At 41.3% G+C, this 57,671-nt stretch carries 47 protein-coding genes and 2 pseudogenes (1 of these 49 running past the window's edge); 25 read left to right on the top strand and 24 right to left on the bottom strand.

Going from position 1 to position 57,671, the window contains the following annotated elements; translation table 11 throughout:
- Positions 1 to 393: the 3' end of an acetyl-CoA C-acyltransferase FadA gene (fadA, locus tag AACX38_RS05785; RefSeq protein WP_228863727.1), read on the top strand. 771 nt of this gene lie to the left of the window's left edge; only the last 393 of its 1,164 coding nucleotides appear in the window; the start codon falls outside the window, past its left edge; it ends in the stop codon at positions 391 to 393.
- A 129-nt stretch (positions 394 to 522) separates the two neighbouring features.
- Here fadA and fre read toward each other — a convergent pair whose 3' ends face one another.
- Positions 523 to 1,224, bottom strand: a complete 702-nt coding sequence (fre, locus tag AACX38_RS05780) for an NAD(P)H-flavin reductase (protein ID WP_228863720.1) — start codon at positions 1,222 to 1,224, stop codon at positions 523 to 525.
- A gap of 10 nt (positions 1,225 to 1,234) precedes the next feature.
- The gene (ubiD, locus tag AACX38_RS05775) at positions 1,235 to 2,707 is read right to left on the bottom strand and encodes a 4-hydroxy-3-polyprenylbenzoate decarboxylase (RefSeq protein ID WP_228863719.1); all 1,473 of its coding nucleotides are present in this window, start codon (positions 2,705 to 2,707) and stop codon (positions 1,235 to 1,237) included.
- A gap of 638 nt (positions 2,708 to 3,345) precedes the next feature.
- On the opposite strand from ubiD, the gene rfaH reads away from it, so the two are divergent.
- Positions 3,346 to 3,834 (top strand): transcription/translation regulatory transformer protein RfaH, encoded by a 489-nt coding sequence (gene rfaH / locus AACX38_RS05770; protein WP_099120801.1) that lies wholly within the window; start codon positions 3,346 to 3,348, stop codon positions 3,832 to 3,834.
- A 97-nt stretch (positions 3,835 to 3,931) separates the two neighbouring features.
- On the opposite strand, the gene AACX38_RS05765 is transcribed toward rfaH, so the two are convergent.
- The 5 genes from AACX38_RS05765 to AACX38_RS05745 are packed head-to-tail and all read right to left on the bottom strand — an operon-like array spanning position 3,932 to position 13,037.
- Complete coding sequence (locus tag AACX38_RS05765; RefSeq protein WP_099120799.1) at positions 3,932 to 4,900, bottom strand: hypothetical protein; 969 nt, start codon at positions 4,898 to 4,900, stop codon at positions 3,932 to 3,934.
- On the bottom strand, positions 4,901 to 8,032 hold the full coding sequence (locus AACX38_RS05760; RefSeq protein ID WP_099120798.1) for a toxin VasX: 3,132 nt from the start codon (positions 8,030 to 8,032) through the stop codon (positions 4,901 to 4,903).
- A gap of 17 nt (positions 8,033 to 8,049) precedes the next feature.
- Entirely contained in the window at positions 8,050 to 9,273 is a 1,224-nt protein-coding gene (locus AACX38_RS05755; protein ID WP_228863718.1) for a DUF4123 domain-containing protein, read from the bottom strand.
- Entirely contained in the window at positions 9,273 to 11,282 is a 2,010-nt protein-coding gene (gene tssI, locus AACX38_RS05750; RefSeq protein ID WP_228863717.1) for a type VI secretion system tip protein TssI/VgrG, read from the bottom strand. The genes AACX38_RS05755 and tssI overlap by 1 nt, the downstream gene beginning before the upstream one ends.
- Before the next feature lie 12 nt (positions 11,283 to 11,294).
- Entirely contained in the window at positions 11,295 to 13,037 is a 1,743-nt protein-coding gene (locus AACX38_RS05745; protein ID WP_228863716.1) for a type VI secretion system baseplate subunit TssF, read from the bottom strand.
- Between the two features lie 765 nt (positions 13,038 to 13,802).
- On the opposite strand from AACX38_RS05745, the gene AACX38_RS05740 reads away from it, so the two are divergent.
- From AACX38_RS05740 to pcp, 19 genes and pseudogenes are all read left to right on the top strand, one after another.
- Positions 13,803 to 14,477 (top strand): PAS domain-containing protein, encoded by a 675-nt coding sequence (locus tag AACX38_RS05740; protein WP_228863715.1) that lies wholly within the window; start codon positions 13,803 to 13,805, stop codon positions 14,475 to 14,477.
- A 110-nt stretch (positions 14,478 to 14,587) separates the two neighbouring features.
- Positions 14,588 to 15,589: a LacI family DNA-binding transcriptional regulator gene (locus tag AACX38_RS05735; RefSeq protein WP_228863714.1), complete on the top strand. Its 1,002-nt coding sequence runs from the start codon at positions 14,588 to 14,590 to the stop codon at positions 15,587 to 15,589.
- A 40-nt stretch (positions 15,590 to 15,629) separates the two neighbouring features.
- Entirely contained in the window at positions 15,630 to 17,084 is a 1,455-nt protein-coding gene (gene nhaC, locus AACX38_RS05730; protein ID WP_228863713.1) for a Na+/H+ antiporter NhaC, read from the top strand.
- Between the two features lie 339 nt (positions 17,085 to 17,423).
- On the top strand, positions 17,424 to 18,104 hold the full coding sequence (locus AACX38_RS05725; RefSeq protein WP_099120786.1) for a helix-turn-helix transcriptional regulator: 681 nt from the start codon (positions 17,424 to 17,426) through the stop codon (positions 18,102 to 18,104).
- A gap of 629 nt (positions 18,105 to 18,733) precedes the next feature.
- Positions 18,734 to 19,034: pseudogene (locus tag AACX38_RS20730) on the top strand (IS630 family transposase); the annotation flags it as partial.
- Positions 19,026 to 19,220 (top strand): annotated as a pseudogene (locus tag AACX38_RS05720) (IS1 family transposase); the annotation flags it as partial. The pseudogenes AACX38_RS20730 and AACX38_RS05720, both read left to right, overlap by 9 nt.
- 669 nt (positions 19,221 to 19,889) lie before the next feature.
- Positions 19,890 to 20,906 carry a deoxyhypusine synthase family protein gene (locus AACX38_RS05715; RefSeq protein ID WP_228863712.1) on the top strand — a complete coding sequence of 339 codons (1,017 nt, stop codon included), beginning with the start codon at positions 19,890 to 19,892 and terminating at the stop codon, positions 20,904 to 20,906.
- Positions 20,907 to 20,927: 21 nt separating this feature from the next.
- Complete coding sequence (locus tag AACX38_RS05710) at positions 20,928 to 22,346, top strand: phenylacetate--CoA ligase family protein (protein WP_228863711.1); 1,419 nt, start codon at positions 20,928 to 20,930, stop codon at positions 22,344 to 22,346.
- Positions 22,343 to 23,305 carry an NAD(P)-dependent oxidoreductase gene (locus AACX38_RS05705; protein ID WP_228863710.1) on the top strand — a complete coding sequence of 321 codons (963 nt, stop codon included), beginning with the start codon at positions 22,343 to 22,345 and terminating at the stop codon, positions 23,303 to 23,305. Before AACX38_RS05710 ends, AACX38_RS05705 begins: the two co-directional genes overlap by 4 nt.
- Positions 23,306 to 23,372: 67 nt before the next feature.
- A complete protein-coding gene (speD, locus tag AACX38_RS05700) occupies positions 23,373 to 24,671 on the top strand; it encodes an adenosylmethionine decarboxylase (protein WP_228863709.1) in 1,299 nt (432 codons plus the stop codon).
- Positions 24,672 to 24,681: 10 nt separating this feature from the next.
- Positions 24,682 to 25,791 carry an amidinotransferase gene (locus tag AACX38_RS05695; RefSeq protein WP_228863708.1) on the top strand — a complete coding sequence of 370 codons (1,110 nt, stop codon included), beginning with the start codon at positions 24,682 to 24,684 and terminating at the stop codon, positions 25,789 to 25,791.
- A 13-nt stretch (positions 25,792 to 25,804) separates the two neighbouring features.
- Complete coding sequence (locus AACX38_RS05690; protein ID WP_228863707.1) at positions 25,805 to 26,707, top strand: ATP-binding cassette domain-containing protein; 903 nt, start codon at positions 25,805 to 25,807, stop codon at positions 26,705 to 26,707.
- Positions 26,694 to 27,506, top strand: coding sequence for an ABC-2 family transporter protein (locus AACX38_RS05685; RefSeq protein ID WP_339385662.1), 813 nt, complete (start codon positions 26,694 to 26,696; stop codon positions 27,504 to 27,506). The genes AACX38_RS05690 and AACX38_RS05685 overlap by 14 nt, the downstream gene beginning before the upstream one ends.
- Position 27,507: 1 nt before the next feature.
- Positions 27,508 to 28,266: an ABC-2 family transporter protein gene (locus AACX38_RS05680; RefSeq protein ID WP_228863705.1), complete on the top strand. Its 759-nt coding sequence runs from the start codon at positions 27,508 to 27,510 to the stop codon at positions 28,264 to 28,266.
- 9 nt (positions 28,267 to 28,275) lie between these two features.
- Positions 28,276 to 29,589, top strand: coding sequence for a diaminopimelate decarboxylase family protein (locus AACX38_RS05675; RefSeq protein ID WP_228863704.1), 1,314 nt, complete (start codon positions 28,276 to 28,278; stop codon positions 29,587 to 29,589).
- Positions 29,590 to 29,636: 47 nt separating this feature from the next.
- Positions 29,637 to 30,872 (top strand): aminotransferase class I/II-fold pyridoxal phosphate-dependent enzyme, encoded by a 1,236-nt coding sequence (locus tag AACX38_RS05670; protein WP_228863703.1) that lies wholly within the window; start codon positions 29,637 to 29,639, stop codon positions 30,870 to 30,872.
- A 517-nt stretch (positions 30,873 to 31,389) separates the two neighbouring features.
- Entirely contained in the window at positions 31,390 to 32,118 is a 729-nt protein-coding gene (locus tag AACX38_RS05665; RefSeq protein WP_228863702.1) for a DUF969 domain-containing protein, read from the top strand.
- Positions 32,115 to 33,131 carry a DUF979 domain-containing protein gene (locus AACX38_RS05660; protein WP_228863725.1) on the top strand — a complete coding sequence of 339 codons (1,017 nt, stop codon included), beginning with the start codon at positions 32,115 to 32,117 and terminating at the stop codon, positions 33,129 to 33,131. The genes AACX38_RS05665 and AACX38_RS05660 overlap by 4 nt, the downstream gene beginning before the upstream one ends.
- Before the next feature lie 22 nt (positions 33,132 to 33,153).
- Positions 33,154 to 33,801 (top strand): pyroglutamyl-peptidase I, encoded by a 648-nt coding sequence (gene pcp / locus AACX38_RS05655; protein WP_228863701.1) that lies wholly within the window; start codon positions 33,154 to 33,156, stop codon positions 33,799 to 33,801.
- Between the two features lie 94 nt (positions 33,802 to 33,895).
- On the opposite strand, the gene AACX38_RS05650 is transcribed toward pcp, so the two are convergent.
- The 13 genes from AACX38_RS05650 to AACX38_RS05590 form a co-directional block, all read right to left on the bottom strand.
- Complete coding sequence (locus AACX38_RS05650) at positions 33,896 to 35,056, bottom strand: MFS transporter (RefSeq protein ID WP_228863700.1); 1,161 nt, start codon at positions 35,054 to 35,056, stop codon at positions 33,896 to 33,898.
- A gap of 10 nt (positions 35,057 to 35,066) precedes the next feature.
- Positions 35,067 to 37,898 (bottom strand): aldehyde dehydrogenase family protein, encoded by a 2,832-nt coding sequence (locus AACX38_RS05645; protein ID WP_228863699.1) that lies wholly within the window; start codon positions 37,896 to 37,898, stop codon positions 35,067 to 35,069.
- A 482-nt stretch (positions 37,899 to 38,380) separates the two neighbouring features.
- Positions 38,381 to 38,872, bottom strand: coding sequence for a phosphatidylglycerophosphatase A (gene pgpA / locus AACX38_RS05640; protein ID WP_228863698.1), 492 nt, complete (start codon positions 38,870 to 38,872; stop codon positions 38,381 to 38,383).
- A complete protein-coding gene (gene thiL, locus AACX38_RS05635) occupies positions 38,865 to 39,911 on the bottom strand; it encodes a thiamine-phosphate kinase (RefSeq protein WP_228863697.1) in 1,047 nt (348 codons plus the stop codon). Before thiL ends, pgpA begins: the two co-directional genes overlap by 8 nt.
- A 100-nt stretch (positions 39,912 to 40,011) precedes the next feature.
- Positions 40,012 to 40,428, bottom strand: a complete 417-nt coding sequence (gene nusB, locus AACX38_RS05630; protein WP_086954179.1) for a transcription antitermination factor NusB — start codon at positions 40,426 to 40,428, stop codon at positions 40,012 to 40,014.
- A 27-nt stretch (positions 40,429 to 40,455) separates the two neighbouring features.
- The gene (gene ribH, locus AACX38_RS05625) at positions 40,456 to 40,926 is read right to left on the bottom strand and encodes a 6,7-dimethyl-8-ribityllumazine synthase (protein ID WP_228863696.1); all 471 of its coding nucleotides are present in this window, start codon (positions 40,924 to 40,926) and stop codon (positions 40,456 to 40,458) included.
- A gap of 89 nt (positions 40,927 to 41,015) precedes the next feature.
- Positions 41,016 to 42,155 carry a bifunctional diaminohydroxyphosphoribosylaminopyrimidine deaminase/5-amino-6-(5-phosphoribosylamino)uracil reductase RibD gene (gene ribD / locus AACX38_RS05620; RefSeq protein WP_228863695.1) on the bottom strand — a complete coding sequence of 380 codons (1,140 nt, stop codon included), beginning with the start codon at positions 42,153 to 42,155 and terminating at the stop codon, positions 41,016 to 41,018.
- 10 nt (positions 42,156 to 42,165) lie between these two features.
- Positions 42,166 to 42,615 (bottom strand): transcriptional regulator NrdR, encoded by a 450-nt coding sequence (gene nrdR, locus AACX38_RS05615; RefSeq protein WP_099108728.1) that lies wholly within the window; start codon positions 42,613 to 42,615, stop codon positions 42,166 to 42,168.
- A gap of 144 nt (positions 42,616 to 42,759) precedes the next feature.
- Positions 42,760 to 43,728, bottom strand: coding sequence for a protein translocase subunit SecF (secF, locus tag AACX38_RS05610; protein ID WP_099108729.1), 969 nt, complete (start codon positions 43,726 to 43,728; stop codon positions 42,760 to 42,762).
- A gap of 10 nt (positions 43,729 to 43,738) precedes the next feature.
- A complete protein-coding gene (gene secD / locus AACX38_RS05605; RefSeq protein ID WP_228863694.1) occupies positions 43,739 to 45,586 on the bottom strand; it encodes a protein translocase subunit SecD in 1,848 nt (615 codons plus the stop codon).
- A gap of 28 nt (positions 45,587 to 45,614) precedes the next feature.
- Positions 45,615 to 45,953 carry a preprotein translocase subunit YajC gene (yajC, locus tag AACX38_RS05600; RefSeq protein ID WP_099120767.1) on the bottom strand — a complete coding sequence of 113 codons (339 nt, stop codon included), beginning with the start codon at positions 45,951 to 45,953 and terminating at the stop codon, positions 45,615 to 45,617.
- A gap of 170 nt (positions 45,954 to 46,123) precedes the next feature.
- Positions 46,124 to 47,248 carry a tRNA guanosine(34) transglycosylase Tgt gene (gene tgt, locus AACX38_RS05595; protein WP_099108731.1) on the bottom strand — a complete coding sequence of 375 codons (1,125 nt, stop codon included), beginning with the start codon at positions 47,246 to 47,248 and terminating at the stop codon, positions 46,124 to 46,126.
- A 194-nt stretch (positions 47,249 to 47,442) separates the two neighbouring features.
- Complete coding sequence (locus tag AACX38_RS05590) at positions 47,443 to 47,715, bottom strand: hypothetical protein (RefSeq protein ID WP_228863693.1); 273 nt, start codon at positions 47,713 to 47,715, stop codon at positions 47,443 to 47,445.
- Between the two features lie 152 nt (positions 47,716 to 47,867).
- Between AACX38_RS05590 and AACX38_RS05585 the strand changes: the two genes are divergently transcribed.
- Positions 47,868 to 48,734: a phage tail protein gene (locus AACX38_RS05585; protein WP_228863692.1), complete on the top strand. Its 867-nt coding sequence runs from the start codon at positions 47,868 to 47,870 to the stop codon at positions 48,732 to 48,734.
- 57 nt (positions 48,735 to 48,791) lie between these two features.
- On the opposite strand, the gene queA is transcribed toward AACX38_RS05585, so the two are convergent.
- Positions 48,792 to 49,904: a tRNA preQ1(34) S-adenosylmethionine ribosyltransferase-isomerase QueA gene (gene queA / locus AACX38_RS05580; protein ID WP_228863691.1), complete on the bottom strand. Its 1,113-nt coding sequence runs from the start codon at positions 49,902 to 49,904 to the stop codon at positions 48,792 to 48,794.
- 105 nt (positions 49,905 to 50,009) lie between these two features.
- Between queA and AACX38_RS05575 the strand changes: the two genes are divergently transcribed.
- From AACX38_RS05575 to ggt, 3 genes are all read left to right on the top strand, one after another.
- Positions 50,010 to 50,633 (top strand): acyl carrier protein phosphodiesterase, encoded by a 624-nt coding sequence (locus tag AACX38_RS05575; RefSeq protein ID WP_228863690.1) that lies wholly within the window; start codon positions 50,010 to 50,012, stop codon positions 50,631 to 50,633.
- A gap of 155 nt (positions 50,634 to 50,788) precedes the next feature.
- On the top strand, positions 50,789 to 51,391 hold the full coding sequence (locus tag AACX38_RS05570; protein ID WP_099108735.1) for a peroxiredoxin C: 603 nt from the start codon (positions 50,789 to 50,791) through the stop codon (positions 51,389 to 51,391).
- A gap of 348 nt (positions 51,392 to 51,739) precedes the next feature.
- A complete protein-coding gene (ggt, locus tag AACX38_RS05565; protein ID WP_099120759.1) occupies positions 51,740 to 53,503 on the top strand; it encodes a gamma-glutamyltransferase in 1,764 nt (587 codons plus the stop codon).
- Between the two features lie 104 nt (positions 53,504 to 53,607).
- Here ggt and AACX38_RS05560 read toward each other — a convergent pair whose 3' ends face one another.
- The 3 genes from AACX38_RS05560 to brnQ form a co-directional block, all read right to left on the bottom strand.
- The gene (locus tag AACX38_RS05560) at positions 53,608 to 54,927 is read right to left on the bottom strand and encodes a sodium-dependent transporter (protein ID WP_099120757.1); all 1,320 of its coding nucleotides are present in this window, start codon (positions 54,925 to 54,927) and stop codon (positions 53,608 to 53,610) included.
- Positions 54,924 to 55,130 carry a branched-chain amino acid transport system II carrier protein gene (locus AACX38_RS05555; RefSeq protein WP_099120755.1) on the bottom strand — a complete coding sequence of 69 codons (207 nt, stop codon included), beginning with the start codon at positions 55,128 to 55,130 and terminating at the stop codon, positions 54,924 to 54,926. The genes AACX38_RS05560 and AACX38_RS05555 overlap by 4 nt, the downstream gene beginning before the upstream one ends.
- An 885-nt stretch (positions 55,131 to 56,015) precedes the next feature.
- On the bottom strand, positions 56,016 to 57,341 hold the full coding sequence (brnQ, locus tag AACX38_RS05550) for a branched-chain amino acid transport system II carrier protein (protein ID WP_228863689.1): 1,326 nt from the start codon (positions 57,339 to 57,341) through the stop codon (positions 56,016 to 56,018).
- Positions 57,342 to 57,671: the final 330 nt, after the last annotated feature.

The raw sequence follows: 57,671 nt of genomic DNA, 5'->3' as shown, positions 1-57,671 counted from the left end.
GAACTGGGATTGAAGCCTCGTGCCCGTATCCGCTCAATGGCGGTTGTTGGCTGCGATCCTTCTATCATGGGTTATGGCCCTGTTCCAGCAACACAAATGGCATTGAAAAAAGCCGGTCTGACTCTTTCGGATATTGACCTGTTTGAATTAAACGAAGCATTTGCTGCCCAGTCTCTGGCATGTATGAAGGGGCTGAATCTGCTGGATAGTATGGATGACAAAATTAACCTGAATGGTGGTGCTATTGCACTTGGTCATCCATTGGGCTGTTCTGGTACCAGGATCACAACAACCTTGCTGAATCTGATGGAGCGTAAAGATGTCCAGTTCGGATTAGCAACCATGTGTATCGGGCTGGGTCAGGGTATTGCCACGATTATTGAAAGAGTTTAGCTATCGGAGTAGCTGACGATTATTTGTGAGTATTTTCCCCTTGTCTGTCTTATCTATTGCATCACTCGAATAAGTTGTTGCCGTAGTTTCCCGCCTGTCAGGGGCGGGTTTTTTTATTATTGCTATAAATCAGATAAACTCGAACGCATCACCATACATACGCTCAAGAGAAGCATCACGCTCACTGCAAAACCGTTCACGGGCAATTTTAGCCATTTCAAAACGGCCGGCGATATAAATGTCATACGGAGCTAAATTGCTAAAATCCTCCAGAACAGCACTTAATACAGTTCCGGTCCTTCCCCGCCAATTACCATCAGCCTGCTCAACCACAGGAACGACGGTTAAATTAGAGTAATGTTCACTTAAAGACTGTAACTCACCCAAATCATAGAGGTGTTGCAGCTCACGCCCACCCCAATAAATTGCAATTTCGCGCTCAGGATCGTTCTCTAAGGCAGCCAGTAAAATAGAACGGGTATATGAAAATCCGGTTCCTCCTGCAATTAATAGCATCGGGTTTTTACTGTCTTCACGAAACCACGCTTGCCCGTGTGGAATATCAATATCAATAACTTTCTGATCCAGGATCCTATCCATCACCGCCATTGCATACAGGTTCAATTCAGAAGCCCCTATGTGCAATTCAATCGTCTGTTTTTCTGATGGCGATGATGCCATAGAGAAGGGGCGTTTATCCCTCTCATCCATCACGACCATAAGGTATTGCCCTGCACGAAAAGAAAAAGGCGAATCAGGTAATAAACGAACCCGATAAACTGTATCTGTAATGGAGTCAACCGATGTTACTTTACAGCTTAGTGTTGTCATGCGTTCCCTCTTATCGCTTCAAAATATCTAATTGATCCCAAATTTCATCGACACGGGCCCGGATCTCATCACTCATGACAATCGGACGCCCCCATTCCCTTTGTGTCTCTCCCGGCCATTTATTGGTTGCATCTAATCCCATTTTTGAGCCAAGCCCGGAAACAGGTGATGCAAAATCGAGATAGTCAATTGGTGTATTTTCCATTAAGACAGTATCCCGTTGCGGATCCATCCGCGTTGTTATTGCCCAGATAACATCATTCCAGTCTCGGGCATTAATGTCATCATCACAGACAATCACAAATTTTGTGTACATAAATTGCCGCAGATATGACCAAACACCCATCATGACCCGTTTGGCATGCCCTGCATATTGTTTTTTCATCGTAACGACGGCAAGCCGATAAGAACAACCCTCAGGAGGTAGATAAAAATCGACAATTTCAGGAAATTGTTTTTGCAGGATAGGTACCAGTACTTCATTCAATGCAACGCCCAATACAGCCGGTTCATCCGGTGGGCGCCCTGTATAGGTAGAGTGGTAGATAGCATCACGACGCTGGGTAATGTGAGTAATGGTAAATACAGGAAACATATCTATTTCATTATAATAACCAGTATGGTCACCATATGGCCCTTCCGGTGCCATTTCACCCGGCTCAATATACCCTTCGAGGATAATCTCAGCGCTGGCAGGCACTTCCAATTCATTGGATAAACATTTCACAACTTCCGTTTTATGCCCACGCAACAATCCGGCAAAAGCATATTCAGACAGGGTATCAGGCACAGGCGTAACAGCGCCTAAAATTGTGGCAGGATCCGCACCCAGAGCAACAGAAACAGGAAAACGCTCCCCCGGATGAGACTGACACCATTCCTGAAAATCGAGTGCCCCACCGCGATGTGATAGCCAGCGCATGATAAGCTTATTTTTACCTAAAACTTGCTGACGATAGATACCCAGATTCTGGCGTTCTTTATTTGGCCCTCTGGTTACGGTCAGGCCCCATGTAATCAAAGGAGCAGCATCTTCTGGCCAACAGTGCATCACCGGAATTCGGGTCAAATCAACGTCATCTCCTTCCCAGACCAGCTCCTGACAAGGCGCAGAACTAAGACGCTTAGTTGGCATATTTAAAACTTGTTTGAATTTAGGCAAATTACCAACCAAATCACGAAAACCTTTTGGTGGCTCCGGCTCTTTGAGAAAGGCCAGCAACTTGCCAACATCGTGCAGAGCTTTAACATCATCCTGCCCCATCCCCATCGCAACCCGTTTAGGTGTCCCAAACAGATTACATAAAACAGGCATCGAGTATCCTTTTGGGTTTTCAAACAACAAGGCAGGCCCACCGGCACGAAGAGTACGATCCGCGATTTCGGTCATTTCCAGATAGGGATCAACTTCCATACTAATTCGTTTTAATTCACCAGATTGTTCCAGCAAGGAAAGAAAGTCTCTTAGATCGCGGTATTTCATATTATTCAATTATGCCGATTTTTAAGGGGGAAGGACATTATAAGCTCTCGAATGCAGGTTACAAGGTAAACTCATAACTTACTAAAAATCAATGAATTTATTGTATTCTTGTGGGTCAAATTGCTAAGACACAGAGAAACGTTGTTCAGCCTCCATGCCTGCTTATCAAATTGCACGAAAAACGTCTGATTACGTAGATAAATTTTAAGCTATTCATTTACACCAATAAAATAGTGCTATCCTCTTAATATGCGTTTTTCAAAAAATAAACTATTCTGCAATTTTATCTATAAAAATCATTTTAATTCATAATGATAAGTAAAATGAAACGATTATCTGTTTAATAATGATACACAATGGATTTCAAGACGCACCGTGGCGGCAGGAGAGCGTCAAATTCGTCGGAAACGAGTTTGTTCAGCCAACAAAGAAGCAACTTGAAAGACAAAGTGTATAAGATATGGGTTTTGGCCTGTAAAACACGTTACTGCCTGTAAAAACATGTCATTTTCTTTAAACACATTTTTCACTTTATATATGATTTGCTTATATTGGTTTTGTTATGCCTCATTTTATAGGTGATTCTGGTATATCGGTTTTGTTATGCTTAGTACATTGTGTAATGGAGTCGGAATATTATGGGAAATTGGTATCTTCTTTATTGTAAACGCGGGCAAATCTCTCGGGCGGTAGAAAACCTGGAGAGACAGGATGTCATTTGCCTGACACCCACAGCCAAAATTGAAAAAATTATACGGGGTAGAAGAACGACCGTAACCGAACCTCTTTTTCCGAACTACCTTTTTGTGAACTTTGATCCAGAAGTTATTCATACCACCACGGTTAATTCAACGCGGGGGGTTAATCACTTTATCCGTTTCAGTACATACCCAGCGGTTGTCCCACAACAATTAATCGATGAATTAATGAATGCGACTGAACAGGAATTCACTGCACCAGAAACCCCTGTTTCCGGTGATACTGTTCTGATAACTGAAGGGATTTTTGAAGGGATTCAGGCCATTTATAATGAACCAGATGGAGAAACTCGTTCAATTCTTCTGCTGAATATTTTGAATAAAGAAGTTTCCAAGGTATTAGATAATAAACAATTTACAAAACTCTAATTCAACCTAATTATACTTAAACCGTCATTAATATCTTTTTTTTATAACAAAAGATACTCAATGACGGTTTTTTGCTGTTTAACTGTTTTTCCAACTGCTATTTGGGGTCAGTAGCCTTTCTCGACGGCCCAAGCCTGTCTAGTTCCGCTAAGATTGCCGAAATCTGTTGTTCCCAATCGGTTGGTTTTATTTGTTTACGAAACCACGGCAATCTCTCTTGGCGTTTAAAATCAACTGAACTGACTGCTTCTTTCCCCTGTAACAAATATTTTGACATAAATGCCAAGATATAAATCTTATCCTCATCCGAGTTGAAAAGACTGAGATAAGGAATGAAAAATTGGTATGTCAATTCATTTTTTTCGTTTAGTCCATAACATTTGAAATGCAAAATATTATTAGTAAACGCCACTTCTAATTCTTTATAACGCGATACATACACTTTCCCTTTTTTCCAGGTATAAAAAAGTTTCCTTTCATGATCAATAATGAAATTTGCAGGCTTACGTAGTCGTAATAATATGCTAATCAAAAGAATATTGGCGATAAGAAAAAACAACCCAAAGCTTGCATCTATAATCAGGTATCGTCTAGCCCTTTCTTCACCATAATAACTACCCTTAGAATATTTTATATGGAAATAATCCAATAATGATACTTTTTCATCATCTGATATTATCTGTAATGATTTAACATATTCAGGTGCATTGGGATTTAAATAAAATTTCTCTCCATAACGTTTTTTGGCATTCTGTACAGACCAAAGATAACCTTCCTCATTAGCTTTCCATACTGTAACAAAATTATTAATAAAAAAACCAAGACATAACATAAATCCAATCATCAAAGGTATTATAACTTCTTTTCTGGCTCTTATGATATTATGACGAAATTGACATTCCTTGTCATTTATTACGTCCAAAAAACCTGCACGTTTTACAGTTTTATCATTCAACAAAATTATTTTTCCCTCTAGAACAGGATCACCAAATGTAGACAATGGTTCTGTTGGAGATGTTTTCACTTTAAAAATTTTTTTAAGTGTTTTTTTTATTAACTCACTCATTTAACATAATACCTCATCTTCATATCCATAAATTGCATTTTCTAACGTTGGTTCTTTTCCCCACTTATAGTGAAGAGGAGAAACATTATCTTTTGTTGGCTTATAATACCAAAAAACCTTCATATATTCAGAGTACTTTTCTTCTACTTCAACTGTTAACGTAGTTAAACCACTCCTCTCATCATAAATTAAATTTTCACGATTTTTACTAGCAATATTAATTGCTTTATTGAATTTATCTTTTGCTACAGAATAACAGTATCTACTATAACTACGTTCAACTATTGATGCATCCGGATCACTATAGCCATCAGACAAAGTTGATGGTATAACTTCATGATATATATTTGACTCTCCCCATTTAAAGTTAGGCAGTATAAATTTATAAATTATCTTTCCTTGTTTATTATTTTCAATTTTTAAAATTGGTTTCGTAAAGAAATTCAAAAACTCCTGCATCTCAACAACATATGAATCATTTACTCCTTTTTCTACTTTTTTTATTTTCTCAAATTGTTCCTCTAAAGGTTTTCGATCTTCATCTGTACTCCAAAAAGCATACTTCTCTCCATTACCCCAAAAGCAATTCTTTAATAAAGTTTTAAAATCGACCCAATTGAAGTATATAGCTGCAAATGTTCCACCAAGCATTAGTGAAGCTCCTAGTGCAATAACAAGACTAATTCCAAAGGTCACTTCAGATGTTGCTAGCGCTATAGACCACCCAACAGCCATCATTATTGAGCCTGTGCCTATTGCAACATGGGAATAAGCTTCCTTATTATTACCAAAGCCAAAAGAATTATAAGCATCATAATAAGAAAGTACACCGCTCACGAACCCTGTCGCAATTAATCCACCATTTACTGCCCTTGTCATTACAGCGCTTTCTAACATAAGTTTACGTGAAATAGAATTTAATAATGCTCTTGCGGCAGGTCTATTCAATTTATCTGCTAATTTAGCTGTAACTTTAAGAAAATCTCCACCAATAGCAGAGGAACCTTTTGCTGCAATTAATCCTCCTAGGATAGTATTCGCATAGCTTGAAACATAATAATATGGAAGTCTATTTGCATTAAATGGTGCATTCTTATCGAAACGCGACATTGATGTCATTTGATATAACACATAACTTTTCATGAATAAATCCAATCCGGTTAAGCTAGACTTTAACACATATCCAGTAGGTTTATTTAAATAATAAAATAACTTAAAATTAAGATTTAATTCTGGCCTTTTAAGTTTAATTAACGGTATTTTTATTTTTAAATTGTTATTATAACCATCCAATATGTTAGACCAGTCAAACACTTTTTTACCAAAAAATTTTTTCGAGCCAGATTTAACATGGGCCACACCTTTCTTAAATAGCCCTGATAAACCTTGGTTTTCATAATCTTCAACTTTTTTTAGAAATTTATAATACTCTTTTTCAGTTAACTCAGCATATTGACCTTGCTTTATTTCAAGACCAAAATATTCTAAAACATTAGGAACCAATTTATGTGTTATCTGTTTAACACTCAATACATGCAAATGTAATATTCCTTTATACGATATTTCTGTTGTAAATACAAAAAGTCTAGCAAGCAAATTACCAACGGCACTGAATATTATATCCACTCCTCGATTAAGAAACTTTGCAATGGAACCCTTATTAACTCCATCATGTCCCAATGAATTCACTATTCCATTAAGAGCAACATTCCACGCACTATTTTCTTCTATGGCCAATGGACCAGCAATAATACTTTCCATCGCCAAAAACCCCTCTTCTGAATGCTTCAGTGGTTCCATTAATTCATTGTATAAAATGCAGAACTCCGCAAACTCTCTTGCATCATCTTCAGTAAAAATATCTTTCTTATCAGATACAGAAAAAAAATTTTTAAAATAATGTGTCAGCCCACCTAACTTACCGGCAATCATTCCACCTTCAAAGAAATGATTATATAAATCAAGAATATCCTTCTTTTTATTCTTTATATCATTAATTGGAATAGTTAATTTAGGCCACCAAGTTTTCCAATTTTCTTGGTGAATACATTCCTCTACATATTTCTTTATTTCCTCATTTTTTGAGGAAGATAATATTTCAATAAAATTCCCTATTGTAAGAGGATAAATATTAGTTACACCATAATTCAGCTCCCAAAGATTAAGTAACATATATGCCATCAAAATATCACGTTGATACCCCACAGGATCATTCAATACCACAATCTTCGCTTTGTCCTTATAATGAGGGCAGATAAGGCTGTCTATATAACGCATTTCCATATCTGAATTCATGAAAAAACTGCCATCAATCGAGATATCCCCTAAATCAGCAGATTGCAAAGCTGGATCAGATAATTGTTTTTTGTATGTCTGAAATTGTCTTTCTGGATCTTTAAAATCTTCTACTAATCCGTCAAAATGCTCTTGTTTGGCATCAATGGCATAGTCTGATTGTTCACTATCTAAATCTACAAATTGCATCGCATTCCTTCGAAACTCTTTGTCATTATCCATCTTCTTCAGGATAGATTTAGAAAGCTTTACTTCACTGTAAACGATACTGATTTTGGTCACATCTTTATCCATTGCCAGAAAAGGATAGCCTAAACCTGCTGTACCACTAGCTGGATGAATTTCTTCCCACGCAGAACTCCCAGCTTTTTGCTCATACTTGGTATATTTGGTGACCATCCCTCTTTTGCCTTCTAGGGTGACAATTTCAGGGCTGAATTTGAAAATTAATAATTTTCCATCCCGTTGAGATCCTCTGGTTTTAATCGGCCCTTCTTCTTTGACATAAATCCAGCCAGCTCTTGGCATTCGGATGCTATATCCCCTCAAAACGCTTGCACTTAATGAATCATCATAAGGATCAATAAAAGCACTTATTGGCGGCGGTAATTGAGCACTTAACAATTCGTCACCAAAAAAATTCATATAAGCATATCTGACAGGATAAATCGGCCTGATATTGGCATCACACGGTCTGACAACAGTATCCATGTCCAGCTGATGTGGCATACGCGCCTGCGCCTCATCAACTATTTTTTCAAAGACCTGTTTTGCTTTTTCAGAAGCTGTCTCAACAGCTTCGCCAGTTTTCGTAAAGATAGAATCAACACTGTCCATTTCTCTTTTTTCCTATGTTATTTTGCAATCCGATTCTTAAAACTATTGTTAAAACAATACTCATAACAACTCAGCGCCCTTACTTCTTGCGCCTGAGATTCTGCACACGCATACTCCCATGCCCGTAACCACAGTTCTTCATCATCACGAGCCAAACTTCTGGCTGCCACCAAGTAAAGCACTGAGCGTTGATGAGCAAATCCAGCCAGACAAACCAGATTGCTTTGTTGCAGTACAAACGTGGGAAGTTGTGCTTTTTGCTGTGATGTAAGTTCGGGTTGTGTCTCTTCGATGAATTTGACAATTTGTGCGAGCGCACGTTGTTGTGTTTGTTCCGCAAGGCTACTGATTAAAACAGCGTTGATGGTGACGGGCGCAGTTTTATCCTTACCCAGTGCATTTTCAGCCAGAGACAAGGAGTAATATTGCTTAGTCTGAGAATCGAAATACCCGACTTGCTGAATCGGATGCATAAAATGCATCAACTGCTCATCCGGTAAGCTTTTCAGCAGTGGAATCAATCCCAAAGGAACATAAAAGCGATAGAACATCCATGTTTGTTGTTGTTCGTTTTTCAGATAGGTGAATTTACGCAAGTGATTACGTAACGCCCTAAAAGGCTGGTCACTTTCGATAAAAATACCCAACGCTGATGCCATTGGTTGAGTAATTATTTGCCGGAAGCGGGAATACGCATCGCCACTCTCGGTTAATTCCACCAAATAAGGGGCGCTATCTTCCAAAGTGACCTGGGTTTCCCCCTGAAACAGGCTTTCCCAGCACAGGTTAGAAACCATCAGGTCAGCGCTTAAAAAACTGCCCATGACCTGACGATAAACAGCAGCATCCAACACAGCATAACGATATTTCGTCTCAGGTTTTTCCGGCATGCTGTCTGTAACAACAAATTGCAATACACCACGCTCAGCAGGCAGAGGTAAGCTATTATTACGTTCATTCAACGATATCACACGCTCGCCCTGTTCCTGCCCTTGCCGGAAACGTCGCAACAATGGCAGCTCCTGTCGAGAACTGGTGGTGAGATAATCCAATAATGGCTGAATGGTTTGATATTGGCCGGGGGAATGCCCTGCATTCAGCAAATACTCCACCAGCTCAGAAAGCGCCTGACGTTCACTTTTAGCATGAATAATCGCCTGTGCAGAGAACAAATCCCCCTCTTTGTTGGTGAATGAGTAATCCACTATCCAGTGCTCAGAACAATCGGGTAACCAAAACATTATTCAGATGACTCCTTGAGCTTTTTGGCTTTTTCCCTGCAATCCTCCGCCATTGCCAAACCTTCATTGGCTGAGCCATCTAAAGATGGAACCGACCCCGGGCTACCTCCCATTACGGAAACATTCCCCTGTAAGGTGATTTTTCCGGTAATTGTGACACCCTGCCCATCCAGCAGAATCGAACCCGCTTTACCCTTAATTAGTACGGATTCACTGGCCTGTAACGAGTGCATCTTGGTCAGAGTCTGAATGTTATTAACCACATTCAGCGTATAATTGTTATTGACCTTAGCGGTCTTGTCCCTACCGATTTCTTGCAGGTGATCTGCGAATATCTTCTCTTCCCAGCTATTATTAATGCGGGTTTTGCGATCCTTAGTGATAGTTTCAAACTGATTCAGATCAATCTGAACATGCTGTTCATGCATGATCCGGATGAATTCATCGTTGCCGACTTCATGTTTACGGTTATTCAGTACATTGTGACTTTCATCGTGACCCACACGCTGGGTTTTATCGTGGTTTATCTGGATAAGCTGATCTTTCTGGGCGTGAATATAGATCTCTTCACTGCCTTTGGCATCTTCAAAGCGCAGTTCATTAAACCCTTCCCCTTTGTGAGTACGCGTTTTAAATGTCGTACGTGTCTTTTCTGCCGGCAAATCCAGTGGCGGTCGATTACGTCCGTTGTAGGTACATCCAGTGACTATCGGACGATCAATATCACCATTAAGGTAGGAAATAATCACTTCCTGACCGATGCGCGGAATTGCCATAAAACCGTAGCCATCACCGTTCCAGCCCTGTGCTACCCGCACCCAGCAGGAAGCTCGGTCATCTGCTTCATCATAACGGTTCCAATGGAAATGGACTTTAATCGCACCATGTTTATCAACATAGATTTCTTCACCTTCCGGCCCCACGACTGTTGCCACTTCATCCCCGTCTGCCAGCGGCTTATGGCGGAATGGTGGGCGCCAGTCCTGTCTTCCGGGAATAAACGTAACATTATTGGTTAAGGTTGTTCCTTCCCCCACATCCCCGGAGGCCTGTGGTTGATGACCATGATGTGTGACAGTAATAACCTGCCAGCGATCATTCATCGCCATAATCGGATGGGATTGCAAAACAAAGATCCGACCGGGCCTTAGTTTGATACAGTTAGTACTCGCTTTACCGACTTTGCTCTGGTTTTGTAACTGCTCCAAACGCAATTGAGTAAAAGGGCGACCTTCTGCATCCACTTGAAAACGACCATAACTTTCAAAGACAGAGTGGTTGCCGCCATCGTCCAACGCCGCCGCATGTTGTAGCGGATAAGAAGGCCGGAGGAAGTTATTATCTTTATGGATCGTTTCATCCGGGCACAGATATTCGCCATAATTCCACTGCCATGCAGTCGAATCACTGTTATCCGTGTTTGCCTGCACGTTGTAGGTCAGAGTCAGCGCTGCCAGCATGCCAAGGTGGGAGTTACTGTAAAATAGTTTGTCTTCCTCAAACCAAAACATGATGCCTTCTTCCGCCGCCAGCCGGCACCAGAATTCATAGGCAGACTCTCGTTTCTGGGTGGTATATTCACGTATCGAATGCTGTTGGTGATCTTTGTAGAATTTGCTGTCTGCTTTAATGCGGTGCTCTTTCAGCAACTGGCTGAGAATATCCGGCACGGATTGATGATGGAAAATCCGGCTATCCTGATTGAGGGTCATTAGCCACATTTCCGGTCGGATAATAAAAGTATAATAGGTACGCCGTCCGTCGGTATTTCCCTGTTCTGCTCCTGCCACAACACCATTGATCGTTCGCTCAATCGCACCATCCCGAATAACTGTCAAAGCGGCGCTGGCACCTAATTGTTCACTGAGTCCAACATTGTCAAAAGAACTGACTACTGTCATCGATAAGTGAAAGAGTTGTGACAACCCTTCTTGTAAGCTGAAATCTACGACCTGAAATGTAGTGAGTGGCAGTGAACCTATCTGACATGTAAAAACTAATCCATCCATTGTGAAAACTCCTTACATAATTGAGCGATAACCCTGAATCATTGAAGGTGACAGATACCATTCTGTCCCTGAAGGCTGGCTGAGCACTCGCATCCGCAGCCATGTGCCCTGAGCCAGACAGAATGGGAAAAATTGGTAGAGTGAATTGGCAAATCGATACATTTCACCGATATCAATATAAGCAGTTTCATCCAGCACCAGAGTGAGCAGCAGACAACGAACGGGCCTGTCCCGGATTATTCTATCTCCCCATTTTGCTTCTATATTGGCAACCCCTCCGATCATGCGCTGGATATTTCGGCTGGATGAGCGATTAGCATCTGCGTATAAATCAAAATCCAGTAATAACTGTTTGACGGATACAACTGTCTCCAATAAATGACTGCCGACTGAATAATGTGACAACAAATCCCAGTGACGATGGCTATCAACAACAGGAGGATAAGTTTGTGAAGTTGATGTGATATTTTTTAATTGAAAAACTTCGGGAATATTTTCACCAGACTGACAGATTTCACCTATCGCAAGAGGTTCCTGATATTGTTCAATACCATAAAAATGGCAGATAAATTCTCGCTCAGGAGGTCTATGCATCAGCTCTGCTTTGCTGTCATAAAAAATCAGTTCGTACTGTATTCTGCCTAATGCATCTTTAATGACTTCAAGCGAATAGAACCAGGCCCTATCATATTCTGGATGATAACGCTCCATGCCAGTAAGCAGGCTGACCGGATAAAACAGATATTCATCACCGCGCTTTTCTTCTTCTGTATTCGGCTCGTTTTTCAGTTCAATACCTGTAATATGCAGAACTCCCTGATTCGATATTAGAGGTAAACGATAACGAGCTGTTTCAGGTGTAAAAGGGAGAGTTACCTGACTGTTACGTGCCATATTAACGACAGGAACGCAATTCAGTAAAAATGCAGATTCAACCTGAGCGGCTGATAATGGCAGTATTGTGTTCAACGATAAAACAACACTGAATTCACGCTGTTCTGCCAGTTCCAATCTTTTTACCATTGTCGGCAGAGGCAAATTCAGGAATTGATTAATATGTGGCAGATAAAATGATTCAACCAGTAACTGTGGTGCCCAGTTATCCCCTACCGCAGATGACAAAGCCAATCGAGAAGCTCCTGAGCGTGGTTCAAACCGATCGCCACGGGCTTGATAAACCTGCCCATTGTGATGTAATTCAGCTCCATCATAATATTGTGTCAGCCCCAGCATCAAAGCATCAGCCACCCGTACGTCACTACTCAGGAACAAATTAATCGGTTGGGTCAACCACTCTTCTTCCCGACCGTTATAACGAAATTTTAAATTGATTTTAGTTGACTGTACCTGATGAGTAATTTCACGTGACACTAATACCAAAGGCTCAATAGAGCATTCACGGCACATTACAAATGGTTGTTGATGATGAGTATAAACTTCAGTTCCTGCTGGTATAGAAAAAGCAAAATCACCCTGTGTTCCACTATCAAATTGCACAATACTGGTTGCAGGAATACCTTTTATCGGCTGTGCCTGTAGTTTTTGTAGTAACGGCTGCGTCAGTTCAGGAAAAGCATCATTGATTTTCTGACTCAAACGAGCCATTAAAGCAGCAAAACCTTCATTAACTCTTTCTGCATCAGGGTCTCTACCACTGAGTACATCACCAAGATGCGATTTTTCTTCACGTGCAGTTTTTGCAAGTTGCCTTAGGTAATCAAGTTCCCACTGATAATAATATTCAAACGGATTCACCACTAACTCCTTTTGCCTTAAAGCTGCACATTATGAGCATTACCATTTTTGGCTTAGGTAAAATAAAAAGTGCAATAAAAAACATAGCCATTCACCTTACAAGATGATTAGCTTGTTAATTTTAGATAAGGCCAATTTAATGTTTCAGTTTATTGAAATAATATTTTCAAGATAAAATAAAGCGCCCTATCATGATTTATTAAAAGAGAAACACGCCTCGAATAATAAACTGTAGTAGGAATATATCAAAAGAAAAAATAGCCTGTTTTTTATTGATGATTAAAGGCACTTTAAAAATGAGATATAAGTCACATAAAATTATTTTTTATCTTATTACTAACTCAAAGAACATTACCTATTTCCTCCTTGTATTCCTTCAATAAACTAATTCAATAAAATTAATCACCCATGTAAAGTTAAATTATGGAGAATAACCTCATCTCAACAAGTAAGTTATTTATAAAAAATGGCTTATTCAATAAAAAACATATTTAATCTTAAAAAGAAAATTAGATTGAAAGCAATTAGTTGATTTTTCCAAAAAATAATCATATGACACTCTGAATTCATTTAGCTGACAAACGCCAAGAAAAAACGTTACACAGATCACATTTTAGCACTCCATGAAACCAATTACATGAACAGCCATCCGCCCTCACATTCTCTATAAAAGAAATTGGTTACTCTCCTATAACCATAAACTCTGACTTACTGATTACTAATATATTTTAGTATATTCCCCCCAACTATTATTGAAGGTTATATATGAGTAAAATCACCCCTCAGTTAACAAATATGTGGGATAAAAGTCATGAGCCATGGTTCGTAAAAGATAAGGAGCTCCGTTTTATATATGCAAACAAAGCATTTTTTAAACTAAACAGACTATCTGAAAATTTTGACATTATAGGTTATACAGAGAAAGAGTTAATTACTCCCTTTAGTGGACTTGCTCAATTATTTGAAGATCATGACAAGAAGGTTTTGCAATCTATGCAAAGGATATCATCCGTCGGATCTTATTTTCAGAATAATACAAAAAAATTAATACCATATTTTTGTGAAAAATACCCATTAATGAGCGAAAACAATACATGTATGGGGATCATTTGCCATATTAAAGAAACAACCCATTTCTCAGTACATAATTATATTAAAAATGATATTTCTGTATCCATCAACCTAACTCCTTCTAGTGATATCCTGACAGAAAAAGAGTGGTTAATAATTTTTTTATTCTGCCGAGGAGTCAATAATAAAAATATGGCTAACGAACTAAAAATATCAGGAAGAACATTAGAGCGATATTTTAAAATTATCTATGAAAAACTATCGATTAACTCAATGATGGAGTTGAAAACACTTTGTGAAAGAGATCACTATGATTTATATATTCCTCCCCAATATATCAAATCAATAGGTCATACTCTTCTATATTAAATCCTGTTATTCATTTGGATATGAATTCCACAAAGGCATTCATGATCATATGAATAAATTGGTATATGATTCGGCTCCATATTTACATTACAGAACTACTGGGGAAAAACATGGCAACTATGAAAGACGTAGCACATCAGGCAGGAGTATCTGTAGCAACTGTCAGCCGGGTTATTAACAATACAACTTATGTTGAGCCGGGTACTCGTGAACGTGTAGAAAAAGCTATGCGTGCATTGAATTATCGTCGAAATTTAGCTGCTCTGGCGTTAACAAAAAGGTGTGGAAATATGTTGGGCTTACTAACTGGCAATTGGGCTGACCCATTTTTTTCCCTTTTAGCTCGTGGTGTCGAAAAGGTTGCCCGCCAAAATGAAACTAAGCTGATGGTATGTAATGGTAGACATCAAGCGGAACTCGAAAAAGCAGCCCTAGATTTTTTAATTAATCAAGGATGTGAAGCCATAGTCGCGTATGTTAGCAGAATGAGTGAGGCAGATATATTACGCTATGCCGCCCATACTCCAGGATTAGTCATTATAAATCGCTATGTTCCGGCTATCGCTAACCGCTGTGTTTGGTTAGATAATATAAGTGCTTCTCAGATTGCCACCAATTACCTGATTCAAAATGGCCATCGGAAAATTGCTTATATAACAGCTGATCTACCTATTGATGATCGAAAACTCCGACTGGAAGGATATTATAACGCAATGGCTCAAGCTGGCATTACAATAGATAATGATTGGATTATTAGTGCTCCATTTAACGAAAAAGGAGGAGAACAAGCAGCGGAAAAGCTTTTAAATCGCCGTACCAATTTTACTGCCGCTCTAACATTTAATGACGTAATGGCAGCAGGAATGATGAGATTTTTACATCGGAGAAAAATTAATTTACCTGAACAGCTATCAATTGTTGGATTTGATAATATTGTCACAGCCCAATATCTCTATCCTCCTTTAACTACTATACATAACCCAATTGAAAAAATGGCTCAACGGGCCGCCAACATGGCATTACATCTCAGTGCTAAAAAAGAATTACCACCACAAATGAATATGTTCTCAGGAGAACTGATCATCAGAGAATCAGTCTCTTTGATAGAGTAATTTTTGTTGTAATACCCAGCCGAAAATTGGGATATTTATAATGGATAACAAGAAAAAACTGAGTTTGGGACTGGCTATATTGCCCATTGTAACCATGCTCCTGCTGCTAATTATTGGTTATGGTCAATTAAGCCTCCGAATAGAGTCTTTATTACTAATATCAGCAGTCATTGCTGCATTACTGGCTTATTGGCAAGGCTATCGTTGGGATGACATTATTAATGCCATCGTAGCAAAATTAGTCAAAGCAATGCCGGTAATCATGATACTGATTTGCGTTGGTGGATTAATTGGTACCTGGATGCTGAGCGGAACAATCCCTTATATGGTTTATTGGGGATTAAAGCTAATCAGCCCTCAATATATCCTTATCGCTACATTCTTTATTACAAGTGTTATTTCTGTTTGTACCGGAACATCATGGGGCTCCGCCGGAACAGTAGGCGTTGCTTTAATGGGAATAGCAGCCAGTCTCGATGTTTCATTAGCGGCTACAGCAGGCGCAGTGGTTTCAGGAGCATATTTCGGTGATAAAATTTCACCGCTATCTGATTCAACAAATTTTGCAGCCATTGTTGCCGATACTGATCTTTACAGCCATATTCAACATTTACTGTACACCACTATTCCAGGCTTCCTTTTAGCTGCCATCGTTTACTTTATCGCTGGTCATACAAGCTTGACAGACAACTCAGCAACCTCTGAAAAAATAACAGCAATTACTCAAGTTCTTGAAAGTCTCTATCACTTCAACGTATTGCTAATTTTGCCCCCAGCACTAGTTGCATGGGGAGCCATAACAAAGCGTCCGGTGATACCAATCATGCTTGCTGCTTCTGTTCTAGCTATCGTACTCGGTGTAGGGCTTCAGGGATTTACAATCAAGCAAGGCCTCAATTCATTAATTGATGGTTTCAATCTCTCCATGTTCTCTGAACAAGAAAGTCATCTTATCGGGAACGTGAATGATATCCCTCTCCTGCTTAATCGCGGCGGCATGTCTTCCATGATGGGAACTATATTACTTATTTTTTGTGCATTCGCATTTGCCGGTTCACTAACACTTACTGGTGCTCTGACCATCATCATTAATTGGCTTCTACGAGCTGTTCACACTACAGGGCAGCTCATCGCTGCAACCTTAGCTACGACTATTCTGGTAACAGCTACAACTTGTGACGGCAAACTGGCACTGCTTATTCCAGCAGAGCTGTTCAAAGGGGCTTATCAACAGATGGGGCTGGATAATAAAAATCTGTCCCGAACAATAGAAGATGGCTGTACTGTCATCGAACCACTGTTTCCCTGGACTTCTGCCGGTATTTATATGGCGACAACATTAGGCGTCAGTACTCTTGATTTACTACCGTGGGCAATTCAGTGCTATACCGCTGTATTTTTAGTACTCATCTATGGTTTTACTGGTTTCAGTATTGCAAAAGTAGCACCGAAAAATTCATTGAAGAATAATGAAGCCCAACGTGACACCATCTGACACTACAAACATACCTGAAACTTTCCGTGAAAAGTTTCAGGTAATAGATTCACCTTAATTACTTTTATATTATTAATAAATTCCCTGGAGCTGGCGACGAAACAAGATAATTAATGATTTTATTCATTTTTGGAAACGTTGAAAGCGTATAAAATACTTTGACAAACATAATTTACGTGGTTCAAATTAAAGTCAGCCATAATTTAATAACAAGTAGTTAATATTTCAAAAGATGTAAATATAAAAACCTTGATCTTTATATCCCTGAAAGATTTATCACCGTTAGTAGCAAAAAATTTAACTGATTATATTAATCAGACATAAAAAAGGAATATTGATATGAGTAAGAAGTCGATCATTTCACCTCAGATAATTAATACGCTGGCAATAAGTAACGAGCCTTGGGGGATCAAGGATAAAAATTCATGCTTTATCTATGGTAACAACGCGTTGAATAAGATTAAGGGATTTTCAGATTCATTTGATTTTGAGGGGCTCTACGATCACGAACTTCCCTGGGATGGTGCAGAGTTTGCTGAGGCGTATATTCATCATGACCAAAAGGTAATGAAAGAAGAAAAATCATACGTTTCACTAGAAACCCATGTCTGGGGAGAAACTCAAACTTTATCATCTTACTTTTGTGAAAAGTCACCTATTTATCATGATAATGGTGACTGTATAGGAATCATCTATCATTTATGGAAAGCTCAGGATTTTTCACTGACCCGCTTATATCATGGGAAACTGCCTGCTTCTATTATGTTCCAGCCCCCAACTAATTTGTTTACTCAACGAGAATGGGATGTGATTTTCCTCTCTTTACATAAATACACTAGCAAACAGATCGGAAAGATACTAAATATCTCCTACCGCACCGTTGAAAACTACACCGCCCAAATATATAAAAAAGTTGGTGTCAGCTCTGCTCAACAACTGGAAGAATACTGCCGATTGAATAATTTCGATCTTTACGTACCAGAAAAATTCTTACAGCCCGGAAGTCGTATCTTAATTTGATTATCAATAAATAATAATATTCATAAATAGAATTATTAAATTTAATTATAATTTCAAATCATAGTAAAAATATCTTAAGTCAATACCGATAATTAAATGGCTTTTCAAAATGGTAGGAGTATAAAAAAACTCAGTCCCATTCTTGCGAATTTGGATTTTCCAGAAACAAAAAAGCAAAAAGAAGGACTGAGTTATGGTTATCCTACCATCCATTCCCCGTAATGAACGACGTTTGATGAAAAAATGGCGCAAAAAACGCACAATAAAAAGTATGTCATTCGTATTCTCGCCATTCTCATGATTCATCGTAGTCAGCCAGTTTTCCATATAGCTGAAACACTCTGTATCGCTCAGTCTTCTGTATGGCGTTGGATAAAGTATTTTAGAACCTATAGTTGGTTAGGATTGCAAAGTAAGCCCTCAGGCCGTCATCAACGATGGGATTTAACCTGCTTTTTACCTTTTCTCTTTTATTTTTCCATATGACAGGTTAAAACCACCGTCTTTAGACGGTGACTTTGACTTTAATGTTTTGACCTATGCGCGTTTACGAGGTGCGTGGTTCGACGACTTTCAGTCGTCGGCACCGAAGTGCGCTAACCCACCTACTTCAGTAGGTGGTAGTTAAGTTACTGCAACTTTCTCCTCAGCAGTTTGGTTATACGCGCTCTCGCTGGAGTCTTGAATTTTTTATTCTAAAATTCAACGAGTTAATTCTGATAAAATTTTCAATCAGCACACTTTATCGATTTTTCTGCAAAAATCAGATCGTTTGGCTGCGAGCCGAGCCAACATTACATGAGAAAAATCCTGAGTATGAAGAGAAGATGAAGCAAATTAACCAAGTATTACTTGGCGTATCAAAAGAACATCTCGTGTTTTATGAAGACGAAAGTGGATACTCATTTCAACCCTAAAATATGTACCGATAATCTCAAGGCTTACCACGTACTGCCCACAGATAAATACCTCATCGGAAAAAGTTTCACACAGCGTATTGACCGTGAAAACTGCACTCTCCGAAACCGAATTAAATGACTGAATCGTAAAACATTGGGTTATTCAAAATCATCGGAAATGCATAACAAAGTTTTCGAGATTTTTATCGAAAGATAATATTATATTTAAGGTAAATAAACAAATTGAATACGCAACATTTTTATATAGTTAAATCCATCATTGAAATAAATAACAAATACTGGTGATTTTATGATTTTATGATTTTATGATTTTATGATTTTATGATTTTATGATTTTATGATTTTATGATTTTTAATAAAAAACCTTATTAAGCTATACGCACAAAAATAATCTCTCGTCGATTTATTTTTTTAGTGTTTTATAAATAAAAAATGTTTCAATGTAATTTGAGACAAGTAATAACACACTCCATTACCATGAATTTATTAATGATTAATTTCAAACAGCCATTAATGAAACACTCAGCTCCTTTTAAAAATGGCAAGCATAAAAACAAAATAAATTTCTTATTTATCATATTATTACCATTAGTTTTCAACCTACTGATTTTTTAAATACCTATTTGAAAATGGTTAAATAAATTCTTGCATTTAGTGCTTCGTTATTATTTTATACACAGCGATTGGTGAGGTTTAAACATTATCCATTTCTGTTTTTTTATAAAAACCCTGAAACCATTTATCATAGAGATAATTTTTAGCTACCTTTTATATAGATTCATTACTCTTTTAAATAATTAAAAATCCCTATACCATCCCTCCTCATTGTTAATGGGGAGTAGTATAAAAAAGGAAATTGCTAATTATGAACGAAATGCCTGTCTTTGATTTTATTTGTAATGACTACCATCATTTCAATGCTGGAGCTTTAAAACGAGCATTGTTTGATTATCATCAGCATATTAGTGCGGGTGGAAAAATGTTTTGGTCACTGGCCGGTGCTTTATCCACCGCACGTATTGGTATTGTATTGGCCCCAGCCATCCGTGCTGGTTTAATTCATGGTCTTTCTGTTACGGGTGCGAACCTCGAAGAATCCCTCTTGCATATGCTATACGGAGATAGCTATCAATATGACTGGAATTATCGCTACTTGAGCTTACAGGACGACGCGGCTTACCTGAAAAAGGATTTTTCTAGAGTGACAGATACATTAGTACCAGCACAAGCATTTGATAAATTGGGTGCTTTGCTAAAAGAAAGTTGGCTTAATGCGCAACAGCAGGGTGAGCGCCATTTTTGGCATGAGTATTTTTATGAACTGGCTTTACAAATGGCACAAAAGCCGAATTATGCTACGCGTGCTAAAGAGTGCTGGTTACTTGCAGCAGCACAGCAACAATTGCCCATATTAGTTGGGGGGCATGCAGACTCATCCCTAGGTAATTTTTTTACATCGGAATGTTATCTGAAAAATCTAACACCAGGCATCATTAAATCCGATATTGAATATATGATGGAATTCTATGATACCTATCAACATCAACTTGCAGTGGGTTCTGGCTGTGGTTATATGCAAATCGGTGGCGGTATAGCGGGTGATTTTGCCATGTGTGTAGTGCCCGCCCTTCGACATGATTTGAACCTACCGGTTCCGCACTGGGCATATTACTGCCAGGTTAGTGACTGTACTACTTCTTTTGGCTCGTACTCAGGAGCTGGAGCCAACGAAAAAATCACCTGGGACAAAACTAATGCAGATACACCAGCCCATTTGATAGAAAGCGACGCCAGCTTGGTAGTACCGCTTTTACTGGAGGCTCTGCTGGAAGCGAAACAAAACCCCCACGCGGCAGAACAACGTATCGCACAATTTATCTGATTCTCCGGTGAGGATAGCGCAATGCATTCCGGTCTAATACAGGGAAAAATGGGGACTGTCTATGACACTCAGTCTCAAGATGGTGGTTTTGCAGCAATCAGTCGCTTGGCCAAATTGAACGAACCATCGCAAGCAGACACACCTCTCTTGCAAATAGCTGCGCTCAATTACTGGAGACAACAAAGAAGTTCGTTGCTGGCAGCACCATTCGAGGATGCACAATTAGTACGAGAGAAGCAGTTCGCTCAATTGCGATTGTTAGTGGATTACGCATTTCAGTACATTCCCTTTTATCGTTCTCTATATGGCAATGTCGGCTACGAGCTTGGCGATCTGCAAACTTGGCGAGATTTCGAATTTCTACCGATTATCAATAAAAGTATGCTAACAGCGCAACCGGAAGTCATGCGACTAGCTCCAGGCATGTTGAGAGAAAGTAGCTTTTGTAGTCGCAGCTCTGGTTCCAGTGGTATCCCATTCACCACATGGCTTGATCAACAAGATGTAATCCGAGATTTTGCCGAGCAAATTCGCTTTTTGCACTTCGCTAGTGATGGTCGCCTGCTTCCACAAGATTGGATTTATACCTTACATCACGGAGGTTTTTGGTATTCCTCTGTTCTCAGCCAATACCGTGTGTTCCGTTTGATGGATATAAAGGCAACTGATGTTCCAGATCTAGCGCGCCATTTGCAATGGATGCGACCCGCCTTATTGACTACGTTGCCCTCATATCTGACATATTTAACGGAGCTTGGTTCTCTAGAGAAATATGGAATCCGCGCCCTTACTACAAATTCCGAAATGAGCAGTCCATCCGAGCGTCATCGCTTCAGTCGCATATTTGGAGTGCCAGTATTGGATGAATACAGCTCAGAAGAAATTGGTTTAATGGCAACTGAATGTCTGCATGGCAGTTATCACGTTGTAGAAGATGGGGTTTATCTAGAGATTGTAGACACTGATAGCCAAGGATTAGGGCGTGTTGTGGTGAGTGATTTAGGTAATTATCTGATGCCCTTAATCCGCTATGACCATGGGGATTTAGCGAGTTTTGATAGCACACCTTGTTCTTGCGGACAACGTTTTCGCCGCTTGTCAACGTTGCACGGACGAAGCGATGACGCTTTTCAAACCTCTAACGGTCAATACATACCCAGCGCATCGCTGCTAGCAATTTGTGACGATGTGCTGACTGATGAGTCATCTGGTATACACGAATATAGACTGATTCAACAAGGTCCAGCACATGTGGAACTTCAATATACTGGCTCCATCAATAATGCCAACCATACAAAATTGATATCCGATTTCAAACAGCGTTTAGAGGCACTCTTTGGCTACAAAATTGAATTACGCACAAAGTATCAGGAAAGATTGCCAACAAACGCAAGTTTTAAACGACGCAGCCTGTTGCGCATTTGGAATCCAATTTTATGAAAAAGAAACATAACTCCACCTTATTGCTGACAGGTTGCAGTTTAAGTAAAGAACAATATTATCGATATGAAAAACATTATCAGAGCATTATTGAGTTACCTCAACCGCTCAGCAAGTCGGCTATTTTAGCTCAAGGGGCTTGTATTACCGACTATATCTTGGGCGGGCCAGAATATATCGATGATATCGCTTTAAAGAATTTCCCCAAATTGCAACGTTTGGTTTTGCTTGGCACAGGAATACCATCATTTGTTGATCAGAAAGCAGCAGAAGAACACGGTGTTCTTGTCATGAATACTCCCCATATGAATGTGCAGAGTGTCGCTGAATTTGCTTTGTCAATGATAATCACATGTGCGTCCGGAGCCCCGGCGGCGGCTGAACACGTGCGAGAAGGCAGCAGCTGGCCTCAGAAAGCGTGGAAAACCTTAAACGAGCAACATATTGGTATATTTGGTATGGGGCATATCGGTCAAGCCCTAGTGGAAAAGTTGTACGCATTAGGAGCCCGCCAGCTAACATACACGAGCCGAAGTAGAAAACCGCAATTAGAAGAACGGTATGCTTTACGCTTTGTGACACAAAAGGAATTGCTTAATGAGTGTGACAGTGTCTCCATGCATTTAAGCTATAACGAGCAAACTCATCATTTAATTAACCAGTCAGCCCTTCAAAAGTGTAACCCCAGCTTACATTTGCTGTGTTTTTCCAATCCACATGTTATTGACCCAAAAGCGGCTCGTGATGCGCTGTTAAAGGGTAACTTAAAGCAACTGTATATAGATGGTTATTATCGAGAATGGCAGGAAAATCTTGGCCAAAATCACGATCCCGAAGGTTTGCTAAATCTACCAAGGGAGCGCTTTTGGGCTACTTCACATTTAGCTGCGCAAACTCACCGCGCTATCGAGTGCCAATTGGCGGCAGCACTTTACTTATTACATCCTGACACTGATTAAACGGTGTATCTGCGTCACCTTTCCCGACCGTCGCTACGTTACTAACGCAAATAATAAGGTATAAATAATGATGCATGATTTACATGGAAAACAGCTACAACAGGGTTCAACCGATCCGAACAAATTAACTTCAAATGAAAAACTCCCCAAAAATTATCCAGCTAGCGGCTTTCATATGATGGCTGATGTCTGGGGAGCTTCCAAAACACAGCTTAATGATATTTCTTCCTTGCAAGAACGCATGAAAAATGCCATCGCTAAAGTTGGTGCTACTTTACTAAAATTGGAGGCTGTACAATTTGAACCAAACGGCGTGACCATAGTAGCTGTATTAGCAGAGTCTCACGCTTCTATTCACACTTACCCTGAAAAAGGCGTTTTGATGGCTGATGCCTTCACATGCGGCTGCCTTGACCCAGAACCACTTCTGCTTGAACTTATAGAAGGTTTGGGAGAAAAACATGTAATCCGACGCACTGCACGTGGAGATAGTTTGCCCAGCCATCTAGAAGAAGAGTTGAGCCCGGGTTTATCACGCATCTGGGAATTACAAAGTGTCATAGCTCAGAAAAAAACGGATTATCAGAATGTACTTATAGCTCGTACCCACCAAGGCGTAACCTTGTTTTGTAACCAAGAACGCCAGAGTTCTGAATTAACACAACTAATTTATCACGAGGGGCAATTTATTCCTGCTGCACTATTGGCTAATGAGTGCCAAAACGTCTTGATCATTGGCTCAAGTGAAGGTGTGATAACACAATTAGCACAGTGGTGTGGAGCCAAACGAGTAGTCCACGTAGATATTGACCGCGAATGCGTCGAGTTGTGTGCTGAACATTTACCTTATGGATATAAACCGTTTGATGTTAAACGTTACGCTGAAGGTACCCCAGAAGTACAATTGATTTTTGCTGATGGTTTTGAAACCGTTCGTAAAATGCAAACCGAAGGTACAACATTTGATATCATAGTAATGGATTTACCTGATGAGGAGTATTCCCCTAGTTCACAGCATAATCGGCTTTATGAACCCGAATTTTTGCGTGACTTACAAACTTTACTCACCCCACAGGGGGTTCTGATCACTCAGGCTGGTTGCGCCAGTTATTGGCGAAATCAAACGTTGCTTCGAACCTATCAAAGATTCTCCAACCTATTCCCAACGACAGTATATTTTGAAATGACAGAACAAGACTGGGTTTGGGTTATCGGCTGTCGTTCCAAACTGGAAGATCCATTAGCCAAAATGCAAGCTCGGCTGAAAAATCTAGACTACACACCTGAATATATTGATAGCGAGTTGCTAGGAGCCGCTATTGTGCCCCCCACTGGTTTACGTCGCCTGTTAAATCATACTGTATGAGGAAGTCAAGATGAATTCTATGGTTATCCAAAATGCCGATCTATTACAAGCAATAGAGACAAATTCCGACTGCCCGGTGTATGTAGACAATGAATGGGACAGTCTGCAGGAAGTTATTGTGGGCACGATTGAAACCGCGCGCTACCCAACCTGGCACGTAGGTGTGGAAGCACCGCTACCTCGAAAATCGCACTCAGAGTTTATCCGCAAACAGGGGCAACTCTTTGATTCTGAATTATTAGATCGTGCGAGAAGAGAAGTTGATGGTCTTGCCGAATTTTTGCAGCGTTTAGGAGTGAAAGTACGGCGCCCTAACTTCAGTGGTCTGGATTCTCCTTTCGTGACACCAATGTTCTCTAGTCGGGGTGGTTTGTATGCTGCAATGCCACGTGATGGGTTGTTTGCGGTAGGAAATAGTATCCTAGAAACACCAATGGCTTGGCGCGATCGCTACTTTGAGAGCTTCGCCTATCGTGATATTTTAATGGACTATTTTAAACGTGGGGCGCGATGGCGAGCAGCGCCAAAACCACAATTATCAGATGCGTTGTACCGCCAAGATTATGATAGTTCCGTGGAGCATTTCGAGTCTGTTTTAACAGAAGTAGAGCCTGTATTTGATGCAGCAGATTTTGTGCGCATTGGACCAGACATTATTGGTCAGTACAGCCATGTGACTAACCGCGCTGGAGCTCAATGGCTGGCGCGCGAGCTAGGGCCAGATTACAAAGTACATATGTACAATTTTGATGATGCTGGCCCTATGCATATTGACACAACCCTACTTCCTATTGCTCCAGGGCGAGTCTTAGTCAATAAAGCTTGGGTTTCGCGATTGCCGGATTTTTTTAAAGACTGGGAAATATTGACTCCACCGCCATCCGCTCTACCTGACTCGCATCCATTACCTTTCACCAGTCGCTGGATCAGTGTGAATATTTTAATGTTGGATTCGCACCATGTGCTGGTAGAAGAAAGTGAAACACCATTGATAGAGGCTTTTAAGTCCTGGAAAATTGAAGCAATTCCAATACCGTTTAAACATTTTCAAACATTTGGCGGCTCCTTCCACTGTGCGACTCTTGATGTGCGACGCGGTGCCTCTAGCTCGCCTATGTAAATTGGAGTACTGAATGAGAGAACCCAACCCAGTTTTCAGTGAGCTACCGGCACTGCAATTACAAGACGTCAGTCGTATTTACCGCAGTCGCCGCCATCAAGGAGCATGGTGGAAGCAATTGCTAAAACCGGAATTCGATCAACATTTGGCTCTTGATCACATAGATTTAAAAATCTATGCGGGTCAGTGCTTAGGTTTAGTCGGCCCCAATGGGGCCGGCAAATCAACCGTAGTTAAGTTATTAACTGGAATGCTCCAGCCTGATACCGGACAAATTTCGGTGTTGGGTTTTGAGCCTTCGCGACGTGAGATTGATTTTTTAAGTCAAATAGGCGTGGTATTTGGTCATAAAACCTCTTTGTGGTGGGATTTACCGGTTCGCCATTCTTTTGAGGCGATTCAAAAGATTTATCAGACTCCTTCTGAGATTTTTCTGCGCGATATGCAACATTATGCCAATTTACTACATATCGAACATTTGATGGAGCGAGCGGTGCGCCAACTCAGTCTTGGAGAACGAATCAAGTGCGAGCTGGTATTGGCTTTAGCACACCAACCACGCGTTTTGCTGTTAGATGAGCCGACCATTGGAGTTGATATGGAATCTAAGCAGCAATTGCGCGCTGTAATAAACAACGTTGTGCAGGAAAAAAAGATTGCGGTGTTACTCACCAGCCATGATGTTAATGATTTATTATCCTGTTGCAGCCATATAGCGCTCCTGCAAGCTGGCCAGTTGTTTGAAAATTGTACCTTAGACGAGCTATTAAAGCGGTTCAATATCAGCCCAAATAATAGCCGAGGTCTTGAGGACAGTTTGATAAACACTTTTCGTGCGAATAATGCTGACGATGAGGAATTTATATTTGGTAATAAACAAGCGCACGAAATTCCGGGGGAAGATGAAGATGATTGAACGGCATAAACCGTATATGCTCAACGGATTGCGCTTGTTAATAGTCGATCGCGGGGTGCTGTTGGTTGATTTTTTCATTGCCACTGGAGTTGCTTTTTTTATTCAGTTTCTCGTGTGGACTTCAATTTATACCCAAGATGAGGAAATTAACGGATTTTCCTTCAGTAACCTAATGATTTATTGTGCGTTAACGATCTTTTTATCGCGGCTACACAACTGTTATGACTTGATTGAAGAAATGGAGCACGAAATCATTGACGGTAAACTCGAAGTTTTAATGGCACGTCCTACCCACTTATTAATTCAGAAGTTTTTTACCTATCTTGGTGGCGGGGCGCTGTATATTTTACCCGTGTTCTTGGTGTGCACGCTATTTTGGATACAGCAAGACTTTTTTTTTGCCTCATCTCTCAGTAGCACTCTAGTCTATCTGACAATACTTTGCTCTTTTTTATTAATAGGGGTAATTCTAAGCTTTTCCATCGGAATGATCCTGGCGATGAGCATATTTTGGTTGATGAAAGCAGATTTTGTTCTTGCATTCTTAACAACGGTGGTGGCGTTTTTAGGTGGAGCTATTATTCCGCCAACATTTTGGCCTGAGTTTATACGTCCATTGATGGAATACAATCCTTTTCAATATTTCATTTCAGCACCTGCTCAATTCATTATTCATGGTGATATCCATAAGGGATTGCAAGATCTGGGTATTAGTCTGTTATACGTTCTTGCACTGTTGCTGCTATTAAAGTGCTTATGGGATCGGGCACTCAAAAACTACAGCGGGGGAGGAGGTTGATATGTGGACGTTGTTGCGTAAAGCTTATGCTACTCAATGGCACTATCGCGGTAATTATTTGGCTTTTCTTGCCATACAGAGTGTGACTCAATTACTGACTCTTTTCTATCTGTATACAGTTTATACCTATACCGACCAGCTGAATGGCTGGAAAAGAGAAGAGGCTGTTTTCGTCTTTTATTTGGCTAACATAGTGATTTTATGCGCGGAATGCTTTACCTGCTCATTAGATCAATATTACAGAAAGTTAGTGCAAGGAAGGCTCGATCCCATGCTTGCCCTACCGATTAAACGACGCTCCTTACAGTTATTACGATGGTCAGAACCCGGGTTTATATTACCAGTGTTATTTTTGCTCTGTATTTGGCCTTGGGTTGATCCTTCTCCTCAGCGGGGGTTACTTGAGTGGATTAGTGGCGTGCTGGCGCTTGGTTTAGGCGTGTTGACAATTATCATCCTCTTTGCGTTGATTTCGTTGCCAGCACTTTTGACACAGCGGCAGGCACCGGCTGAGTTCATGATATCTGAATTGAGTCGAATGGTGTTTCTTCCTTCCGGCATTTTACCTCAAGGCGTATGGAAATTCGTGCTTGGTATTTGTATACCATTGCTGTTTTCAGCTAATGCTGCCGGGGAAATTCTGGTTAAAGGAGAATATGGAAGTGCCATCGCATTGCTGATGGGCGGACTCACTCTGGGTACGATACATCGGGTGCTGGAGGCACGTTTGCTGCGTTCTTATAGTTATCCCGGTAGTTAAGGTGGTGCTATGTCAAAACAAGATACGATTTTTAATCAACAAAGCGATACTCCACTGTTCTGGCTTAGTCAGCGCGATAGAAGCTGCCAACCGGACACATTGAAGCATTGGTTAAAACAATATGGTTCACCCCTGCTAGTTTATTCTGAATACTCATTACACGCTTTAGTGAAGTCATTTAAAGAGTTTTGTGCAGCGAGTGGTCGCCATACACAAATTGCTTTTGCGCTGAAAGCGTGCTCCAACCTTAGTATTTTACGTCTTTTGCACGCGCATGGTTTGCTCATTGAAGTTAATAGCGCACCGGAATATAGAATAGCTCTTGACGCTGGTTTTAAACCTCAACAAATCCATATCAACGGGGTGGCAAAAAATACTGAACTGATTGATCTCGCAATCCTAAAAGGGTGCCGAGCACTGCATCTAGACAGCGTAGAGGAAATTGACATTATCGCGGCTCGTGTCGCTGCCAGAGGTAGTCGACTAGCTGTGCAATTGCGTATCTGTCCAGATATCGGAGCCGCTTTGGCACCTGGTCTAATGACAGGGCAATTGCAAAGCCCATTTGGTGTTGCTTTACAGGACTTACCAATAGCTTGGCAAGCTTTACGCCGACATCGTAAGCATTTAATTCTTCAGGGGCTACATGTCCACGCAGGTTCGGGGGGGGATTTGGAGGCGATTTATCCGCAGCTTATTGATGTCATGCAAGCAGCATTGGCTGACAGCATAGCTGCGCTTCCAGAACAGGCACTTGAAGTTAATTTAGGTGGTGGGTTTATTTCTGACCCTCAGCGCATATTTAAGGTGAAAGGATCAGCGTCTATTCTGAAACAAATCAGCCGATTACCATTTAATACTGCATTGATGTTTGAGCCGGGGCGCTTTTTTGTCGAGTATGCTGCTGACTTATATTGTCAGGTAGCAGCCTTAAAACGCAAAGCTGACTTGAGGTGGGTGTTATTGGATGCTGGCTACAACCACTTAAGTGACCGCGCTATTGTCGGTGTTCGTTTTCCGTTACGTGCTTTACGTAAGAGCAAGGACTACGAACTGATGAGAGTCGCCGGTCCACTATGCGATAGTATTGACACATATTTGTCATCTGAATCAGGCATCAACGGATTTAACTTACCAACAGATTTACAATGTGGTGAGATGATCGAAATCGCCTGTGCCGGAGCCTATGTGCATAGCACTGGCAACCACTTTGCTGGTTTTTGCCAACCGGCCGTGCTCTTGGTCGGAATTGATGGTCAAGCGCGTTTAATTCGGCGTGCTGAACAATACCAAGACTTATGCGCACTTGAACTGGATTTATAAAATTCCCTATGTGTAAATCTATTTCGACAATACATCAAGGAGTAGCTATGCAAACTCGTATAATCCCCCTGCGCCGACAACAACCTAATTTTGATATACATCCATACCCGAGTATCACTGCACCGGAGATGTCGCTCACTGATCAGGAGGTGCTAGGCTTTCGCTATCAGGCTGATATGAGCAGTGGGCATGCTTATCATGATTTGCCTCCCGCTCTGGCCTGCTTGCCTGATGAAATGCCAGCTATGTGGCGTACCGCATCCCATCAGAATCCACTTGAATGGGAACGACAATTAATCTCCGCATTTTCAGATTTAAGCGGTGTACATTCGTTAAAGCGCTTACCATATTGTCGGCCTTGCCCTACAGCTTCAAATTCGATCGATTTATGCGCCACTTTATTAAAGAAATTTAGCTGGCGTACGGCTCTGATTGAACCAACCTTCGACAATCTGGCGTTAATTTTGCGCCGCCGTGGCGTACCGCTTTGCGCAATTTCTGAGAGCATGGTTTTCGACGCTGAGCCACAAGAGCTGCAACAGTGGCTTAAAAACAACCGTATTGATGTATTGTTTATCGTATCACCCACTAATCCGAGCGGACGCTGTTTGAGTGTTCAAAGACTTGATATCATTTCCAGTCTATGTACTAGAATGGGAATAACATTGGCTTTGGATTCAAGTTTTCGACTTTATAACCGAGAACTATTCGACGATGTTGACATTTTGCTACGTAATCAGACCCGTTTCATTGCCTTTGAAGATACTGGTAAAACTATTCCAACATTAGATACAAAGGCAAGTTTAATTTATTCCTCTGCCGACTTGGCAAAGGAATTAGAAGAGTTGTACAACGAAGTATATCTATGTTGCTCAGGCCTTTCGCTAGCGCTGATAACGCGTAGTTTTGAACTGGCAAAAGATGCCGGTCTCGAAAATGTTTTGTGGCGTTTGGTTGACCAGCGTCGTAGTCGATTGCGCTCGGCTTTGGTCGGCACGGGATTGTCGGTCGCACCTGAGAGTATGCATTCGGTGACTGGCTTGGAATGGTTGACCTTCGATGCTAAAAAATACAACGACTTGCAAGTTTGCACACTCTTGGAAGAGTATGGCATCGCGACTGTGAGTGGACGTCAATTTTATTGGGCGTCGTCATTTCTAGCAGAACACCAATCCCGTGTGCGTCTAAGCATGATGAAACCAAAGCACAATTTCGAGCGCGCTTTACAGATTTTGCGTTTAATAGGCAACCAAGGGAGCTTGTTCTATCGCAGTAAGAAGTAACAGACTAGTTAAAAAGTGCCAATGATACGTCTGATAGGCTCTGTCGCATTAATAAAAATAGTGTGAACGAAAGTAATTTGCTGGATTTTTATGTTACCAATTGATAGAAAAAGGCAGCCAGAGAAAGAGGAAATCCGGGCACTTGCTAATAACATGTTCCATTAGACACATCTTCATATTTTCGCTGATGTATTCAGTATAGTTCACTGAAGCCGTTTTGGAGATGTGTCCATTTTATTAATTCAGGCTAAATTAATACCGATAGTTAACACCATATAATGCTATAAATGGCGTTAAAAATATCGGTTTAATCCTTTTTCATTTCCAATGACTCCGATAAGAAATCCATCCAATCAGTGATCTACCTTCCATTTTTACAATCCAATGCAGATTTACATTGATCATTCTTTGAACGCAATATATTTATCGTTCAACAATAAAAAACAATTAGCCAACAATGAATGCAAATTAAATCAACAATAAAACAACAATCCATTTATGCAGAGGGAAGTAAAATATGCAGCATACTGTCAGTTTTTGGCCCCTAATCGGGATTGCAGTCATCATCATTGGTTTTATTATCAGGTTTAATCCTGTTCTGGTTGTCACAATTGCAGGGCTGGTCACAGGCTTAGCTGCCAATATGCCGCTTCTCAATATTCTGGAAAAGCTCGGATCTGGCTTTCTTAATACAATGAACCTATCGCTGACTATTCTATTACCTTTGGTCATCATTGGATTGCTGGAAAGGCATGGTTTAAAAGAGCAGGCTCAACGTGCCATTGCTCATATTAAAAGTGCCACAACCGGACGTTTATTGATTGTCTATCTGTTTATACGTGAAATCTCTGCCGCTCTGGGGTTAACCAGCCTGGGAGGGCATCCACAAATGGTTCGTCCATTATTGGCGCCAATGGCTGAGGGGGCTGCCGAAAATCAATATGGTGATTTACCCAAAAATGTCCGCTATCGGATCCGCGCTATGTCCGCCGCAACAGATAATACCGGATTGTTTTTTGGAGAAGATATTTTTGTCGCATTCGGTGCCATTATTTTTATGCACAATTTTATGCTGAACTCCGCTGGTATCGAGACAGAACCCCTACATATTGCACTATGGGGAATTCCGACTGCGATTTGTGCTTTCTTCATCCATTCAGTTAGGCTATATCGGCTGGATAACAAACTTGCCAAAGAAATTGCCTCCCTAAGTCATAAAAAACACACCAACAAGGAGGCTATATAATGTTTCAGTTACAATATCTCTATTATCTGGCAGGCGCTATTTTGCTTATTGTAACGGTGATGTCCTGGCGTGATAAAGCCAATCCCCGTCGTTTGACTACAGGGCTATTCTGGGGGCTTTATGGTTTTATTTTTCTGCTAGGAAACTGGAGCTATCGTTTGACTGAGTTCTGGATCGATAATGAAGCTCTTGCAATAAGAATCGTACATATCGGAGTAGGGATTTTAGTGGTTGTGATGGCACTGCTGGCTGGGTTTGGCGGGGTTCGTTTAGGTAACTATCATCAGCCAACGCCAGAGCAACGACAAGAAAGCGCAACCCGCCTCGGTAATCGGTTATTTTTACCCGCCTTACTTATTCCGGTTATCACCATGGTGGGTGTTTTTGCATTTAACCATATTCCCGGATTAGAACGTGCAATTTTTGGCGAAGGCAATCATACAACGCTGGCAACCCTCTTCTCTATCACTCTCGGCTGTCTTGTCGCACTGATAATTGCTATCCGTATCACTCGCGAGAAAATTATACAACCTATGCAGGAGACTCGCCGCTTACTGGACTCTATAGGCTGTGTATTCATTCTGCCACAAATTCTGGCTACGCTCGGGTTACTATTTACAGCTGCTGGAGTGGGAACAATTATCTCTTATCTGACAGAGAGTTATCTGGCGGTTGATAATCAGTTTATCGCAGTCATGGCTTATGTCTTTTGCATGGCACTCTTGACCATGATTATGGGAAATGCTTTCGCCGCCTTCCCTATCGTAACAGCCGGAATTGGGATCCCTATTCTTGTACTTCAACATGGTGGTAACCCGGCCGTAATGGCAGCAATCGGCATGTTTTCCGGTTACTGCGGTACATTGATGACACCAATGGCAGCAAATTTTAATCTTGTTCCCGCAGCGCTATTAGAGCTACCTGATCGAAATGCCGTCATCAAGGCACAGATCCCTACGGGATGTACTTTGCTGATTGCCAATGTGTTTTTACTCTATTTTCTGATGTTCTGACAATAAATGACAGGAAACAGCTATGAAAACAATTTTAGTGACTGCCTTTGAGCCTTTTGGAGGCGATGCCACCAACCCTTCATGGGAAGCAATTAAGCGACTACAAGGCAGCCGAGTTGGTGATGCAAACATTGAAGTTCATCAGCTCCCCTGTATCTTTGATACATCACTAACGCAGCTTTATACCATTATTGATAAGTATCAGCCGGAATTAGTAATTTCCGTTGGATTAGCGGGAGGCAGGCCTGATATTACAGTCGAACGGGTTGCCATTAATATTAACGATGCAAGAATTGCCGATAATGCAGGTAATCAGCCGATTGATACACCTATTATTGCCAGTGGCCCTGCCGCGTATTTTTCCAGCTTACCTATCAAGGCGATGGTCAAGGCGCTAAATATATCTGGTATTCCTGCTACTGCTTCCCAAACAGCCGGCACGTTTGTCTGTAACCATGTAATGTATGGCTTATTACATTACCTTACACAAAAATACCCTGCCGCACGTGGAGGGTTTATCCATGTTCCTTATTTGCCAGAGCAAGCTACTGAATATACGAATATGCCCAGCATGTCTTTAGAAATAATAACGTCAGCATTAAAAATGGCGATTGAAGTGGCCTGGGAAAATAAATCAGATATTGCTGTGGCGGGTGGAGCAACACATTAAATTGACTACGTAGGTATGACTCAATATTCATACTCGCTGAATTTAAGTTTACGCTTTATTGGCGGCAACGCTAACTCTGCCGCCATACAAAATATTAAGATTTATTGGGTACAGACGTGTTAGGAAGCAAATATGAAAATACGAATACGAGCCCAACAGTAACCAATATAATTGTAAATCCTTTTGCGTTGAATATATCCATTGCTACACCTGTTATTAAAGGCCCCATAAGACTGCCAATGCCCCAAATAATGCCAAATAGAGAGTTTATGGTAATCAATGTCTGACCTGAATATTTTTTCCCGGCTCTCACCAATGATAAGGTGTAAATCCCACCTCCGAATGCACCCATGATAATGATATTAACCCATAAAAACATAGAATTTATACTAAATGGCAATGCCAATAGAGTGAGAATAAAAACCACCCCACAAATAATGTGCATTTTCTGATGGTTAGTTTTATCTGCTAGCCAACCTATAGGCATCTGGAAGATTGCATCCCCTAAAAAAAATAATGTTATCAAGGTAATGGTGATCTTTTCGGATATTCCCAATGATAAACCATATAACGGGAACATAGATAACGTTGCTGAATCAAAAAAAGAAAAACAAAAAACACCAATCATAAGGCTAGGTGCTGATATGATTAGTGGTAAGAAAGAACCTTTTATTTTTTCATTTTGTTCTGTTTGTTGTGATAGTGCTGATGAAGGGTTTCTTATTATAAGAACAAGGCAAAGAATAGAAAATATGCTCAGTAAAATTGCAGGGATAAGAGAGATAATACCAAAAATAGAAATTAACAATGGCCCCAGAAGTTGACACCCCGTGAATACGGAAGTGTATAGCCCCATGAATGTTCCTTTGTATTTACCACTAGTATTATCGCTAATCCAGGATTCCCCTATAACCACAATGACACCACAAGCAAACCCCATAAAAAACCGAGGAATAGTAAGGTAATATACCTGATTTAAATAAGTGGAAAAAAAAGTAGAAACAGCCAGTAACAATAAACTAAAACTCAATAATTTATTTAAGTTAAATAAGCGCGTAAGTATTGGAACAATTATGGAAGAGATCAGCATTCCTAGTGCAGGTAATGCTGACATTATACCCATTATTGTTGAAGCACGATTTTGCCCTGCCAGCTTTAGACTGACCATTGGTAATGTATATCCCATCGCTAATCCTACGAGCGATGCACCCAATATGATGGAAACCATATATGATTTATTAAAGCTGGCAGTCATTTTTATCTTTTTACCCTTTGTATGGTTCAACTAGATATTGGTATATATCTCTTTGTGGTAATGTACTTCCATTAATTCTGTTACCATCATGCCAAAGGCATGATGCTGCGGGTCCCTGTCCACCATATGGGAGATAACCATGTTCCTCTAAATGTAAATCAGTATTAAGGAGGATACTATCCGGTAAGTGTAACCTTTTATTTAATTGATGACTAATATAATCACTTGTACCAAACAAAGAAATATACATCGCATTAGCAGAATAGTTTGAATGAGAAAAATAATCTGCCAGCTCTTGATCGCCCTGATATCTTTGCAAAAAGAAAACAGGAGCAAAAAACTCTTTGTAATTGCCACCTAAAACGAGAGGCTTTTCAAATACTGTCGGCTTTATCATACCATCTATAGGGTTTATTTCCCCACCATAAGTACAATAACTTCTATTAAGTTTAAATAAAGATGCTATTTTTATACTATGATCAACATCACTGTTAGGGCCTACAATATTATTGTAATCAGAATAAGAGCCTACCTTTCCTTCTATTTCTTTTAAGCTTAATATTAATTTATCCCTGAATAAATCATATATATCGCTGTGTACTAGTATAGAATTAGGACCAGCACAATCCTGACCTTGATTGTAAAGCACAACCCGTTTAGTACTTTCGATAGCTAAATCTATATCCGCATCTTTTGATATAACAAGAGGGTTATGCCCTGCACCATTCAAGATAAACAACGTGTTTTTTCTGAAATGTTTTCTGACCTTAACTGCATTTTCTGGCGTACCGGTAAAGATAACAGCATCTGTTATTTTCACTCTTTGACTTAAAAATAATTCTTTTTCTTCATAAGAAACTGAAAAGGATTCAGATATCTTCGACATATCAATAACATTTTCAAATTTTTTATAATGGTGATGCATTGCCGTAGGTGGACGTATACAAACATTTTCAGCCATAAGAGAAGGTATAAAACCAAAACATACAGATGCGTAAATTGGCTGATTCAATGGTAAAAATGATGTAATGCCATAAATTTTTTCCTGAAAATACGCTTCATTTTCCCCAATATTTTCTAGAATATCAACTGAACGGGAAATCTCATCTTCAGTGACAACTTTACATTGATATTCAGATAGCGCCTCTATCAAAGAACTACTCTGTTTTTTTAATTCACGGGATAGGATCTGACACTTTTCCTTAACTTGATTAAAGTTAATTTTACCGAATAACTTTACCATATGTAACTCTTCATTTTTATCTATATTTATCACTATGGATGAATTTGATGGGTTTGTTTTAATATCAATATTATCTTGTGAGTCATTTTCTTTTTTCTGTATATATGGGTTACTAAAACAGTCAATAATATCTTTTTCATCATTTAACTCTATCCATGTTTTAATTCTGGGGCCACAGATATCGCCAAACAACCCTCTATACAGTAAATTCCATATTTGTGCGCTATCTTTTTCTGGAAAGATGTTTTCATAGGTATCAAATATCAATTTGAACACTTCTTCTTTATTAAAAGACATTTCTTTTTTCATTAAGTTTGTAATAATAGAAAAGTACAGTCTTTCTTTATCGGTTGCTAAACCAGCATAACGATTTTTATTGGTTTTTAAATAATAATTATAACTTATAGTTAATTCTTCTTCTGATATCACTTCCCCATCGATTAGGTATAAATCAAGAAATTTCTTTGCTGAGAGAAGAGTTATAGGATTTGATGCTTTTAATATTCTGGCAATCTTAAGAAAAGAAAGGCGTTTTTTGTTTTTTTTCAATACATTAACTTGATCATTTAATCTGGGGGATTGTTCTATATAAAATTTAGTGGATTTTTTAGGATCTTTTGATAAAAAAACCTGGATAGCTTCTCGTGTCAGAAGGCTTTTGGCATCTTGTAGAGAAAAACCATTTCCTTTTGACTTAGATATTTTTTTCCCGGAAGAATCAAGAAACAACCCATATTTGTAAAGACGAGGGCTAGGTCGATTTAAGGCACTGAAAATCTGGCGAACAACTGTAGCTGAATCTATTAGATCTTCCCCATGCATTTCAAAGTGGATATTTCTATGCAGTAACCGCATGCTCCAGTCAGTTTTCCATTGGAGTTTGGATTTTCCGTTTAATACTGAAATTGTTTGTTCCTGATCAAATATTTCACCCTGATAAAGTTCCTGAAGTTCTACACCATATTCATACCCAGGTTTATTCACAATTTCATCTGATGGTATATAATAACTTATCTCACCATTGTCAGGATCTACATTTGTTATGATGATATGCTCAAGGACTTTCCCGGTTATTTCGGAAATAGGCATTATTATATTATATGTTCGCTGCCTCAAAAACCCGGTAGATTCTTTGCATATTTGATTTATAGTAGTAAAATTTTTCAGAAATAACTTAATTGAATCGTTATAATCACCATTTTTATAAGCCAGCGAATTTTTTATGATATTACAGTCTATACCATATTCTTTAGCGAGCTCTAACAATCGAGTTTCTGCCATTTCTGAGAATGAAGAGAAAACCCCAAATGGATCTGGAACTTTGTTTACCGGTAGCCCCAGATAATCCTTCAATTTTTCTGGGTTAGGTACGTTAGACGGTATTTTCCTAAATGGGTCTAAATCATCTGAAATAAGGAAAAAATTATTTTTCCTTCCTAAATTAGTTAGTTCTTCTTTAACTAAACCAGTCCGGATAATTTCACAAAGAGTCCCTATATGTGGAATTCCTGTTGGACCAAACCCAGCTCCAATATTAATTTCTTTTTCGGGGGTAACTTTATTGTTTATTTCTAATGATTCAGTAACATACCACTTCATAAATAATCAACTCCTATACGAATGATTATATTTACTTGCTGCGGATAAAAGTCACATAAACCAGATTTTAAGCTCAACAAATTCCTTTCCAAACCATTATCAATGGAAAGAAATAATAAAAATAAACTACATTATAGTAATTTGGATTAGACCAAAAAAATAATACTCCTATGCTTCTTCAAGTCAACGGATGCTTAATTTATCCCGTTATTATTTTTTATAATATAATTTTATTTTTTAAAGGTAATTTCTTAAACCTTATTCATATAAAAAAGAAAAATAAATTATATAAGCTTAAAGCTATTGCCTAATAGAATAGGCGCAAATAAAAATTAAAATAAATAACTCTCTCTATATAAAGCAATTAGAGTGAATGAATGAAATCAACAACAAAATGGTAACTTGAAATTCAACAGGTATAGAAATAAATTAGCCACTGTAAACAGTGGCTAATGTCAGTGATGCGGGTAATAGTAAGAGATTCAGAAAGGCAATAACTGGTAAAAATTAAACAGCCAAATAACAATTACCGCAAAAATTGCAGCGATAATATCATCCAGCATGATACCAACACCGCCTTTAACATAGCGGTCAAACCAGCGGATTGGCCACGGTTTCCACATATCAAAAATACGGAATATCACAAAAGCGACTAAAACCCATTGCCAGTTGAGAACAGGGATCGCCATTAAGGTAATCCACATTCCGATAAACTCATCCCAAACCACACAGCCCGGATCATCTACTTTCATGGCATCGGCTGCTTTCTGACAAATCACACAACCGATTATTGTGCCCAACAGAATAGCCAGCCAGATCCCCCATTGCGGTAACTGTGCCAACAGTAACCAGAATGGAATAGCCGCCACTGAGCCCATTGTGCCCGGCATTATCGGCGATAATCCGCTACCAAATCCGGTAGCCAGCAAATGCCACGGATTGCTCATCTTCAGGTGGCGTTTTGCGTCATCCATGCGTTCCCTCCGTCTGGTCATCCTCTGCATGTTCTGATGGATAGTAAGCTTCCTGAGGTTTTTTGTCCGTTCTGAAATGGTCAAACCCTTTCAGATCCAGCTCAACTTCTTCGTTATTGTTAAAGTAGCGGATGCCTTCTGATTCTGGCCTGATTTGCCCGATACAACAAAAACTCGCGCCTGTATGTGCCAATGCCATATTTAATGCACCACGATTCAGTTCCGGTACAGTAAAGCACAATTCATAATCTTCGCCACCACTCAAAGCCCAGTTTAAGGCCTGTTCTGGCGTTGTATATTTCTGCACTGCTTCAGAATAAGGCAGAGCATCAAGATTAATACGTGCGCCACACTGGCTGGCTGTCAGGATATGATTCAAATCAGAAATCAGCCCATCAGACAGATCAATCGCTGATGAGGCCAAATCACGCAGTGCCTGCCCTTGCAAGACTCGTGGTTGCGGACGAAGATGGCGTTTAACCAACCAGTTGTGGATCGATGCTTCTTCTATTTTCAGACGATCCTGCAACAAAGCCAGCCCTGCCGCACTATCGCCCAAAGTTCCGGTGACATAAATCCAGTCACCGTTTTTAGCACCAGTACGACGTAATGCTCTACCAGCAGGAACCAGACCATGTACAGTCAGAGTCAGGCTCATCGGGCCTTTGGTTGTGTCACCACCAATTAACTGCATTCCGTAATAGTTCAGTTGTTCAAACAGACTATCACTAAACCGCTTTAACCACTCCTCATCGACAGAAGGCAAGGTTAGGGCCAGCGATGCCCAGGCGGGGTCTGCCCCTACAGCAGCTAAATCACTGATATTGACAGCCAGTGCTTTATACGCCAAATCTTCTGGAGCAATATCAGGCAGAAAATGAACACCAGAAACTAATGTATCTGTTGTCACTGCCAGTTCTTGTTTTTCTGCAACGGTCATCAGCGCACAATCATCACCAATCCCTAGATTCACATCACGTCGGCGGATAACATGGCGATTGAAATAACGTGCAATGAGGTCAAATTCACCACATGCCATAATAGAATTCCAAAAAGTGACTGACGATAAGAACATGAGGCCGGGAAACCGGCCTCATGTTTAAAATCATCGAGTTATAATAGGGGCTATTGGCAGGCAATCACTTTTTTTTACGTGCTACCGGGCCAGCTTTGTCCAATACCCCGTTCACGAATTTATGGCTGTCTTCAGCACCGAAGGTTTTCGCCAGTTCGATACCTTCATTGATAGCCACTTTGTAGGGGACATCATCACGAAAGCTTAGTTCAAACATCGCAACGCGCAAGATAGCCTTTTCCACCTGACCCAACTCTTCGAGCTGGCGGGAAAGATAAGGAGCCATCAAGGCATCCAATTTTGTCGCATTGACCGCTACCCCGGACAGCAATTCACGGAAATAGGTGACATCAACACCGTTTACGTCCTGCTCTGACAGAAACTGCAATTCAACATCCGCGATGCTGTTTTTAGATAATTGCCATGAATAAATTGCCTGAACAGCACACTCACGAGCACGACGACGAGCAGCAGGTTTCACAAAATTCCCCTTAATTAAAACTAAAACTTAAGCCTTAATGGCTTTAATTACATTGATCATTTCCAATGCGGTCAAGGCAGCTTCAGCGCCCTTATTACCCGCTTTAGTACCCGCGCGTTCAATTGCCTGTTCAATATTTTCGGTTGTCAGAACACCAAATGTAACAGGAATATTACTGGACATTGCCACGCTGGACAGGCCAGAACTACACTCGCCGGCAACATATTCAAAGTGGGCCGTACCGCCACGGATAACAGTACCCAAAGCGATCACCGCATCATATTTTTTGGACTCAGCCAGTGCCTTAACGGTCAACGGCAATTCATAAGCCCCCGGAACCCATACTACGGTGATATTGTCCGAAGAAACCTGACCAATGCGTTCCAGCGCATCCACGGCCCCTTCCAACAGGCTGTCATTAATGAAGTTGTTAAAGCGGGCGATCGCAATAGCGATGCGGGCGTAAGGAGTTGCAACAACACCTTTGATTACGTTCATAGCCTTCCTCATATCTTATTCATATCCGCAGGGGCGCGGATCTTATCACATTCTTTTTCTCTGCGTCTTGATTTATGTTCAAACTTAAATCAGAGCGGTTTTAAACGAAGACGGACATCAGGCCCAATCTGTTGTACATCTATCAGCGTGAATTCAGGCGCATCCAATAACTTTTGCAGTTCAGGGATGGCAAACAGCCCACGGGCACTATTTCCTAATACTTTGGGAGCGATATAGAGGATAAGCTCATCCACCAGCCCCAGAGACAGTAATGCACCAGCCAGCGTTGGACCACATTCCGCCCAGACAGAGTTTACCTGACGTTTACCAAGCTGCATCATCAACAGCACTAAATCAACACCTGTACCGTGTACTGGCAGTAATATTTTTTCTATATTATCAGGCCATTGCTGTTCATTTTTATCAGCACTATTTGCACTATCTGAACCATCTATGTCAGTGTGTGCTAACCAACATTGACCGGTTTGTTGAACTACCTGATGCTGCGGTGTGATTCGATTTTTACTATCGACAATGATACGAACTGGCTGACGTAAAGCTTCCTGCGGATAGACGGCCTGTGTTTCTGCATCCAGTTCATTCCAGCGGACGGTCAGTGACGGATCGTCTGCCAGTACCGTTGCACTGGAACTCAGGATAGCACTGCATTGTGCTCGCAGTTTCTGCACATCCTGCCGGGCGGCTGGTGAAGTGATCCACTTACTTTCACCTGATGCCAGTGCGGTACGCCCATCCAGTGATGCTCCCAGCTTCAGTTGCAGATAAGGAAACCCGGTGCGCATACGCTTAAGAAACCCTTTATTCAGCATTTCGGCCTGTTCCATCATCAAACCATGCTCAACCGAAATACCTGCCTGCTGCAATTTATATAAACCGCGTCCCGCTACCTGTGGATTCGGGTCCTGCATTGCCACTACAACGCGGCTGATACCTGCTGCAATCAGGGCATCAGAACAAGGAGGGGTTTTTCCGTGGTGGCTGCATGGCTCAAGAGTCACATAAGCGGTTGCACCTTTTGCTTTTTCTCCGGCCATACGAAGCGCATGGACTTCGGCATGGGGCTCACCCGCACGTAAATGAAAACCTTCCCCGACTATCTGATCATCTTTAACGATCACACAACCTACATTCGGATTCGGGGATGTGGTAAAACGCCCCTGATACGCCAATTCCAGCGCACGGGACATATATGTTTCATCAAGAGTCATATAGCAGCCTTTAGTCTTGTAGTCTGGCGATCTCTTCGCCAAATTCCCGGATATCTTCAAAACTACGGTAGACAGATGCAAAACGGATATAAGCTACTTTATCGAGCTTTTTCAATGCATCCATCACAAAATTTCCAATCATTTTAGAGGGGATTTCACGTTCTCCCGTTGCTCTAACCTGAGATTTAATGTGGCTAATTGCTGTTTCCACATCATCGGAGCTGACAGGGCGCTTTTCCAGTGCTTTCTGCATACCACGACGCAATTTTTCTTCGTCGAAAGGCTCCCGAACATCATCACTTTTAATCACTCTGGGCATGACCAGTTCTGCAATTTCAAACGTGGTGAATCGTTCATGACATTCGAGACACTGACGGCGGCGGCGCACTTGTGAGCCATCCCCTACCAGACGGGAATCAATAACTTTTGTATCAACGGCTGCGCAAAATGGGCAATGCATATTGTTTCCTGACAGTTAACCGAACAGGAAGACAGTTTACCCTGAAGTGATAATGAAAAACACCCTGTAAGTGAGCACTTACAGGGTGTTTAAATTAGACTGCTTATGTTATTAAAAACTATGCAATTACATACAGAAACATAATTAAGGAAGAATGGACGGCTGGTCTGCCCCTTCTTTCTCCACTTTCTGTACAATCATATGCTCACGCTTCATACCCAGCTTTAACGCCAGTGCAGAAGCAACATAAATGGAAGATGCCGTACCAATGGAAACCCCGATTAACATCGCCAGTGAGAAGCCTTTCAGCATTTCTCCACCGAAGATATAAAGCATTACCACTACCAGCAATGTTGTTGCAGAAGTCATGATCGTACGACTCAGGGTTTGAGTCAGAGAAACGTTGGTAATTTCATACGACGTACCACGACGTATCTTACGGAAGTTCTCACGAATACGATCCGAAACCACAATACTGTCATTCAGTGAATAACCGATAACAGACATCAACGATGCGACGATGGTCAGGTCAATTTCAATGTGGAATAACGACAATACGCCCAATGTAATGATAACGTCATGAGCCAGTGCGATAACAGCACCTAGCGCCAGACGCCATTCGAAACGGAATCCGACATAAATCAGGATACAGATTAGCGCCACCAACAGGGCCATTGCCCCAGTCTGTGCTAATTCGCTTCCCACACTTGGGCCTACAAATTCAACTCGTTTAACAACTGCGTCTTTATCTATATCCGCGTTAATGACCGAGATGATTTTATTACCCAGCTCCTGACCCGCGTTACCTGTTGCCGGAGGCATACGAACCATCACATCACGGCTGCTGCCGAAGTTTTGCAGAAGTGGATCAGCAAAACCATTTTTCGCCAGACTCTCACGCATCTTGTCCAGATCTGCGGGCTTGCTCAGGTTTATCTCAATTACCGTACCGCCGGTAAAATCAAGCCCCCAGTTAAACCCACGCGTTGCCATCATAGCGATGGAAGCAACCAACAGCAGCAATGAGATAGTAAAAGCAACGTTGTCCCAGCGCATAAAGTCAATGACTTTACGCCCATAGTTTAATTGTTCAACAGTATAATCCTGTGCCACAACGTGCTCCTTAAATTGACAGCTTATTGATGCGCTTACCACCATACAGCAGGTTCACGATTGCACGTGTTCCTACAATGGCAGTGAACATTGACGTCGCGACACCGATACTGGTTGTGATTGCAAAGCCTTTGATGGAACCCGTCCCTACAGCATACAAGATCACAGCGGTAATCAGCGTCGTCAGGTTGGCGTCAATAATACTGGAAAACGCACCTTTATAACCTTCATGTATCGCCTGCTGTACAGAACGCCCGTTGCGCAGCTCTTCTTTAATACGCTCGTTTATCAAAACGTTCGCATCGACGGCAACGGCCAGAGTCAGTACGATCCCGGCAATACCCGGCATCGTTAATGTCGCCCCCGGCAACAGAGACATAACGCCAACAACCAGTACCAAGTTCGCCAACAGTGCGCTACTGGCGATCAGACCGAATTTACGGTAGTAAACCACCATGAACAGTACGGAGGAAATCAGCCCCCACAGACAGGCTTCAAGCCCCTGTTCGATGTTCTGCAAACCAAGAGTTGGACCGATTGTACGCTCTTCAACAATCTGAATAGGTGCAATCAGGGCACCTGCGCGCAACAATAACGACAGCTGACGGGCTTCGTTCGGGTTACTAATCCCTGTAATACGGAAACTATTACCCAGACGAGACTGAATAGTCGCAACGTTGATGACTTCTTCATGTTTAGCCAGAATCGCACGACCGTTAGCATCTTTCTTACCGCTGTCTTTATACTCCACAAACAGGGTAGCCATCGGCTTCTGCAAGTTATCTTTAGTGAAGTTAGACATCGCAGTACCACCGGCACTATCCAGTGAGATATTGACCTGCGGATAACCGTTCTCATCAGTGCTCGAGGTGGAATCGGTGATATGGTCACCTGTCAGGATCACACGCTTATACAGCACAACAGGATTGCCATCGCGAGTATATTTCAGTTCTGAATCGCCCGGAATACGCCCCGATACAATGGCACTCTGATCAACATTGGTGTTTACCAGACGGAATTCCAGTGTTGCCGTTGCACCAAGGATTTCTTTCGCGCGGGCGGTATCCTGAATACCCGGTAACTCAACAACAATACGATCCGCACCCTGACGCTGTACCAGAGGCTCAGCAACACCCAACTGGTTAACACGATTACGCAGGATGGTGATGTTCTGCTGAACAGCATAAGAGCGGGCTTCGCGCAGACGCTCATCCGTCATAACCGCTTTCAGCGTACTGTTATTACCAGTAGAGAATACAAGGTCACGGTGACGAGGTTCGAGGTAGTCTTCTGCTTTAGAGCGGGCATCATTATCACGGAAACGGATTTCTACACCGTAATTTTCTGCCTTGCGGATAGTGGAATAAGCAATGCCCTGTTCACGCAGTTCGGAACGCAGGCTATCAATATTCTGTTCCTGAAGCTTGCTCAGGGCGGTGTCCATATCGACTTCCATCAGGAAGTGAACCCCACCACGCAAATCCAGCCCCAGTTTCATCGGCTCTGCACCGATTTTACTTAACCAGACGGGTGTCGCAGGCGCAAGGTTTAATGCCACGACATATTGTTCGCCCAAAGCCGAAACCAGTGCTTCACGGGCGCGGAGCTGAACATCAGTACTATTGAAACGAGCAAGGATTGCCCCATTTTCCAGCGCAATGGACTTACTCTGAATATGATCTTTATCTAAAACATTACGGACTTGGTCCAGCGTTTTTTCACTGGCGGCGATACCTCGCGCGCCAGTGATTTGTACAGCCGGATCCTCACCATAAAGGTTGGGAAGTGCATAAAGCAGACCGATGAGGATCGCAGCGATCAGCATCAGATACTTCCACAAAGGATAACGGTTCAACACGGCAGTTCCCTTCGGGAAAATCGGAAAATTAAATAGCTTTCATCGTACCTTTCGGCAGAATGGCAGCAACGAAATCACGCTTGACAGTTATTTCTGTGGTGTCATTCAGGGCAATAACAACGTAACCCGTTTCAGACACTTTAGAGACACGACCAACCAAACCACCAGAAGTCAGCACTTCATCTCCCTTGGAGATGGACTCCATCAGTTTTTTATGTTCTTTGGTGCGTTTTTGTTGTGGACGCAGGATCATGAAATAGAAAATCAGGCCGAAAACAACCAGCATGATAATCAGAGAATATGGGTTTCCCTGAGCTTGTGCTGGTGCGCCAGCAGCTGCCGCAGCTTCAGAAATAAAAAAACTCATCAAATATCCCTCATTGTTATCGAAAACACTTATTTTGCGAAAAAACAGTTTACAAACAAACAGATTACGAAAATTGGTTATCGAAAAAATTGCTATCGAAAATCGACAGTGGCTCGATCAAAAACCAGCCCAATATGCTACACACATTGAGGCTGGTTAGTCACGCCAAATTATACATTTAACGGTGGAACGGGTTTACCGATCCGCTGATAAAACTCTTCAACAAACTGTTCCAGTCTGTCTTCTTCAATGGCTTGACGAATTCCGGCCATCAGACGCTGATAATACCTTAAATTATGTATCGTATTCAGCCTTGCACCAAGAATTTCGTTACAGCGATCAAGGTGATGCAGATACGCACGGCTATAATTCCGGCAAGTATAGCAGTCACAATGCTCATCTAATGGCGATGTATCTTCTTTATGCTTCGCATTGCGGATCTTGATCACACCTTCCGTCACAAAAAGATGACCATTTCGGGCATTACGGGTCGGCATAACGCAGTCAAACATATCAATACCGCGACGAACACCTTCAACCAAATCTTCCGGTTTACCAACGCCCATTAGATAGCGTGGCTTATCCTGCGGAATTTGTGGACAGACATGTTCTAAAATGCGATGCATGTCTTCTTTTGGTTCGCCCACAGCCAGACCACCCACTGCATAACCATCAAAACCGATTTCCACCAGCCCTTTGACAGATACATCACGCAAATCTTCGTAGACACTGCCCTGAATAATACCAAACAGCGCATTTTTATTGCCCAGCTCATCAAAACGCTGGCGGCTGCGCGCAGCCCAACGTAGTGACATTTCCATAGAACGTTTGGCATAATCCCAGTCCGCTGGGTATGGCGTACATTCATCAAAAATCATAACGATATCGGAACCCAGATCATGCTGGATTTCCATTGATTTTTCCGGGCTGAGGAAAACAGGCGTTCCGTTGATAGGATTGCGGAAATGAACCCCCTCTTCCTTAATCTTACGCATAGCACCGAGGCTGAAGACCTGAAAACCGCCTGAGTCAGTCAGAATTGGGCCGTGCCACTGCATAAAATCATGCAAATCTCCATGCAGTTTCATAATTTCCTGACCCGGACGCAACCAAAGATGGAAAGTATTGCCCAGCAGGATTTGTGCTCCTGTATCTTTAACCTCTTCCGGTGTCATACCTTTAACTGTGCCGTAAGTTCCCACTGGCATAAAGGCAGGTGTTTCCACTACACCACGATCAAAAATCAGACGGCCACGGCGGGCATGCCCATCCGTTTTTTGTAACTCAAATTTCACTTAACCTCCAGACATCAGAAAAACAGTCTGATGTTTGACATAAAATGATGCATTCTAAACACTAATGACGCCACTGTACACGCCAGCCTTGTGATATACGGTATGTCAATATTTGCGAATTTTTGTGTCATTCCTACTTCCTTGTGACACAATTTTGTCAAAGTTGACACATCATTAAAAAAGTTTGAAGGATATTAGGAAATTTTTGTGTGCCAAATGCACCCCACCTTTTTGCTAACCTGCTGAGATAGCTTCGGTCCTGAAAGGTTCAAAAAAACTGCATGAAGCGGCTTATCTGAATTGAAGGATTTTAATCCAATATCAATGGTGTCAGCCTGCATTAATAAAGTGCCACCAATGTTTCTGATAAAAATCAAAAACGCCAATAAACCAGCGATGAACCTTCCAACAACCCCATCAGTTATTTGATAAATTTGATTAATTACTCGCCTGTCATTGTATGTCATCCTGCAACAAAACATGCAACCTATCAAATATCGTTTAAGGCCGTTATTTCAGTATCGATAAACCACGTTATTGATATTCACTGGCGGAGAAGTCTTCCAACGCCTTTATGTTACTTGGCAATGTGTATTGTTGATTAAATGAGGGAATAACTATGCAAAATCAAAAACCTGACGTCCTTGTTTCAGAAGATAGTAACCTTGCTGTCGTTACAACACCGGAATATGTCAAAAAAGCGATTGCAGAACACGCTCAAAGCCGCAACCACCCAGATGCCACGCTGCAAGATAAAGGTTTTACTATTCTGAGTAATGATACTGGCAGTGATAGCGAGACTATGGCTGCAACACCAAAAGCGGTTAAAACTGCCTATGATTTGGCGAATACGGCAAACAATAACGCTGATAATGCGAACAATGTCGCTAATAGTGCAAATGACAATGCTAATACTCGCTTAGCAAAGAACCAGAACGGGGCTGATATACCGGATAAGAAAGAGTTTGTGAAAAACCTTGGAATAGAAACATTAATGGAAGAATTATCCTTACCTGCTGGTGTTCCCGTACCTTGGCCAACAGCAACACCACCAGAGGGTTGGCTGATATGTAACGGTGACTCATTTGATCCTGTAAGATACCCGAAACTTGCTCTTGCTTATCCATCTGGTGTGCTACCCGATTTGCGAGGAGAGTTTATTCGCGGTTGGGATAATAGCCGAGGAGTGGATGCTGGCCGACATCTGCTTTCTCATCAAGCAGCAGATATTGCACCACATAACCACAGAATTCACCGCATGTGGTCTAGATCCACGGCGGGTGCTGAGAATTTAGGTACAGGGAGCGCCATTTTTAATAGCGTCCAAAAAAACATTAACTATGGTGCTGATCCCAGAGGATTAGGCATTGCCATTGGAATGGGATCTGGTGGTTATGGTTATATGGATAATGCGGTTGCTAACTCAACAGGAAAAGAAACTCGCCCCCGCAATATAGCCTTCAATTATATAGTCAGAGCTGCTTAATGATGAGTAACCATTTAACCCGCAATTTCCTGCGGGTTAATCATTTCCTCAATCCATCTATTCAGCTTGATCAATATCAGTGGCAACCTCTACCATCTCTTTTGCAGCCACTGAGTTGCGATTAATAAACATCGCATCACCATAACTAAAGAAGCGATACTTTTCAGTTACTGCTTCCTTATAAGCGCTCATGGTATTTTTATAACCCGCAAATGCAGAAACCAGCATAATCAGAGTGGATTCCGGCAAATGGAAATTGGTAATCAGAGTGTCAACAACCTGATATTCAAAGCCCGGATAGATAAAAATTTGGGTATCATCAAAAAACGGCGCAATAAGCCCATCCTGACAGGCTCGGGCGGCACTCTCCAACGAACGGACAGATGTTGTCCCCACTGCCACAACTTTATTACCACGAGCCTTACATGCTAGTACTGCATCAACAACATTCTGCGGCACTTCTGCATATTCAGCATGCATTATATGGTCTTCGATGGTATCTACACGTACTGGCTGAAAAGTTCCCGCCCCGACATGCAGAGTAACAAACGCCATTTCGACACCTTTTTCACGTAAGGCAACCAAAAGCGGCTCATCAAAGTGCAATCCGGCAGTCGGTGCAGCAACGGCGCCCGGACGCTCATTGTATACCGTCTGGTATAATTCCTTATCTGATTCTTCATCAGGACGGGCAATATAAGGCGGCAATGGCATATGACCGATTTCATCCAGAATGGTCAATACATCACGCTCATCATCGAAACGAATCTCAAATAAAGCATCGTGGCGGGCCAGCATGGTAGCCTTAACTATCTGATTGTCATCAAGCGCTTTATCTTCGCCAAGGATAAGTTCAGCGCCCTCTTTTGGAGCCTTGGATGCACGAACGTGAGCGAGTACTCGCTTATCATCCAACATCCTTTCGACCAAAACTTCTAATTTGCCACCTGTTGCCTTACGGCCAAACAAGCGGGCAGGAATAACCCGGGTGTTATTGAAAACCAGCAGATCACCTGCTTCCAGTTTATTCAGCACATCAGTAAAAATACCGTGAGTCAGCTCCCCCGTTTCCCCATCAAGGGAGAGCAAGCGGCAGCCACTGCGTTGTGGTTGGGGATAATGAGCAATTAACTCTTCTGGCAGTTCAAATGTAAAATCAGCGACACGCATTTTATCTGTATCATTCAAAAAAACAGGCGGACTAGTCTAGTGCTGCACGGGCAATGGTGCAAGAAAGAAGCATATTAGTTTAACTATTTGCGTTATACTCTCACCATGAATTTTCTCGCACACCTCCATTTAGCTACATTATCTGAAAGCTCTCTGCTGGGTAATTTAATGGCGGATTTTGTCCGTGGAACCCCGGAAGGCCGGTTCGCTCCTGATGTTGTCTCGGGCATTCGTCTTCATCGCAGGATAGACAGCCTGACAGACAGTCATCCGCTGGTCATCGAAGCCCGGACTCTATTTCGTAGCGAATATCGGCGCGTAGCCCCTATAACCCTTGATATCATCTGGGATCATTTCCTGTCCAAGCACTGGAACAAACTCGAAAAAAATTACTCCTTGCCTGAGTTTGTGCAGCTAGCGCGCAATCAAATAGAGCCTCACCTCAGTGTTACCCCTGAAAAATTTCAGGAACTGAATCAATATCTCTGGTCACAAAATCTGCTTATTCGTTACGCTGACCTGACATGTATTGCCAATGTGCTACAGGGTATGGCACGCAGACGCCCTAAATTATCCGCTCTGGCAGGTTCTTATCAGGATATAGAAGAGCATTACTCTGATTTTGAAACACTATTCTGGCAATTTTACCCGCAAATGATGGATCTTGTGATGAACCACAGCCAGCCCGGACAGGAAATTTCGCCAGAACCTTGCACTTTTTCCAAATAGCTTTATCTTATGGTAGGCTAAAAGGAATTAAAAATAGGTTATTGATAGGTAAAAACTATTATATCAATTGGTAATTTATCCTTTATTGCTATCACTTAATTCCTTATGCTGTAACCCGTTTCCACAAACACCTACAGAATTTTTAGGAGTCAATTATGGTTTTAGTAACCCGCCAAGCCCCTGATTTTACAGCTTCTGCAGTTCTCGGTAACGGCGAAATCGTTAATAACTTCAACCTGAAAAATCACCTGAATGGTCGTCCAGCTGTTATCTTCTTCTGGCCAATGGATTTCACTTTCGTTTGTCCTTCTGAGCTGATTGCTTTCGACCATCGCTATGAAGAATTCCAAAAACGTGGTTTTGAAGTTATTGGCGTTTCTTTCGACTCTGAGTTCGTTCACAACGCATGGCGTAAAACTCCAATCAGCGAAGGCGGCATTGGCGAAGTTAAATACCCAATGGTTGCTGACATCAAACGTGACATCATGAAAGCATACGGCATTGAGCATCCAGAAGCGGGTGTTGCTCTGCGTGGTTCTTTCCTGATCGATAAAAACGGCGTTGTTCGTCATCAGGTTGTTAACGATCTGCCACTGGGCCGTAACATTGACGAAATGCTGCGTATGGTTGACGCGCTGCAATTCCACGAAGAACACGGCGAAGTTTGCCCTGCACAGTGGGCAAAAGGCCAGGAAGGTATGGGCGCTTCTCCTGAAGGCGTAGCAAAATACCTGACTAAAAATGCTGACAAACTGTAATCTTCGTCAGTATTCAATCCTTTAATAGCATCACATTGTTAATGGATTTTATAAACCAGCCGCATTGTCGGCTGGTTTTTTCTTATCCATTATCTTTCAGGCTACCTCTTTATTAGTTGCACTCACACCCCACAATCACACTGTTTGTTTACTTACCGCCGCGAAATAACTTCAGATTCGAAGTATGCAAATGAAGATTCATTCTGAAATATTCCGAATTATTGACTGACACATAGAAAATCATCTTTCAAAAATCCTGAGCTTCCGATAATGTTACATTACAAATAATTAACATAACCTTATAACCTTTTGGGTTTTCCCCTACAGCCCAAAAATCAGGAGGAAAATATGTCCAAAACATGGAAAATTCCGTTCATCGTCGCCTCACTATTCGTCTCATCCTCTCTTTACGCAGCCACTGGACTTGCAGTTGAAGCCAAACAGGGCATGGTTGTCAGTGCGCAACATCTGGCATCACAGGTGGGGGTTGATATTCTCAAAATGGGCGGTAACGCTATTGATGCCGCTGTTGCTGTAGGCTATGCAGAAGCAGTCGTCAATCCCTGCTGCGGTAATATTGGTGGTGGTGGTTTCATGACCATTCATCTGGCAGATGGTACAGATAAATTTATTAATTTTCGTGAAACAGCACCTGCGGCAGCCAGTGCCGATATGTATCTGGACAAAGACGGTAATGTTATCAAAGGGGCCAGCCTGTATGGATACTACGCTGCTGGTGTACCGGGAACAGTTATGGGGCTGGATACCGCGCTGCAAAAATACGGTACATTAACCCGCGAACAAGTAATGGCTCCGGCCATTAAGCTGGCGCGTGAAGGGTATACCCTGACCCGTGGTGATACCGATATTATGGATACCACAGTCAAACGTTTTGCTCAGGATCCGGAAGCTGCCCGAATTTTTCTGCGTAAAGATGGCACTCCATTCCAGCCCGGAGACAAATTAATTCAGACTGATTTAGCCAACACGCTGGAAATGATTGCCAAACAAGGGCCAGATGTTTTCTATCATGGCAAAATTCCTCAAATCATTGAAGAAACCTCAAAGAAATCAGGCGGGATTATTACAGCAGCTGATTTTGCCAATTATACTATTACCGAAACAACGCCAGTTACCTGTAGCTATCGCGGATATAAATTTATCTCTGCGCCTCCACCCAGTTCCGGCGGGGTCACACTGTGTGAAATACTGAACATTGTTGAAGGCTATGATCTGAAATCGATGGGGTTCAACTCAGCCGCCTATATTCACACCCTGACTGAAGCCATGCGCCATGCTTACATAGATAGAAACACTTACCTCGGTGATCCTGCATTTATTAAAAACCCGCTTGAACGCTTGTTAAGCAAAAGTTATGCAGAATCTATCCGTAAAGAGATCCAGCCAAACAAAGCGACACCATCCAAATTGGTGCAACCGGGTATTGGTCCGCATGAAAAACCGGAAACAACGCATTATTCTGTGGTAGATAAAGATGGTAACGCGGTATCAACAACTTATACCATTAATGGGCGCTTTGGCGCTGTCGTTATTGCACCGGGAACCGGCTTTTTCCTCAATGATGAAATGGATGATTTCACCACGAAAATTGGCGCGAAGAACATGTATGGTCTAGTTCAGGGAGCAACCAATTCCATTGCCCCCGGTAAGCGCCCACTATCATCAATGAGCCCGACATTAGTGACCAAAGATAATAAAATCTTTCTGGTTTTAGGTTCTCCGGGTGGTTCAAGAATTATCTCCATTACTTTACAAGCCGCGCTGAACATCATTGACTTTGATATGCCGCCACAAGAAGCTGTGAACAGCCCGCGGATTCATCACCAATGGCTGCCAGATGAAGTCTATTATGAGCAGCGTGGTCTTTCGAAAGATACCTTAAATCTGCTGGAAAAAATGGGTTATAAAATGGTGGAGCAGACTCCATGGGGTGCAACTGAATTAATCATGATAGGTTTACCGGGTGCAGCCGGAGTTTCTCCGATCAACTCATCAGGCAATGACTCTGCTGTTTCAGGCAAGGTTCGCGAAGGATATATCTATGGCGCTAATGATGTACGGCGACCAGCCGGTGCAGCCATCGGTTATTAAGAACAATACCTTCAGCTAAAAACACAGTTAAAAAATAAGGGTAGGCATTCAAATGCTCACCCTTATTTATTTTAGCTATTTTTCAAAGCCACTCAGATAGTGTGTTAGCTAGGCATAAGGCCGTGTACTAAAATCACCCCAATGCATAATGGCCCGACATATCTCCATATAAACAGTAAACACTGGCGGCTCCGCGATGGCATATTCTCAGGTATTAAAGCATTAGCCTTATGTGACCAGCCAAATACGAGGCAAATGATAATCCCGAACAATGGCATCAAAACATTGGAAGTAATGAAATCCAGCATGTCAAAGATGGTTTTTCCACCTAATGTGACGTGACTTAGTGGGCCAAAAGATAAGGAAACAGGGATCCCCATTAACATAATCGATGCCGTGACGACTAAGCTTGCTTTACGGCGCTGCCATTTAAAACGACTCTGAACATAAGCAACAATGTGCTCAAGTAATGAAATTGCTGAAGTCAGTGCGGCCATCAGTAATAACAAAAAGAACGTGACTGCTAATATTGAACCACCGGGCAGACTCGCAAAATAAATTGGCATTGTCATGAACGTTAACCCGGGGCCTGCATTGGGTTGTAAACCCGCCGCAGCCAAAGCAGGAAAAATCATCAGACCAGCCAATACACAGACCAAACAGGAGAGGATTACAACCCAGATACTCGACCTACAAATACCTTTATTACTCGGTAAGTAGGAACTATAAGTAATGTGAATACCCAAACCGATAGAAAGTGAAAAGAATGCCAACCCTAATGCATCTAAAACACCTTTTCCGGTCAAGTTATTGAAGTCTGGGTATAAAAATAATTTTAGACCTTCTGATGATCCGGGTAAGCGGATACCGACAATAATCAGCATTATCATGATCAGGAATAACATTGGCATCATGACCTTAACTGCTTTTTCCAAACCTTTTTGCACACCAGATAGCACGACGTAACAAGTTAGCCCTGAAAATGCCAGATGTGCAACTATCGGCCACCAAGGATCACTAATGAAATTGGTGAAAATAGATGATAGCTGAGAGGTATCTGTAATATTTAACTGGCCTGTGCCCGCCATCACTGTATAACCGATGGTCCAGCCACCAACTACACTGTAGAAACTATAGATACACCATGAACTCAGTACACCTATAAAGCCAACCCATCCCCAGTGTTTACCGAGTAATTTTTTAAACGCATTAACAGCCACTTCACTTGTACTACTGCCCAGTATGTTTTCAGCTAACAGGACGGCTAATCCAATCACAAAACTAAACAATAAAAATACAATCAGAAATGCACCACCACCATTTGTGGCTGAAACATAAGAGAATTTCCAAATGGCACCAATGCCAACGGCAGATCCTGTTGCTGCTAATATATGTCCCAAACGGGAAGTCCATTGTTGGCTCATGCTAACCCCCGAACAGATACGGTGCCAGCACATGTATCCAGTTCCACAGCAGTCAGCAAAAGAGCCGCATCAGCGTTCCAAACATGCTCACCTGCCTGCAGGTTAACCATAGACGGGGAAATCGTATATTCTGCCCCGTGGGATGGGGCAAAGGTCATAAAACCGAATGCCCAAATATCTTTAGATGATAAACAGTATGTCATAATAATTGTTAACTTATTGTTTTAAATACAATTACAGATAAGATAGTAACCAATGCAGTTAATTGAGTTCCACTCGCGAAACTGGATCCTGACCCAACAATCAGTGGTAGCATCATATTCACTAATCCCCGCAAGATACAAAATGATAATGATAAAAACAGCCACAATCGCCAATAACTACCTATCGATAAGGTGCCACTTATCCAAGCAACGTTTAAGTGTCTCCATTATCTCGTCGATATTATTGTGTAATGAGCCTGTTAGTATCTCATTTATGTTCTGAATCATCTTGACCCAGAATAGATATGACGGAGCAGTGGATTATCGTAGATAATGCCACGATATACTGTTGGGTGCTACGTTTAGTGTTTTCACTCAATCTAATGAACCTCACGCTCATTGCCATCAATTAAAGTAGTGCAAACTTCACCACGTTCAGCATACCTAATGTCGGAAGCCATCAGAAGAAAGCATCGCAATCTGGTAAAATAACTACCTATATATTACTTAAATACCTAAATATATATAATTTTTCGTTAATACCAAAAAGGTGATATTTATGTTCACATTAATATTAAAAAATATTGACTCAATAAATATAATCTGAGCACACATATAAATGTACCGGTATAGTTACTCTGATTAAACAAGCTATTCGCCCTATAAAACCCACTCAAAACCACCTTAACTAACACGCTATTAATGCGATATTGAGGACTTATAATATCGCTTATCAAGTGATATAAAAATTATATTTATTATTCAATAATGCAATTCTTTTTAAAAATATAATCAATAACTCATAAAGGTAAAAAGCGGCACTAATTTGTGCCGCTTATCGTTTCTAGAAATAAAATTAACGAATAATAATCGATTTTATTTCTGCTATACCTCATGCTTTGGGATTTTTCTTTCAGCCACAATAAGGTCATAAATAGCAAATATACCCACCGACGACAAAGTCGGAATTAGCCACGCTAGTCCTTGGTCAGCCAGAGGGAGATGTGTCGCCCATTCCGGCAAAAAATGAACAAAATAATTTGAAGCCTTAGCTGCATCCAGTACCCCAAACATCAGACTCACCAGCATAGCCGGAGCCAGTATCCAGGAGAAGTTATTCCACAAACCACGGGTGAAGCTCAATAGTACTAACACAATACAAGGTGGATAAATTGCTGTAAGTACCGGAATTGAAAACGTAATCAAATGACTCAACCCCAGATTGGAAACCAGCATGGAGAAAAAAGCCAATAATAAAACCAGTGTACGATACGACAGTGGCAGATAACGGCTAAAGAACTCGGCACAGGAGCAAGTTAAGCCAATTGCAGTCGTCATACAGGCCATAAAGATCAGTACTGCAAGGAGAAAACTGCCATAGTTGCCAAAAGTATTCTGGACATAAGCGTGTAAGATCACAGCACCATTCTCAGCATTAGGTACTAATGCACCGCTACCTTCACCTAATTTGAAAAAAGAGAGGTAAGCCAGCGTAAGAAAAAGCCCTGCGATTAAGCCTGCATATACGGTGTAGCGAGTCAGTAATGCAGAAGACTCTACTCCTCTGGAACGCACAGTATTAACAATCACAATACCAAAAACCATTGCCCCCAGAGTATCCATAGTCAGATAACCGTTCACAAAACCATTTGAGAATGGCATTTCCTGATAAGCTTCTGTCGCCGGAATCGGATTACCCGCCGGCCACAATATAGCTGCAATCCCCAGAATAACTAATGCAGACATCTTAATAGGCGCTAGTATACGCCCAACATTATCCAATAATTTACCGGGATACAGTGATATCAGAATCATCAACAGGAAATAGATGACGCTGTAAATGAAAAGCGAAAGTTTTCCGCCTCCTGTTATTGGCGCAATACCGACTTCAAAAGAAACCGTTGCCGTTCTCGGTGTTGCAAACAGTGGGCCAACCGCCAGATAACAGACAGTAGCCAGTACCAAACCCGCCGTTTTCCCCATAGGAGAACTCAGCGCTTCAATACCGCCACCGACTTTAGCCAGAGCAATAACAGTGATAACAGGCAGGCCAACAGCGGTCAGCAAAAAGCCAGCAGCTGCAATCCAAACATTCTCTCCGGCCTGTAAGCCAACCATAGGCGGAAAGATAATATTCCCCGCCCCGACGAATAAGGCAAAGGTCATAAAACCTAATGCCAAAATATCTTTAGATGATAAACGATGTGCCATAGTGATTGATAATATATTATTGTTTAAAATTACATATGAAATGATAAGTGCTATAAACGCGGTTACGGAATGTAAATAAAACAACCGCTGTAAGCACCGAATTTTTCATTGGTAAACTGAATTTTTACTTTAATTCTGAAAAGAGCTTATGCTCAGTGATAAGCACATGCTACCCAATCAGAGTAACAACCAGAATCGCCAACAAACAAGTATAAGTAAAGCGTTTATATCGCAAAAAGGCAAGTAGCAAACCAAAAAGCAGAATAATATTCCAAATTAAATTTCAAACATGGTGGTTACTCTTATCTATAATTGAATGCTTAATATATG

Origin of the sequence: Xenorhabdus sp. PB30.3, assembly GCF_963895965.1 — a bacterium.
Lineage (GTDB): Bacteria > Pseudomonadota > Gammaproteobacteria > Enterobacterales > Enterobacteriaceae > Xenorhabdus > Xenorhabdus stockiae.
The sequence above is the reverse complement of the archived record's forward strand: the minus strand, read 5'-3'. Positions and strand labels throughout refer to the sequence as shown.

Coding starts and splice junctions, on each gene's coding strand:
- AACX38_RS05665 (WP_228863702.1), top strand. CDS start 31,390: ATGCAGCATACTGTCAGTTTTTGGCCCCTAATCGGGATTGCAGTCATC.
- AACX38_RS05695 (WP_228863708.1), top strand. CDS start 24,682: ATGAATTCTATGGTTATCCAAAATGCCGATCTATTACAAGCAATAGAG.
- fre (WP_228863720.1), bottom strand. CDS start 1,224: ATGACAACACTAAGCTGTAAAGTAACATCGGTTGACTCCATTACAGAT.
- AACX38_RS05725 (WP_099120786.1), top strand. CDS start 17,424: ATGAGTAAGAAGTCGATCATTTCACCTCAGATAATTAATACGCTGGCA.
- AACX38_RS05685 (WP_339385662.1), top strand. CDS start 26,694: ATGAAGATGATTGAACGGCATAAACCGTATATGCTCAACGGATTGCGC.
- AACX38_RS05735 (WP_228863714.1), top strand. CDS start 14,588: ATGGCAACTATGAAAGACGTAGCACATCAGGCAGGAGTATCTGTAGCA.
- AACX38_RS05705 (WP_228863710.1), top strand. CDS start 22,343: ATGAAAAAGAAACATAACTCCACCTTATTGCTGACAGGTTGCAGTTTA.
- pcp (WP_228863701.1), top strand. CDS start 33,154: ATGAAAACAATTTTAGTGACTGCCTTTGAGCCTTTTGGAGGCGATGCC.
- tssI (WP_228863717.1), bottom strand. CDS start 11,282: ATGGATGGATTAGTTTTTACATGTCAGATAGGTTCACTGCCACTCACT.
- AACX38_RS05670 (WP_228863703.1), top strand. CDS start 29,637: ATGCAAACTCGTATAATCCCCCTGCGCCGACAACAACCTAATTTTGAT.
- AACX38_RS05680 (WP_228863705.1), top strand. CDS start 27,508: ATGTGGACGTTGTTGCGTAAAGCTTATGCTACTCAATGGCACTATCGC.
- AACX38_RS05765 (WP_099120799.1), bottom strand. CDS start 4,900: ATGAGTGAGTTAATAAAAAAAACACTTAAAAAAATTTTTAAAGTGAAA.
- AACX38_RS05590 (WP_228863693.1), bottom strand. CDS start 47,715: ATGACATACAATGACAGGCGAGTAATTAATCAAATTTATCAAATAACT.
- AACX38_RS05585 (WP_228863692.1), top strand. CDS start 47,868: ATGCAAAATCAAAAACCTGACGTCCTTGTTTCAGAAGATAGTAACCTT.
- AACX38_RS05715 (WP_228863712.1), top strand. CDS start 19,890: ATGAACGAAATGCCTGTCTTTGATTTTATTTGTAATGACTACCATCAT.
- rfaH (WP_099120801.1), top strand. CDS start 3,346: ATGGGAAATTGGTATCTTCTTTATTGTAAACGCGGGCAAATCTCTCGG.
- AACX38_RS05675 (WP_228863704.1), top strand. CDS start 28,276: ATGTCAAAACAAGATACGATTTTTAATCAACAAAGCGATACTCCACTG.
- thiL (WP_228863697.1), bottom strand. CDS start 39,911: ATGGCATGTGGTGAATTTGACCTCATTGCACGTTATTTCAATCGCCAT.
- queA (WP_228863691.1), bottom strand. CDS start 49,904: ATGCGTGTCGCTGATTTTACATTTGAACTGCCAGAAGAGTTAATTGCT.
- brnQ (WP_228863689.1), bottom strand. CDS start 57,341: ATGGCACATCGTTTATCATCTAAAGATATTTTGGCATTAGGTTTTATG.
- AACX38_RS05755 (WP_228863718.1), bottom strand. CDS start 9,273: ATGTTTTGGTTACCCGATTGTTCTGAGCACTGGATAGTGGATTACTCA.
- AACX38_RS05645 (WP_228863699.1), bottom strand. CDS start 37,898: ATGAAGTGGTATGTTACTGAATCATTAGAAATAAACAATAAAGTTACC.
- nrdR (WP_099108728.1), bottom strand. CDS start 42,615: ATGCATTGCCCATTTTGCGCAGCCGTTGATACAAAAGTTATTGATTCC.
- AACX38_RS05570 (WP_099108735.1), top strand. CDS start 50,789: ATGGTTTTAGTAACCCGCCAAGCCCCTGATTTTACAGCTTCTGCAGTT.
- AACX38_RS05740 (WP_228863715.1), top strand. CDS start 13,803: ATGAGTAAAATCACCCCTCAGTTAACAAATATGTGGGATAAAAGTCAT.
- AACX38_RS05555 (WP_099120755.1), bottom strand. CDS start 55,130: ATGACATACTGTTTATCATCTAAAGATATTTGGGCATTCGGTTTTATG.
- ubiD (WP_228863719.1), bottom strand. CDS start 2,707: ATGAAATACCGCGATCTAAGAGACTTTCTTTCCTTGCTGGAACAATCT.
- yajC (WP_099120767.1), bottom strand. CDS start 45,953: ATGAGTTTTTTTATTTCTGAAGCTGCGGCAGCTGCTGGCGCACCAGCA.
- AACX38_RS05690 (WP_228863707.1), top strand. CDS start 25,805: ATGAGAGAACCCAACCCAGTTTTCAGTGAGCTACCGGCACTGCAATTA.
- nhaC (WP_228863713.1), top strand. CDS start 15,630: ATGGATAACAAGAAAAAACTGAGTTTGGGACTGGCTATATTGCCCATT.
- ggt (WP_099120759.1), top strand. CDS start 51,740: ATGTCCAAAACATGGAAAATTCCGTTCATCGTCGCCTCACTATTCGTC.
- ribD (WP_228863695.1), bottom strand. CDS start 42,155: ATGACTCTTGATGAAACATATATGTCCCGTGCGCTGGAATTGGCGTAT.
- pgpA (WP_228863698.1), bottom strand. CDS start 38,872: ATGGATGACGCAAAACGCCACCTGAAGATGAGCAATCCGTGGCATTTG.
- speD (WP_228863709.1), top strand. CDS start 23,373: ATGATGCATGATTTACATGGAAAACAGCTACAACAGGGTTCAACCGAT.
- AACX38_RS05710 (WP_228863711.1), top strand. CDS start 20,928: ATGCATTCCGGTCTAATACAGGGAAAAATGGGGACTGTCTATGACACT.
- AACX38_RS05760 (WP_099120798.1), bottom strand. CDS start 8,032: ATGGACAGTGTTGATTCTATCTTTACGAAAACTGGCGAAGCTGTTGAG.
- AACX38_RS05575 (WP_228863690.1), top strand. CDS start 50,010: ATGAATTTTCTCGCACACCTCCATTTAGCTACATTATCTGAAAGCTCT.
- AACX38_RS05650 (WP_228863700.1), bottom strand. CDS start 35,056: ATGACTGCCAGCTTTAATAAATCATATATGGTTTCCATCATATTGGGT.
- ribH (WP_228863696.1), bottom strand. CDS start 40,926: ATGAACGTAATCAAAGGTGTTGTTGCAACTCCTTACGCCCGCATCGCT.
- AACX38_RS05560 (WP_099120757.1), bottom strand. CDS start 54,927: ATGAGCCAACAATGGACTTCCCGTTTGGGACATATATTAGCAGCAACA.